Below are 50,823 nucleotides of genomic sequence, written 5' to 3' on the forward strand. Positions count from 1 at the left end.
ATGCCCTTCTTCAGGGCGGCCGGGGAGGCGCCGGCGGCGACGTTCTTCAGGCCCTCGCGGACGAGCGCCTGGGCGAGCACGGTGGCGGTGGTGGTGCCGTCACCCGCGATGTCGTTGGTCTTGGTCGCCACCTCCTTCACCAGCTGGGCGCCGAGGTTCTCGTACGGGTCCTCGATCTCGACCTCGCGGGCGATCGTGACACCGTCGTTGGTGATGGTGGGAGCGCCGAACTTCTTGTCGATGACGACGTTGCGACCCTTCGGGCCGATCGTCACCTTCACCGTGTCGGCAAGCTTGTTGACGCCGCGCTCAAGGGCGCGACGGGCGTCCTCGTCGAACTTCAGGATCTTCGCCATGGGAGCGATTCAGCCCTCTCGGATTTCGTGGTGAAACGGGTGAAACGAACTGCGCCCCGGACGCCCGGTGCGGGGTCAGGGGCGCAGTCATAAGCATCTGCTTCAGGTACTTCGGTGAATTACTTCTCGATGATCGCGAGCACGTCGCGAGCCGAGAGGACGAGGAACTCCTCGCCGTTGTACTTCACCTCGGTGCCGCCGTACTTGCTGTACAGCACGACATCGCCGACCTTGACGTCGAGCGGCAGGCGCTCGCCGTTCTCGAAGCGACCCGGACCGACGGCAAGGACAGCACCCTCCTGGGGCTTCTCCTTCGCCGTGTCCGGGATGACCAGGCCAGAGGCGGTGGTCTGCTCGGCGTCGAGCGGCTGGACCACAATGCGGTCCTCGAGCGGCTTGATGGCAACCTTGGAGCTGGTGGTCGTCACGATCCGACCTCCCCCTTCGGAGATCTCACGGGGCTAACTGTCTGGGGTGGCGACCAGGTGGATCCGTCGTCGCGGGTGCCGGACCTGCCCGTCGCTGTGTTGGCACTCTCCAGTGGGGAGTGCCAGACCCGAGACTATGACTGCGATTAGCACTCGGTCAAGCGGAGTGCCAATTCAGTGCCGCGTGGCGATTCGGTCTCGGTACGGGCGACGGCGCCACGGAGCCGATGGTTCCGTACGAGGGTGCGGGCATGACGCCCTCCACGCCCCCGGTGCGCACCGGCGCCGACATCGCGACCGGACTGCTGTTCCTCGCCCTTGAGGTCGGACTCGCTCTGGGCGGTGCCGTCTTCCTGGCCATGCGGAAGTGGGGCGGCGCCGCGCCCGATCCACGGAGCGCGGCCCCGCCCGCGATGGACTGGGTGCCGGTGATCACCTTCGGCGTGATCACCGGGGCCGTGCTGCTGCTCGCGTGCGCGATGCTGCGCGGCGGCTGGGTCTGGACGGCCGGGGGCCAGTTCCTCGCGGCGGCGCTGCTCGGCCTCGTCACCCTGCTCATCGCGGCGGAGGAGTGGTCGCTCGCCCATCCCGCCCCAGCGAGCGCCCCGGCCGCGTCGGGCCAACCGGCCGCGTCGGAATCGCCACGCCGGACCTGAGTCACCGACACACCGTCGGGCGCACCGGCCGCGTCGGGCCCACCGACCCCCGGGACACCCAGCCCCTAGGGGCGCCGCGTCTCGTCCAGGCCGGCGAGCGTGTGGAACACCCGGACCGCCGTCTTCGAGAGCGTCCCCTCACCCGCCCCCGGCTCCCCCACCTGCCGTGCCGCCTTCCGCCCCAGACGCTCGATCGGGTCCACGGACGAGGCGCACCCCGTCACCCCCATGAGCGCGCCGGCCAGCGCGAGGCCGGCCGCCAGCCGGCGCGCGCGCCTCACACGTAGTCCTCGAGCTTCGCGACCGCGTACCCCTTGGCCGTGATCGTTTTCATCACCCGGCGGATCATGTCGGGCATCGAGCCCTTCCAGTCCTCCTTGCCCCGGAAGTGCGTGAGCACGATGTCGCCGGGGTGCAGGTCCCGGTCCCACTCGCGCCACTCCATCCGGTCCGGGAACGCCTCCGAGGCCCAGAGCGGGACCGCCTTCACCCCGCACGTCTTCGCGGCGCGCAGCGTGTCCTCGTTGTAGTTGCCGTACGGCGGGCGGAAGAGCGGGGGCCGCTTGCCGAACTGCTTCTCGATGACGTCCTGCATCCCGCAGATCTCCCGCTTCTGCGCGCTGTACGAGAGTCCGGGCAGGTAGCGGTGGTTGAGGGTGTGGTTGTGCAGGGAGACTCCGGAGTCCCGCATCTTCTTGAAGTACCCGTAATCGTCCTTGACGACGTAGTCGCTGAGGAAGGCGCTGTACGGGATCCGCAGGTCGCTCATCATCCGCAGCAGTTCGGGGTCCTTCTCCGCGCCGTCGTCGATCGTCAGGAAGACGACCTTCTGCTTGGTCGGCACGGTGGTGAAGACCGGCGGCAGGCCCTCGCCGTCGGTCTCGAAGCCCTTGCGGGTGATGATCTTCGGCTTGACGGCGGGCGGGGCCGGGGCGTCGAGGGGAGGCCGTTCGAGGCCCCACTTCTTGGCCGCGCGCACCCGGGCGACGCGCTGCTCGCGGACCTTCTCGACGTACGAGTCGAGTGCGGCGGCCGCGCCCTCGGGCTGCTGCTGACCGGCGGCGGGGCGCGGGGGCGCCTTACGTCCGCCCTCGGCTCCCTCCCCCTCGCCGGAGGGGCCCGCACAGGCGGATCCGAGCGCGGCGACGACCAGCACCGCACCCACCGACCGGCGCAGGCGTACCGCCTGCTTTGCTCGCATCTGTTCTTTTTGTCGTACTAGCTGCATGGCGCCGCATCCTGTCAGCGGCGAGCCCCTCACCACCGCCGACACCGCCGCCCGTGCGCCCACCGTCCCCCGGCTGGCCCACAATGGGACGGGTGACCGACCTCGCCGCCTTCACCGCCCTGCTCGCCCCCGAGGGCCAGACGCTGCTCGCCGCCCTGCGCGACTACGACCCCGCCCAGGAACTGGCGGTCGCCTCCCGGCTGCGCCGCGAGCACCCCGCCGACCTCGTCTCGGCGGCGCTCGGCCAGGCCCGCCTGCGCCAGCGCGCGGTGGCGAAGTTCGGCGCCGAGGACGCGTACCGGATGTACTTCACCCCCCACGGCGTCGAGCAGTCGACCCGGGCGACGGTCGGGGCGTACCGCGCGGAGCGGCTCCGGGACCTCGGGGTGCGTTCCGTGGCCGATCTGTGCGGCGGGATCGGCGGGGACGCCCTCGCGTTCGCGCGCGCCGGGATCGCCGTCCTGGCCGTGGACCGCGACCCGCTGACGGCCGAGGTCGCCCGCGCCAACGCCGAGGCGCTCGGGCTGGCCGATCTGATCGAGGTGCGGTGCGCGGACGTGACCGAGATCGACACGAGCCCGTACGACGCCGTCTTCGTGGACCCGGCGCGGCGGGGCGGGCGGGGCCGCATCTTCGACCCGGAGGCGTACTCACCACCGCTCTCCTGGGCGGTCGAGGCCGCCCGCAAGGCCCCGCGCGCGGCGCTGAAGATCGCCCCCGGCATCCCGCACGAGGCGGTGCCGGAGGAGGCCGAGGCGGAGTGGATCTCGGACGGCGGGGACGTCAAGGAGGCCGTGCTGTGGTTCGGCACCTCCCCCGGCGCCCGGCGCGCCACCCTGCTTCCGTCCGGCGCGAGCCTGACGGGCCGCGGTCTGCCCGATCCGGCGGTGCGCCCGGTCGGCCGCTACCTCTACGAGCCGGACGGCGCGGTCATCCGCGCGCACCTGGTCGCCGAGGTCGCCGAGGAGCTGGCCGGCGGCCTGATCGACGAGACGATCGCGTACGTCACGGCGGACGCGCTCACCCCGACGCCGTACGCCGCGGCGTACGAGATCACCGACGAACTGCCCTTCAACCTGAAGAAGTTGAAGGCGCTGCTGCGGGAGCGGGAGGTCGGCACGCTGACGGTGAAGAAGCGCGGCTCGGCGGTCGAACCCGAGGAGATCCGCCGCAGGGTCAAACCGAAGGGCCCGAACGCCGCCACGGTCATCCTGACGCGGGTCGCGGGCGCCCCGACGATGCTGATCGGCCACCCGGCCAAAGCCTGAAGCCACGCCCAGGCCTACGCCCCCGGCCAAACCCCGAAGCCACGCCCCGGGGCTACGCCACCAGCCGTACCGCCAGGCGGAAGTGGCCGATCGCCTTCGTCGCGCCGATCAGGCCGCCGATCCACAGCCCGAGCGCCGCGCCCATGAGGTAGGCGACCGTCCCGTAGCCGCCGCGACCCGGGCCGACGACCTCCGCGGGGGCCGCCAGGGAGAGCCACAGGCCGACGGCGCACAGGGCGAGCGAGAGCAGCAGCCAGACGACGCTGAGGACGGGCTCGCGCAGCCGCGCGTCGGCCGCGCGGTCGCCGTCCAGGGCGGCCCACAGGACGAGCCGCTCCCGCGCCCGGCGGTCCTGGCTCACGCCCCGGGCGAGGAAGTAGACGGCGGGGACCACGGCGCCCAGGCCGAGGGCCGCGAAGAAGCAGGCGAAGAGGCCCGAGATGGGGTCGAGGGACTCGTCCAGCATGATGAGCCCGGCGCCGCAGATCCCCCAGCCCAGTTGCAGAGTCGCCAGCCACACCAGGAAGACCGCGAGCCGCGAGCCGCCGATCAGACGGCGGGTCAGCTCGGCCATCGCCCGCGCCCGGTCGGCCAGTCTGGCCTCGCGGTCGGGCCAGCTCCGTATCTCGACAGGCGGCGGCGGTGGAGGAAGCGGGGCACGTGGGGACATGCGGCCGACCCTACCGAGCCCCCCGCTCCTCCCGGCCCGCGAGGTCCTCCCGCCCGGTGCGGTCCGCGCGTTCGGCACGCTCCCGCAGCAGTTCCCGCTCCCGCTCGTTGCGGGTCAGCGAGGCCGCCCGCTCGAACTCGGCGCGGGCCTCGGCCGTCCGGCCGAGCCGCTCCAGAAGGTCTCCGCGGACGCTCGGCAGCAAGTGGTAGCCGTCCAGGGCGCGTTCCTCGGCCAGCGCGTCGACGAGGGCGAGGCCGGCCTCGGGACCCTCGGCCATCGAGACGGCGACCGCGCGGTTCAACTCGACGACCGGGGAGGGCGTGACGGCCGCCAGCCGCTCGTACAGCGCGGCGATCGTCCGCCAGTCCGTGTCCTCGTACGCGGGCGCCTTCGCATGGCAGGCGGCGATGGTGGCCTGGAGGGCGTACGGCCCGTAGACACCGCACTCGCCCGCCCGCGCGAGCGCCTCGAAGCCGCGGAGGATCAGCCGCCGGTCCCAGCGGCTCCGGTTCTGGTCGGCCAGAAGGACCGGCCGTCCGTCCGGGCCGGTCCGGGCCGAGGTCCGCGAGGCCTGGATCTCCAACAGGGCGGCCAGACCGTGGACCTCGCCCTCCTTCGGCATCAGCCCCGCGAGCACCCGGGCCAGCCGCAGCGCGTCCTCGCAGAGCGCCGGCCGCAGCAGGTCGTCGCCGGCCGTCGCCGCGTAACCCTCGTTGAAGATGAGGTAGATGACGTCCAGGACGGAGCCGAGCCGGGCCGCCCGCTCCTCCCCGTACGGCACCTCGAACTCCACGCCCGCCTTCGCCAGCGTCCGCTTCGCGCGCACGATCCGCTGTGCGACCGTCGCCTCCGGTACGAGGAAGGCGCGGGCGATCTCGTCCGTGCGCAGGCCGCCGACCAGCCGCAGGGTCAGCGCGGTCCGCGCCTCGGCGGAGAGCACCGGGTGGCAGGCGGTGAAGATCAGCCGCAGCAGGTCGTCGTCGATGTCACCCGGCCCGGATGGCTCGGGGTCGTACGTCTCCTCGCCGAGTTCGAGGTCCCGGCCGACCTCCGCCAGCTTGCGCGCGTACGTCTCCCGGCGCCGTACGAGATCGACGGCGCGGTTCTTGGCGGCGGCCGTCAGCCACGCCCCCGGCCGCTCCGGGACACCCGTCCGCGGCCACTGCTCCAGAGCGGCGACGAGCGCGTCCTGGGCGATCTCCTCGGCGATCCCGACATCGCGCACGATCCGCGCCGCGGCGGCGATGATCCGCGGCGACTCCATCCGGAAGACCGTCTCGACGGCGGCAGGGGCGGGTGCGGTCATGCATCCACCATGACAGCACCCGCCCCGGCGGTGCCTACATCTCCTCGATCTCGCGGACCTCGCAGGTCACCTTCCACTGCGGCGGGTGAACCTCCAGGAAGCGCTTCGACCACTCGATGGCCTCGGCGATGTCCCGGCACTGGGTGATCGAGTAGCCGCCGACGACCTCCTTGGTCTCGGTGAACGGGCCGTCGGTGGTGCCGATCTTCCCGCCCTCCCAGGTGACACGGGTGGCCTCGGAGGTCGGCTTCAGGCCGGCCGTCTCCAGCATCACGCCGGCCTTGGTGATCTCCTCGAACAGCGCGCCCATGCGCTCGTCGAAGCCGGGGTCGGCGTCCTCCATGGCGAAGGCGCCCTCTTCGATGCGGATCATCGTCAGGTAGCGGGGCATGGCCGGTCTCCTTGCGTGGCGGGCGGGGCCGTTCCCCGCCTTTCACTCATACGTCGAACGGGCCGGGCCCGCATCGACACCACGCGGGAGGAATTTCTCAGACGTAGTCCTCCAGGCGGGCGACCGTGAAGCCCTGCTCCTGGATGCGGCGCAGCATGTCGGCCGTCATGCGGGTCATCGTCGTGCCCTTGAGCTCGGCCGGTCCGCGGAAGTGGGCCAGGATGATGTCGCCCGGGTGGAGCTTCCTGTCCCCGCGCTGGTACTGCATGTTCCTGATCTGCATCGACTCGCGCCACAGCACGATCGCGTCGACCCCGCACGTGCCCGCGGCGGCGCGGGTGTCCTCGTTCCAGTTGCCGTACGGCGGGCGGAAGAGCCGCGGGGTCGTCCCGTACTCCTTCGCCAGCTTCGTCTGCTGGCCGCATATCTCCTGCCGCTGGGCGGCTCGGCCGAGGGTGCGCAGGTTGGGATGGGTGAGGGTGTGGTTGGCGACGCCGTTGCCGAGGGCGGCGAGCGGCTCGAAGTAGCGGTAGTCGGTGCGTATCGCGGAGTCGGTGAGGAACATCGTCACCGGGACCTTGAGGTCCTTCATCATCGTCACGAACTCCGGGTCCTTCTCGGCCCCGTCGTCGATCGTGATGAAGACGATCTTGTCCCGGGTCGGTATCTCGCTGATGACGGGGACGGGGTCGCCCGGCCGCCGCTTCACCGGCTTGGTCTTCGGCGGCGCGGGCGGGGCGGCGAAGGGCTTCAGCCCCCACTTCCGGTACGCGGCAGCGGCCTCGGCGGCCTGGCCCGGAGCCCGGTCCGGGTTCTTGCCCCCGGCGGGCGCCGTCGCGGGCGCGGACGGCTTCGCGGTGGCGGACGGCTCGGCGGGGGCGGTGTCCGCCCCCGCCGTACCGCCGCAGCCCGTCACGAGCAGTGCGGCGACGGTCAGCGCCGCCCAGGTCACGATCTTCTTGTCCACGCCGTGTTTCACGCCGTGGATGATGTCGAACGCGGCCGGGAGGTTGCCTCAGTCCACGGACTCGAAGCGCCAGCGGTGCACCGGCCGGGTGATCAGGTCGGCCGCCGGCTCGGGCAGCTCGGGCAGCTCGGCGTCGGACGCCGTGACGCCCCACCAGGTCAGCACGAGGACACGGTCCTGCGGCGCCCGGAAGGTCTCGCGCCGCACCGGCTCGTACGGAAGCTCCTGCGCCCGCGCCCACTCCAGGAGTTCGGCGCCCCGGCCCTGGACCGCCCGGGCCTCCCACATGAGCGTGAGGATCACGAGTAGAGGTTCTCCTTGCTGATCTCGTGCACGTGGTCGTGGTCGTGGTCGTGGTCGTGATGGTGCGCGCCCGGCACGTGCGGGTCGGTCACCGGCAGGGACGAGTCCGCCGACAGCTCCAGGTCGGAGGCCGGCCGGTTGCGGGCCACCATCTCCGCGCCCAGGGCCGCGACCATCGCGCCGTTGTCCGTGCACAGCCCGGGCCGCGGCACCCGCAGCCGGATCCCGGCCCGCTCGCACCGCTCCTGGGCCAGCGCCCGCAGCCGCGAGTTGGCCGCGACCCCGCCGCCGATCATCAGGTGGTCGACGCCCTCGTCCTTGCAGGCGCGTACGGCCTTCCGGGTGAGCACGTCGACGACAGCCTCCTGGAAGGACGCCGCCACGTCCCGTACCGGCACCTCCTCGCCCGCCGCGCGCCTGGCCTCGATCCAGCGGGCGACCGCCGTCTTGAGGCCGGAGAAGGAGAAGTCGTAAGCCGGGTCCTTCGAGCCGCTGAGCCCGCGCGGGAAGGCGATCGCGTTCGGGTCGCCTTCCCTGGCCAGCCGGTCGATGACCGGGCCGCCGGGGAAGCCGAGGTCGAGCACGCGCGCGATCTTGTCGAAGGCCTCGCCGGCCGCGTCGTCGATGGTCGCGCCCAACGGCCGGACGTCTGCGGTGATGTCGGGGGCGAGGAGCAGCGAGGAGTGTCCGCCGGAGACGAGGAGCGCCATCGTGGGCTCGGGGAGCGGGCCGTGCTCCAGCTGGTCGACGCAGATGTGCGAGGCCAGGTGGTTCACGCCGTAGAGCGGCTTGCCCAGCGCGTACGCGTACGCCTTGGCCGCCGAGACGCCGACGAGCAGCGCTCCGGCCAGGCCGGGGCCCGCCGTGACCGCGATGCCGTCCAGGTCCCTGGCGGAGATCCCGGCGTCCTTCAGGGCACGTTCGATGGTCGGGACCATCGCCTCCAGATGCGCGCGGGAGGCGATCTCGGGTACGACACCGCCGAAGCGGGCGTGGGTGTCGACGCTGGAGGCGACGGCGTCGGCGAGCAGCGTCGTGCCCCGGACGATGCCGACCCCGGTCTCGTCGCAGGAGGTCTCGATACCGAGTACGAGCGGTTCGTCAGCAGCCATCGGAATCAGTTCCAGTTTCGGTCTCAGTTGCTTGAACGGTCAGTCGCATCACGAGCGCGTCGACGTTGCCCGGCTGGTAGTAGCCGCGGCGGAAGCCGATCGGCTCGAAGCCGAAGCGCTCGTACAGCTTCTGGGCACGGGTGTTGTCCACCCGTACCTCCAGCAGCACCTCGTCGCACTCGAACGCGGTGGCGTGCTGGAGCAGATCGGTGAGCAGCCGCGCGCCGAGGCCGGTGCCCCACTGGTCGCGGGCGACGGCGATCGTCTGGACGTCGCCGAGGCCGCCGGCGGCGGCGAGTCCGGCATAGCCGACGAGCTTCCCGCCGGCCTCCGCGACGACGTACCGGCGGGTGGCGCGCGGGCCGCGGGAGTGGGCCAGCTCGGACCAGAACATCCCCTCGGACCAGGCGTCCTCGGGGAACAGCTCGTGTTCGAGGACGAGCACCGGCCCGATGTCCCACCAGCGCATCTCGCGCAGGACGGCGCCGTCGGCGGACGTCACGGCGGTCACTTGGGCGTGACCACCTTGTAGTTCTTCGGCACCTGGGCGTCGGGGCGGCGCAGGTACATCGGCAGCGGGTCGAGGAAGTCGGCGCCCGCCGCGAGCCGTTCCGCGGCGAGGGCGGCCAGCGCGCCCGCGGACTGGTGCTCGGGGTCGCGGGCGTCCGGGAAAAACTCGGGGTACAGGCGGGCGCCCGCGCCGACGACCGGCAGCCCGGCGACCTGCTCGGCGATCTCTGCGGGCCGGTCGACGGCGGCGTCCGTGACGCGCGTACGGCGGTTCTCGTACCGCGCCCAGTAGACCTCCTTGCGGCGCGCGTCCGTCGCGACGACGAACGGCTCCTCGATCCCGGAGGCGTACGCGAGCCCGTCGAGGGTGCACAGACCGTGCACGGGGACGCCGACGGCGGAGGCGAAGGTCGCGGCGGTGACGAGTCCGACGCGCAGTCCGGTGTACGGCCCCGGTCCGACGCCGACCACGATCCCGGTGACCGCGTCGAGCTTCAGCCCGGCCTCTTTCAGGACCCGGTCGACGGCGGGCAGCAGCAGCTCCCCGTGGCGGCGGGCGTCGACCTGCGTCGACTCGGCGACGACGGATTCACCGTCGTGCAGGGCGACGGTGACGGCGGGCGTGGCGGTATCCATGGCGAGCAAGAGCACGCAAACAGCCTACGGCTCCCGGCCGGTCCGCACGGCGCCCCGTCCCACCCTCCGGCGACTGCTACCGTCACGTCGAACAGGTATGGGGGTACCTCCCGGGCCGAAGGCTCCGGGGGAGAGAGGTGGGCAGCAGGGTGGCACGGAGCAGCTCGGGATTCGTGGCCGGGCTCACGGCGGCGGCGGTCGCCGCGGTCGCCTTCCTCGCCTACCAGGCGTCGGCGAACGCGCCCGCGGACGTCTCGGCGAAGCCGAGGACCCCCGCGTCGGCCCCTTCCTCCGCCGCGACCGGCGGCCCCCGGAAGCCTGTCAAGGACCCGCTCGCCGTGCCGGCGGACTCGGGCCGCGGGGCGCGCGTCGTGTACGCGCTGGCCGAGCGCCGGGTCTGGCTGGTGGACGCGAAGGGCCAGGCCACGCACACCTTCTCGGTCGTACCGAGCACGGTCCACCCGGTGCCCGGGGCGTACACCGTGACGTCCCGTTCGGGCTCGGTCCGCGGTTCGGACGGGGTGCAGATCGAGCACGTGGTGCGGTTCACGACCGAGCAGGACGTCTCGATCGGCTTCAGCGCGGCGGTCGACGGCACGCTCCCGACGCCGGACCCCGCGCGGAAGACGGGCGGCATCCGGATGAAGCGGGCGGACGGCGACGCGATGTGGACGTTCGCGTCGATCGGCGCGAAGGTCGTGGTCGTCGCCTAGCGACGGCGCGACACCGGCGGCCACGGCCCGCCACGCAGAGGCCGGAACAGCATTGACACCGGCCGAGAGTCCGCCCGCCGGAGCGGAACAGCCCCTTCACGCAGCCGCGCACCGAGCGCACGCACACCTCGCCGCGTCGGCCGTCGCCGTACGACGGCCGACGTTCGCCCGAACGGGTTACGCCGCATCGCGCTCGACGTCCGGAGCGGCGGCCTCCGGCCGGCCGTCCTCGGGCTCTCTCTCACGCGGGGGTGTCGACACCACGTTCGCCGCCGCACAGGACGCGAGCAGGTCACTCATCGAGATCCGCGAGATCCGCGCTTCCGCGCCCTCTGGCGTCGCCATGCATGCCTCCCGTAGGTTAGGTACACCTAACCAGCTCGTGCATCCATGTCACCACGGCTCGTGCGACCGACGCAACATCTTCCCGACACCTTGTCGGAACCTACGTACGTTCAGCTCAGCGCGAGGTTCTCGTCCGCCCAGCGCGCTCCGATCCCGCGCAGCACCAGCGTGCGCCGGTCGTCGTCGGTGTCGCCCACCACCCGGTGGATCAGGACGTGCAGCCGGTCGTCCGTGAGGTCCTCGACCTTGCCGTCGCCCCACTCCACGACGATCACCGAATCGGGCAGCGAGACGTCCAGGTCGAGGTCCTCCATCTCGTCGAGGCCGCCGCCGAGGCGGTACGCGTCGACGTGGACCAGCGCCGGTCCACCGACCAGTGACGGGTGGACGCGGGCGATGACGAAGGTCGGGGAGGTGACGGCGCCGCGCACGCCGAGGCCCTCGCCCAGGCCGCGGGTGAGCGTCGTCTTTCCGGCGCCGAGTTCGCCGGTCAGCATCACGAGGTCGCCCGGGCGCAGCAGCTTCGCCAGACGACGGCCGATCTCCTGCATCTCCTCCGGGGAGTCGATGTCGAGGGTGGCAGCGGAGTGCGGTTCTTCCATACGGGCCAACCTAACGGGTGCCGGCCCCCGCCTTGGCCGCGGTCGCGGGCACCGCTCCCACCTTCGCCAACAGGTCCGCGAGCCGGTCCGTGACCGCCTCGGGGTGCTCCAGCATCACCAGGTGCCCGGCGTCGGGCACGATGACCAGCTCCGCCTCCGGCAGCAGGTCGGCGATCGCCTCGGTGTGCGAGCTGGGGGTGACCAGGTCCCGGTCGCCGGCGAGCGCGAGCGCCGGTACGTCGACGAAGGCCGCGAGCGCCGCCGCCTTGTCGTGCTCGGCGAAGGCCGGGTAGAACTCCGCCACCACGTCGATCGGGGTGGACTCGATCATCCGCTCGGCGAACCGGGCGACGGCCGGGTCCACGTCCCGGGAAGAGAAGGAGTACTTCTTGATCAGCCCGGCGAACAGGTCGGCCGTAGCCCTGCGGCCCCGCTCCACGAGCTCCGCCTGCGCGCCGAGCGCCTTGAGCACACCCGGCAGGACCCGCCGCACCGCGTTGACCCCGGCCGTCGGCAGTCCGTAGTTCACCTCGCCCAGCCTCCCCGCCGACGTACCGACGAAGGCGACGCCGACGACGCGCTCGCGGACGAGTTCCGGGTACCGGTCGGCGAGGGCCATGATCGTCATGCCGCCCATCGAGTGCCCGACCAGGACCAGCGGCCCCTCGGGCGCCGCGGCGTCGATGACGGCCCTGAGGTCGCGGCCCAGCTGGTCGATGGAGACGGGCACGCCGTCGGGCCCGGACTGGGCGACGCCCCGGCCGGAGCGGCCGTGGCTGCGCTGGTCCCAGTAGACGGTACGGACCAGTCCGCGCAGCGCCTCGCGCTGGAAGTGCCAGGAGTCCTGCCCGAGGCAGTAGCCGTGGCTGAAGACGACGGTGACGGGCGCCGGCGCCTTACGGCCGAAGAGTCTGCGGCGGCGGGGCGCCGGGGCGTCCGACTCGACCTCGTCGGTCTCGTAGTACAGCTCGGTACCGTCGTCCGCGGGCGCCTTGCCGGGGGTGCCGCGCAGGGAGCCGTAGGGCGCGGTGGCGTCGAGGGCGAGGCGGGCCTTCTGCCGCATGCCGCGCCCGACCGTGAGCCGCTCGACGGCGACGCCGGCCGCCGCGCCGGCGGCCAGGACGCCTATCGCGGCACCGGCGAGCCCGGCACGCCGCCAGTTGTCGGTGCTGGACTCGCTCACTTCCGCTCCCCTGTTCGGTAGGTACTCAGCCGTTCACGTAGACGCGCGGGACCCGCGCGCCGATGCGGGTGACGATCTCGTACGCGATGGTGTCGGCGGCCTCGGCCCAGTCCTGGGCGGTCGGCTCGCCCCGGTCGCCGGGGCCGAAGAGCACGGCGTCGGCGCCGGGCTCGACGGTGTCCCCGCCGAGGTCCACGACGAACTGGTCCATGGCGACCCGGCCGGCCACCCGGCGCACCCGGTCGCCGACCAGGACGGGGCCGCGGCCCGAGGCGTGACGCGGGATCCCGTCGGCGTACCCGACCGGCACCAGGCCGAGGTGCGTCTCGCCCTCGGTGACGTAGTGGTGTCCGTAGCTGACGCCGTGCCCGCCGGGGACCTGCTTCACCAGTGCGATGCTCGCCTTGAGCGTCATCACCGGCCGCAGGCCGAAGTCGGCGGGGGTGCCGAGCTCCGGGGCGGGTGAGACGCCGTACATGGCGATGCCGGGACGGACCAGGTCGAAGTGGGTCTCGGGCAGGGTGAGCGTGGCCGGGGAGTTGGCGATGTGCCGGACCTCGGGCCGGACGCCGGCCTTCTCGGCGTAGTCGAGCATCGTGCGGAACACGTCGAGCTGCGAGGCGATGGAGGGGTGGCCCGGCTCGTCGGCGCAGGCGAAGTGCGACCAGAGCCCGGTGACCGTGACCAGTCCGTCCTTCTCCGCCTTGAGGGCCTCGCCGACGAGTTCGGCCCAGTCGGCGGGCTGGCAGCCGTTGCGGCCGAGCCCGGTGTCGGCCTTGAGCTGGACACGGGCCGGCCGGCCCGTCTCCCGTACCGCCGCGACGACCTCGCGCAGGGCCCAGAGCCCGCTGACGGTGATGTCGAGACCGGCCTCGACGCCCTCGGCGAAGGGGTCGCCCGGGGTCCAGAGCCAGCACAGGATCCGCGCGTCCGTGAGGCCGGCGGCGCGCAGGGCGAGCGCCTCGTGCGGGGTGGCGGTGCCGAGCCAGCCGACGCCCGCTTCGAGCGCGGCGCGGGCACAGCGGACGGCGCCGTGTCCGTACGCGTCGGCCTTGACCACGGCCATCACCTGGGCGTGGGGCGCGACACGGGCACGCAGCGTGCGGACGTTCGCACGCAGCGCACCGAGGTCGATCTCGGCGCGGGCTCTGCGGGGCGGCGGTGTCTCAGTCATCGCGCCCAGTCTCTCAGGTGTCGGCTCCCGAGCCGCTTTCCCGTGCTGTCGACCCGGTCACCCGCGCACCCGCCCCGTCGCCGCGACGGCCGCGACAACCCGGCCCTCCGCGCGCCCGACGACGGTGACGGGCGCCCGACGACGGCTGACGGGGGGCCAACGGCGCCCGGCCCGGGGACGAGTACGGGGGGGGGCGGGGTCAACAGGGCCAGACCCGGGGACGAGCACCGGGGTCGGGGGCCAACAGGGCCCCGTGGCCTACGTCGTCACGTCGCGCCACGCCTCCGGCAGGGCCGCCGCCACGTCGCTCGCCGCGATCGGCGCGCCGCCCGACGCCCGGCGCGCCGCCAGGCCGTGCAGATACGCGGCCGCCGAGGCCGCGTCCCGCGCCCGCAGGCCCGCCGCGAGCAGCGACCCCGCGAGGCCGGACAGCACGTCCCCGCTCCCCGCCGTCGCCAGCCACGACGTGCCCGTCGGGTTCACCCGTACCGGACCCGAATCCTCGGCCACCAGCGTCGTCGAGCCCTTCAGCAGCACCGTCGCCCCGAAGCGCGCCGCCAACTCCCGTACCGCCGTGAGCCGCTCCGCCTCCACCGACTCCCGCGAGGTGCCGAGCAGCGCCGCCGCCTCCCCCGCGTGCGGGGTGAGCAGGGTCGGCGCGCCGCGCCGCCGTACCGCCTCCGGGTCGAGGTCCCGCAGCCCGTCCGCGTCCACCAGGACCGGCACGTCGGAGGCGAGGGCGTCCGCGACCCCCGGCCCGTCGCCGAGGCCCGGCCCGACGACCCACGCCTGCACGCGCCCCGCCTTCCGGGGCGGGCCCGTGTGCACCAGCGTCTCCGGGTGGCTCGCGATCACCGCGTCCCCGGCCGGCCCCACGTACCGCACGGCGCCCGCGCCGCCCCGCAGCGCGCCCGTCACGGCGAGCACCGCCGCGCCCGGGTAGCGCGCGGAGCCGGCCACGACACCCACCACGCCCCGCCGGTACTTGTCGCTCTCCTCGTCCGGGACGGGCAACATCCGTGCCACGTCCTCGTGTTGCAGGGCCTCCACGTCCGGCACGGACGGCAGGTGGTCCGCGAGGCCGATGTCCACGAGACGCAGCGCCCCCGCGTACGCGCGCGCCGGGTCGATCAGCAGCCCCGGCTTGTACGCCCCGAACGTCACCGTCGCGTCCGCCCGCAGCGCCTCCCCCGCGACCTGCCCCGAGTCCGCGTCCACCCCGCTCGGCAGGTCGACGGCGACCACGGCCGCGTCCGAGCCGCGCGCCGCCCGGGCGACCGGGACCGCCTCGGGCCGCAGTCCGCCGCGCCCGCCGATCCCGGTGATGCCGTCCAGGACGAGGTCGGCCACGGCGAGCGCCTCGAAGGGGTCCTCCGCCACCCGTCCGCCGGCCGCGAGCAGGGCGGCGAGGCCGCGCTCGTGGGCCCGCGAGCCGAGCAGGACGGCCGTCACACCGGCCCCGCGCCGGGCGAGTCGCGCCCCGGCGTAGAGGGCGTCGCCCCCGTTGTCCCCGCCGCCGACGAGCAGGACGACCCTCGCCCCGTAGACATGGCCGCGGCCGAGCAGCGAGAGGCACGCGGCGGCGAGGCCCGCCGCCGCCCGCTGCATCAGCGCGCCCTCGGGCAGCGTCGCCATCAGCTCGGCCTCGGCGGCCCGTACGGTCTCCACGCGGTAAGCGGTACGCATGCCCCGCAGTCTGCCGCACCTCCCAAGCCACCGCCCGGAGGCGAGGGTTGACTCCCCAACCCCAATCAACTTAGGTTTGCCTTACCTAATCGGCGCCTCCCGTGGTGCCGGTCACGAACGCGCGCGCGACGACTCCCGCTGGCCCCGGGCCGCGCGCGGAGCCGCGGGGCCCGGCCTGCGCAGGCCGGGCCCCGGGGCTCACACACAGGGCTCCGCTACCCCTCCGCGATCACCACCGCCGACGCCACGCCCGCGTCGTGGCTCAGCGAGACGTGCCAGTGGCGGACGCCCAGTTCCGCCGCGCGCGCCGCCACCGTGCCCCGTACGCGCAGCCGGGGCTGGCCGCTGGCCTCCACATAGACCTCCGCGTCCGTCCAGTGCAGCCCCGCGGGCGCGCCCAGGGCCTTGGCCAGCGCCTCCTTCGCGGCGAAGCGGACCGCGAGGGACGCCGGGCCCCGCCGCTCGCCGCTCGGGAGCAGCAGCTCGCCCTCGACGAAGAGCCGCTGGAGCAGCCCGGGGGTCCGCTCCACGGAGGCCGCGAAACGGTCCACCTCGGCCACGTCGATCCCCACCCCGATGATCATTCGCTCACTCCACGGTCACAGATTTCGCCAGGTTCCGCGGCTGGTCCACCTCGTTGCCCCGCGCCGTCGCGAGTTCGCAGGCGAACACCTGGAGCGGCACGGTGGAGACCAGCGGCTGAAGCAGCGTAGGCGTTGCCGGGATGCGGATCAGATGATCGGCGTACGGGACGACCGCCTCGTCGCCCTCCTCCGCGATCACGATCGTCCGCGCCCCGCGCGCCCGGATCTCCTGGATGTTGGAGACGATCTTGCCGTGCAGGACGGAACGCCCGCGCGGCGAGGGCACGACCACCACCACCGGCAGGTCCTTCTCGATGAGCGCGATCGGCCCGTGCTTCAGCTCGCCCGCCGCGAAGCCCTCCGCATGCATGTACGCGAGCTCCTTCAGCTTCAGCGCGCCCTCCAGGGCCACCGGGTAGCCGACGTGCCGGCCCAGGAAGAGCACCGTGTCCTTGTGGGCGAGGGAGCGGGCCAGCGCCCGCACCGGCTCCATCGTCTCCAGGACCCGCTCGACCTCGTCGGCGATCCGGGAGAGCTCCCGGACCACGGCGTGGATCTCGTCGCCCCACTTCGTGCCCCGCACCTGCCCCAGGTAGAGCGCCAGGAGGTAGCAGGCCACCAGCTGCGTCAGGAACGCCTTCGTGGACGCGACCGCGACCTCCGGCCCCGCGTGGGTGTACAGCACCGCGTCCGATTCCCGGGGAATCGTCGAGCCGTTCGTGTTGCACACGGCGAGCACCTTCGCACCCTGCTCGCGCGCGTGGCGCAGCGCCATCAGCGTGTCCATCGTCTCGCCGGACTGCGAGATCGCGATGACCAGCGTCTTCTGACCGAGGATCGGATCGCGGTAGCGGAACTCGCTGGCGAGCTCCACCTCGCAGGGGATCCTGGTCCAGTGCTCGATGGCGTACTTCGCGATCATCCCGGCGTGGAAGGCCGTGCCGCACGCGATGATCACGACCTTGTCGGCCTCGCGGAGCACCGCGTCGGGGATGCGTACCTCGTCGAGCCGGAGGCGGCCGTCCGCGTCGATCCGGCCGAGGAGGGTGTCGGCGACCGCCTTGGGCTGTTCGGCGATCTCCTTGAGCATGAAGTAGTCGTAGCCGCCCTTCTCGGCGGCCGAGGCGTCCCAGTCCACGTGGTACGCCCGGACGTCCGCGGGGGTACCGGCGAAGTCGGTGACCTCGACGCCCTCCCGGGACAGCTTCACGACCTGGTCCTGGCCCAGCTCGATCGCCGCACGGGTGTGCGCGATGAAGGCCGCCACGTCCGAGGCCAGGAAGTACTCCCCCTCGCCGACCCCCACCACCAGGGGCGAGTTGCGGCGCGCGCCGACGACGACGTCCGGCTCGTCCGCGTGCACGGCGACCAGGGTGAACGCCCCGTCGAGCCGCCGGCAGACCAGCCGCATCGCCTCCGCCAGGTCCCCGCAGGACGAGAACTCCTCGGCGAGCAGATGGGCCACGACCTCGGTGTCCGTCTCGGAGACCAGGTCGTGGCCGCGCTCCTCCAGCTCCGCGCGCAGGGCGGCGAAGTTCTCGATGATCCCGTTGTGGACGACGGCCACGCGCCCCGCGTTGTCGAGATGCGGGTGCGCGTTGGCATCGGTCGGCCCGCCGTGGGTGGCCCAGCGGGTGTGTCCGATGCCGGTGGAGCCGCTCGGCAGCGGCCGGTCCACCAGCTCCTTGTCCAGGTTGACGAGCTTGCCCGCCCTCTTCGCCGCGGCCAGTCCCCCGTCGGAGAGCACCGCGACGCCGGCCGAGTCGTAGCCCCGGTACTCGAGCCGCTTGAGGCCCGCGATCACCACATCAAGCGCCGACTGCCCGCCGACGTAACCCACGATTCCGCACATGTCGGCAGCCTACGACCGAACCCGCCCGGAGGCCCGGAGTCGGCCGAGCTCGGCCGACTGCGCGTCGATGACGGTCCGCGGCGGCCCGCCCGGCGAAGGCACAGGCCTCGGACCGCCCCCGCGCACATCCCGCAGTCACCCACGCGGGCACCCCGTCACCGAGGCAGTCACCCCCGCGAGCGCCCCGCATGATCGCCCCATGGCGGACGCCCGACAACAGCTTCTTCGCGTGACCGAGCCCACGACCCACAACCGCCCCGCACCCGAGACAATGGCGGGGTGATCACTTCGCCGCCACGAAGCCAGCGCCGGCCCGAGGCCACGCCCTACGTCGACCTCACCCGGGCCGAGTGGAGCGCGCTGCGCGACAAGACGCCGCTCCCGCTCTCCGCCGAGGAGGTGGAGCGGCTGCGGGGGCTCGGCGACGTCATCGACCTGGACGAGGTCCGGGACGTCTATCTGCCGCTGTCCCGGCTCCTCAACCTGTACGTGCAGGCCACCAGCGGGCTGCGCGGGGCGCTCAACACCTTCCTCGGGGAGCGCGCGGAGCAGCGCGGCACCCCCTTCGTCATAGGGGTCGCCGGCTCCGTCGCCGTCGGCAAGTCCACCGTGGCCCGTCTCCTCCAGGCGCTGCTCGCCCGCTGGCCGGAGCACCCGCGCGTGGAGCTCGTCACCACCGACGGCTTCCTCTACCCGATGGAGGAGCTGAAGGCACGCGGGCTGATGTCCCGTAAGGGCTTCCCGGAGTCGTACGACCGCCGGGCGCTGACCCGCTTCGTCGCCGACATCAAGGCGGGCAAGGAGGAGGTCACCGCCCCCGTCTACTCCCACCTGATCTACGACATCGTGCCGGGCGAACGGCTCGTGGTCCGCCGCCCCGACATCCTGATCGTCGAGGGGCTCAACGTCCTCCAGCCGGCGCTGCCCGGCAAGGATGGCAGGACGCGGGTCGGCCTCGCCGACTACTTCGACTTCTCGGTGTACGTGGACGCCCGGCCCGAGGACATCGAGCGCTGGTACCTCAACCGCTTCCGCAAGCTGCGCGAGACGGCGTTCCAGAACCCGTTCTCGTACTTCCAGCGCTACACCCAGGTCTCCGAGGAGGAGGCCCTGGACTACGCGCGGACGATGTGGCGGACCATCAACAAGGTGAACCTGCTGGAGAACGTGGCGCCGACGCGTGGCCGCGCGACTCTCGTCGTGCGCAAGGGGCCGGATCACAAGGTTCAGCGACTGTCCCTGCGCAAACTCTGAACCCCGTTAGGGTGCGGCCATGCTGCATCTGCGGATCATCTCCCCGTCCGTCCGCACGGACGCCGTGCTCGACCTGATCGACACGACCGTGGGCACCACCCATCTCGCGGTGCTCAAGGGCGCCGCCCGCGACCCCGAGGGCGACATCGTCATGGTCGACGTGGCCCGCGAGGCGGGCGATGAACTCCTTTACGGGCTCCGGAAGTTGGAGATCGACAAGGTCGGTTCGATCGCCGTCGACGACATCGGCCTGTCGCTCTCCGACCGCGCCGGACTGGCGGAGGAGGAGGCGCCGGGCGAGGCGGCGGACGCGGTGATCTGGGAGCAGCTCACGGAGACCTCCCAGGAGGAGTCCACCCTCACGATCACCTACGCGGCCCTGATGATCGTCGCGACGATGATCGCGGCCTGCGGTGTCGTCCTGGACAACGCGGTCCTGATCGTGGGCGCCATGGCGGTCGGCCCCGAGTTCGGCCCGCTCGCCGGGATCAGCACCGGCCTGGTGCGCCGGGAGCGGCGGGCCGCCCTGCGCTCGCTGGTCGCCCTGCTGGTGGGTTTCGCGGCGGCGATCGCGGCGACGACCCTCTTCAGCCTGGTGATGGACGCCTTCGGCCTGTTCCGCGAGGGGATGCTCGACGCGCAGCGTCCGAACACCGGCTTCATCTTCCAGCCCGACCCGTTCTCGTTCGTCGTCGCGCTGCTCGCGGGGGTGGCCGGGGTCGTCTCGATGACGTCGTCCAAGGCCGGGGTGCTGGTCGGCGTGGCGATCTCGGTGACGACCGTCCCGGCGGCCGCGAACGCCGCCGTGGCCCTCAGCTACGGCGATCTGGTCCAGATGTGGGGCTCCGCCGAGCAGTTGCTGATCAACCTGGGCGGCATCATCGTCGCCGGCGTCCTCACCCTCATCGGCTGGAAACTGCTGTGGCGCACCCAGCGGGGACGGATGACCCGCCCGCCGGGTGCGCCACGGAAGTTCTAGGCGCGAAGGCCTAGCCGAGCGCGGACTTCACCACGTCGGCCAGACGGCCGGCCACGGCCCGCGCCTGCTCGATGTCGGCGGCCTCGACCATGACCCGTACGAGCGGCTCGGTGCCGGAGGGGCGGAGCAGCACCCGGCCGGTGGCGCCCAGCTCGCGCTCGGCGTCGCCGACCGCGGCGGCCAGCTCGCCCGAGGTCTGCACCCGCGACCTGTCCACGTCGGGCACGTTGACGAGGACCTGCGGCAGCCGCTCCATCACCCCGGCCAGCTCCGCGAGGGACTTGCCGGTGGCCGCGACCCGCGCCGCCAGCATCATGCCGGTGAGGGTGCCGTCGCCGGTGGTGGCGTGGTCGAGCACGATGACGTGCCCGGACTGCTCGCCGCCGAGCGCGAAGCCGTGCTCCTTCATGGACTCCAGGACGTACCGGTCGCCGACCGCCGTCTGCACCAGCTGGAGGCCCTCGCGCTCCATGGCGAGCTTGAAGCCGAGGTTGGACATCACGGTCGCGACGACGGTGTCGCCGCGCAGCGTCCCGGCCTCGCGCATGGCGAGCGCCAGCACGGCGAGGATCTGGTCGCCGTCGACCTCCTCGCCGGCGGCGTCCACGGCGAGGCAGCGGTCCGCGTCACCGTCGTGGGCGATGCCGAAGTGGGCGCCGTGCTCGACGACGGCGGCCTTCAGCAGGCCGAGGTGGGTGGAGCCGCAGCCGTCGTTGATGTTGAGGCCGTCGGGCTCCGCGCCGATCGTGATGACCTCGGCGCCGGCCCGGGCGAACGCCTCGGGCGACACGCGCGAGGCCGCGCCGTGCGCCTCGTCGAGGACGACCTTGAGCCCGTCGAGCCGGTTCGGCAGGACGGCGATGAGGTGGGCGACGTACTTGTCGAAGCCCTCGTCGTAGTCACGGACCCGGCCGACGCCGGAGCCGGTCGGCCGCTCCCACGGGGCGCCGGTGCGGTGCTCCTCGTAGACGGACTCGATCCGGTCCTCCAGCTCGTCGGCGAGCTTGTGACCGCCGCGGGCGAAGAACTTGATGCCGTTGTCGGGCATCGCGTTGTGGCTGGCGGAGAGCATCACACCGAGGTCGGCGCCGAGCGCTCCGGTGAGGTACGCCACGGCGGGCGTGGGCAGGACGCCGACGCGCAGGACGTCGACGCCCGCGCTCGCGAGGCCCGCCACGACGGCGGCCTCCAGGAACTCTCCCGACGCACGGGGGTCACGCCCGACCACCGCGGTCGGCCGATGGCCCTCGAAGGTCCCCGCCTCGGCGAGCACGTGCGCCGCCGCGACCGACAGGCCGAGCGCGAGCTCCGCCGTCAGATCCGCGTTGGCAACACCGCGCACGCCGTCCGTGCCGAAGAGTCGTCCCACAGCTGTCCTCCGAAACTGCTCCGAAAATGCGATCCCCTGAGCGCCTGATGCCCGTTTTCACGTCAAAGCTGTCCGAAAGGACCCAGGGGGAGGAAAAGACGTACGCCCCGGCAGCACGGGCAGTGCCGCCGGGGCGTACGTGCAAAGCAGACCGAGCAGGCGATTAACGCTTGCTGTACTGCGGGGCCTTACGGGCCTTCTTGAGACCGGCCTTCTTGCGCTCGACCGCACGGTCGTCACGCGAGAGGAAGCCGGCCTTCTTCAGCGGACCGCGGTTGTTCTCCACGTCCGCCTCGTTCAGGGCGCGGGCCACGCCGAGGCGCAGGGCGCCGGCCTGACCGGAGACACCGCCACCCGCGATGCGGGCGATGACGTCGTAGCGGTTGTCGAGCTCGAGCACCTTGAAGGGCTCGTTGACTTCCTGCTGGTGCACCTTGTTCGGGAAGTAGTCCTCGAGCGTACGCCCGTTGATCTTCCACTTGCCGGTGCCCGGGACGATCCGGACGCGGGCGATGGCGTTCTTGCGACGGCCCAGGCCGGCGGCCGGCTGCGGGTCACCGAAGCGGGAAGCCAGGGACTCCGAGGTGTACTCGCCCTCGACGGGGACCTCGGACTCGAAGGTGGTGACCTCGGCGTAGGTCTCCTCGCCCTCGATGGGGTTCTCAACAGTGGTCTCGGCCACGATTCTCCTCAGATTTCTTTCGTTCTTAGGGGGTGTGGCCGGAACTACTGCGCGACCTGGGTGATCTCGAACGGGACCGGCTGCTGGGCAGCGTGCGGGTGGTTCTCGCCCGCGTAGACCTTCAGCTTCGAGAGCATCTGACGGCCCAGGGTGTTCTTGGGGATCATGCCCTTGATGGCCTTCTCGACGGCCTTCTCGGGGTTCTTCTCCAGCAGCTCGTCGTAACGGACGGAGCGCAGACCACCCGGGAAGCCGGAGTGGCGGTACGCCAGCTTCTGGGTCTTCTTGTTGCCGGAGAGGTGGACCTTGTCAGCGTTGATGATGATGACGAAGTCGCCCATGTCCATGTGGGGCGCGTAGACGGGCTTGTGCTTGCCTCGCAGGAGGTTCGCAGCCGTCGTCGCCAGACGGCCCAGGACAACGTCCTGAGCGTCGATGATGTGCCACTGGCGAGTGACATCGCCGGGCTTGGGGCTGTACGTACGCACTTCGTAGCCTTCGCTTCTTCAGTGGATGGAGTCCAGACACACCTGAAGCGATCATGCAGCTGGGGCCTGCACTGCCGGGAACACCGCCCGTATGCGAGCCACTGGTAACTGCTCCAGGGAACCTGCGTAAGGGCCCTTCGCGTGAGAACGACGAAGCCAATACGCATAACAAACCGCAACAGTACCCGCGCCGCCCCCGACCGGTCAAAACGCCGCGGGACGCCGGGTCAGCGCACCCGGTCGACCCGGCGCTCGTCCCAGACCGGCTCGGGGGTCTCCCGTACGACCCCGTCCGAGCCGAAGACCAGGTAGCGGTCGAAGGTCTTCGCGAACCAGCGGTCGTGCGTGACGGCGAGCACCGTGCCGTCGTACGACTCCAGTCCGTCCTGCAGCGCCTCCGCCGACTCCAGGTCCAGGTTGTCCGTCGGTTCGTCGAGCAGCAGGGCCGTCGTGCCCGAGAGCTCCAGGAGCAGGATCTGGAAGCGGGCCTGCTGGCCGCCGGAGAGCTTGTCGAAGGGCTGGTCGCCCTGCGCCTCCAGCTCGTACCGCCGCAGGACCGACATCGCCCCGCCGCGGTCCTTGGCGTGCTCCGACCAGAGGATGTCCACGAGGGAACGGCCCTGGAGCTCCGGGTGGGCGTGGGTCTGCGCGAAGTGGCCCGGGACCACCCGCGCGCCCGTCTTCCACAGGCCCGTGTGCGCCACGGACGGATCCCCGGCGAGCAGCCGCAGGAAGTGCGACTTGCCCGACCCGTTCGAGCCGAGGACCGCGACCCGCTCGCCGTAGAAGATCTCCAGCGAGAACGGCTTCATCAGACCGGTCAGCTCAAGGTTCTCGCAGGTCACGGCCCGTACGCCGGTCCGCCCGCCGCGCAGCCGCATCCGGATGTCCTGCTCGCGCGGCGGCTCCGGCGGCGGGCCGGCCTCCTCGAACTTCTTCAGCCGGGTCTGCGCCGCCGCGTACCGGGACGCCATCTCGTGGCTGACCGCAGCCGCCTGCCGCAGGTTGACCACCAGCTTCTTCAGCTGCGCGTGCTTCTCCTCCCAGCGCCGCTTCAGCTCCTCGAAGCGGGCGAACCGCTCCCGCCGCGCGTCGTGGAAGGTCTCGAAGCCTCCGCCGTGCACCCAGACGTCCGACCCGGCAGGGCCCGGCTCGACCGCGATGATCTTCTGCGCCGCCCGGGCGAGCAGCTCCCGGTCGTGGGAGATGAAGAGCACGGTCTTACGGGTCTCCCGCAGCCGCTCCTCCAGCCACCGCTTGCCGGGGACGTCGAGGTAGTTGTCCGGCTCGTCGAGCAGCAGCACCTCGTCACCGCCGCGCAGCAGCGACTCCAGGACCAGTCGCTTCTGCTCACCGCCGCTGAGCGTACGGACCTCGCGGAACTGCGCCTTCTCGTACGGGACGCCGAGCGCGGCCATCGTGCACATGTCCCAGACGGTCTCGGCCTCGTACCCCTGGACCTCCGCCCAGTCGCTGAGGGCCTGCGCGTACGCCATCTGCGCGGCCTCGTCGTCGACCGTCATGATCAGGTGCTCGGCCGCGTCGACCGCCTTCGCCGCCTCGCGGATGCGCGGCTGGGCGACCGAGACCAGCAGGTCGCGGACCGTACGCTCGTCCCTCACCGAGCCGACGAACTGCGGCATCACACCGAGCCCGCCGCTCACCGTGACCGAGCCGCCGTGCGGCTGGAGCTCCCCGGAGATCATCCGGAGCAGTGTGGTCTTACCGGCGCCGTTGGCCCCGACCAGGGCGACGACGGCGCCCTCCCCGACCCGGAAGGAGGCGTCCGCGAGCAGGACCCTCCCGTCGGGAAGGTAGTACTCCAGATGCGCGGCCTCGACATGTCCCATGAGGTGCATTGTCGCCGCCCGCACCGCTGTGCCCCAACCGGTTTAGGATGCGCGGCATGAGCTTTGGGGGATCCCAGTGGCCGCAGGAGCCGCAGCAGCCGGGACAGCAGCAGTACGGACAGCAGTACGGGAACCAGTTCGGCCAGCAGCAGCCGAGCCCGTTCCCGGCGGCATCGGACGGCGGGACGCCCGACTGGGGCGCCCTCGCCGACGCCTCCGCGGCCGGCCGGCGCCGTAAGCGCTGGCTGGTCGTGGGCGGTGGCGTGCTGGCCGCCCTCGTCGTCGGCTCGATCGTCGCCACGGCGGTCGTGAAGAGCAACGAGACCGACGACACGGGGAAGAACGGCACGGTCACCCCCACCGGCTCAGCCGCCCCCAGCGACTCCCCCACCCCCGGCCCGACGTTCTCCTCCGTCGCGCCGCCGCCCCCGCCCAACCCCAAGGACTTCATCTCGGACGAGAAGAAGGACAAGGCCCCGCTCAGCGCCGAGGGCCTCTTCCCGGGCAAGAAGCTGACGATGAGCGGCCGGGCCTACAAGAAGGGCGCGACCTCCTCCACGACCGACTGCGCGAGCGTCACGCAGGGCGGTCTGGGCGCGGTGCTGAAGAAGAACGGCTGCGACCGGGTGATCCGCGCCACGTACGTGAAGGACGGGGTCGCCGTCACCGTCGGCGTCGCCGTGTTCCCCACCGAGGCGGCGGCGCTCAAGGCGAAGGACCAGGCCAGCGGTGGCATCGCGCCGCTGGCGGGGTCCGGGGTGAAGGAATTCTGCCGCGCGACGGTCTGTCTGCGCCGGGCCAACTCGATCGGCCGGTACGCGTACTTCACGCAGGCGGGCTTCACGAACGGCAAGAAGGTCACCACGTCCGACAAGGCCGTCTTCCAGTCCAGCGACGACCTGGGCACCTTCGCCTTCAACCAGATCTACGCCCGCGGCAAGTCCCAGGCCTCGGCGGCGGCGGGCGCGCCCAAGGAGTGACGACCGTGGACGGGCGCCCGACAGGCGCCCGCCCCTGGTGGTGCGGCGAGGACGTACGGCCGGATCAGCAGCAGCCGGCGCCCGGCAGGGTGCGCCTGTTCCTGGCCTCGCGGTTGCGCTCGGCCAGCAGCTCGTCGGCCGGGTAGCCGACCTCTTCGAGGGTGAGTCCGTGCGGACGGACCACGTGCACGGCCGAGTCCCGCACACCGGCCGCGAGCACCTTCGCGGGCCAGTCCACCGGGCGGTGTCCGTCGCCGACGAAGAGCAGCGCGCCGACGAGCGAGCGGACCATGTTGTGGCAGAAGGCGTCCGCCTTCACGGTCGCTTCGAGCACACCCCCGGGCCGCCGCTCCCAGCGGAGCTCCTGGAGCGTACGGATGGTCGTGGCGCCCTCGCGCCTCTTGCAGTACGCGGCGAAGTCGTGTTCGCCGACGAGCCGCTCGGCCGCGGCGTTCATGGCGTCCATGTCGAGGCTCCAGTCGTGCCACAGGACGTGGCCGCGCAGGAGGGGGTCGACACCGCCGGGGTTGTCGGTGACACGGTAGGCGTACCGGCGCCAGATCGCGGAGAAGCGCGCGTTGAACCCCGCGGGGGCCTCGGTGAGCCGCCAGACCCGTACGTCGTGCGAGAGCCGCCCTGCGAGCCGCCGGAGCAGCTTGTCCTGGTGCTCGGCCCACAGCTCGACGGGCAGATCGACGTGCGCGACCTGGCCACGGGCGTGCACACCGGCGTCGGTGCGGCCGGCGACGGTCAGCTCGTACGTCTCCGTGGACCGGGTCACGGTCTTCAGGGCGTCCTCGATGTCGCCCTGGACGGTCCGCCGTCCCTGAGCCTGCTTGGCCCAGCCGGAGAAGTCCTTGCCGTCGTAGGAAAGGTCGAGCCGGACTCGTACGAATCCGGGCTGCACGTCATCGCTCACGCGGGAGATCCTCTCAAACACACGGGAACGGGCCCGTACCCCAGGGGTACGGGCCCGCACACGAAGAAAACCGGAACGAACGCTTACGCGTCCTTCGGCTCCTCGGCCGGAGCGGCGTCCTCGGCGTCGGTCTTCTCGACCTTGGCCTCGTCGGCCTCCTTGACGGCACGCTTGGCGGCGGCCTCGGCCTCGGCGACGGTCGCCTTCTTGGCGATCTCGCCCTCGACCAGCTCGATCACGGCCATCGGGGCGTTGTCGCCACGACGGTTGCCGATCTTGGTGATACGGGTGTAGCCACCCGGGCGCTCGGAGTAGCGCGGGGCGATCTCGGTGAAGAGCGTGTGGACGACGCCCTTGTCCGTGATCGTCTGCAGCACCAGGCGACGGTTGTGGATGTCGCCCTTCTTCGCCTTGGTGATCAGGCGCTCGGCGACCGGACGCAGGCGGCGGGCCTTGGCCTCGGTCGTGGTGATGCGGCCGTGCTCGAAGAGGGACTTCGCCAGGTTGGCGAGCAGCAGACGCTCGTGAGCGGCACTGCCACCGAGGCGGGCACCCTTGGCGGGACGCGGCATGGTGTTTCTCCTTGTGATCTGCACCGGCCGTATGAGGTACCGGTGTCAGTGTCCGAGCGGGCGGTCGCCCGTCGGAGATCCGGGCTGCCCCCGTAGGGGACGACCGGAAGGGGCGCGGGGCACTGTGCGACAAGCCGCAGCGCACCCGCACCCGAGTACGGACCGTGAAGGCCCGAGCTCTTAGTACTGCTCGGTCTCGACGAACCCGGCGTCCGCGTCGTCGTCGGCGCCGAAGGCGTCCGCGGCGGCGGTCGGGTCGAATCCGGGCGGGCTGTCCTTGAGGGCCAGGCCCATGCCGGCCAGCTTCGCCTTGACCTCGTCGATCGACTTCGCACCGAAGTTGCGGATGTCGAGCAGGTCGGCCTCGGAGCGCGCCACGAGCTCACCCACGGAGTGGATGCCCTCACGCTTGAGGCAGTTGTACGAACGAACGGTGAGCTCGAGCTCCTCGATCGGCAGCGCCAGGTCGGCGGCGAGGGCGGCGTCCGTGGGGGACGGGCCCATGTCGATGCCCTCGGCGTCGATGTTGAGCTCGCGCGCCAGACCGAACAGCTCGACCAGGGTCTTACCGGCGGACGCCATGGCGTCGCGCGGGCGCATGGCCTGCTTGGTCTCGACGTCGACGATCAGCTTGTCGAAGTCGGTGCGCTGCTCGACACGGGTCGCCTCGACCTTGTACGTGACCTTGAGCACCGGCGAGTAGATGGAGTCGACCGGGATACGGCCGATCTCCTGGCCCACCTGCTTGTTCTGCACGGCGGAGACGTAGCCGCGACCGCGCTCGACGGTCAGCTCCATCTCCAGCTTGCCCTTGCCGTTGAGCGTGGCGAGCACCAGGTCGGGGTTGTGCACCTCGACGCCGGCCGGCGGGGCGATGTCAGCAGCGGTGACCAGGCCGGGGCCCTGCTTGCGCAGGTACATCACGACCGGCTCGTCGTGCTCCGAGGAGACGACCAGCTGCTTGATGTTGAGGATGAGGTCGGTGACGTCCTCCTTGACGCCCGGCACGGTGGTGAACTCGTGCAGGACACCGTCGATACGGATGGACGTGACGGCCGCACCCGGGATCGAGGAGAGGAGCGTACGGCGGAGGCTGTTGCCGAGCGTGTAGCCGAAGCCCGGCTCCAGGGGCTCGATGACGAACCGCGAGCGGAATTCGTCGACGACCTCTTCGGTCAGCGAGGGACGCTGAGCGATCAGCATGGTGTGTGTTCCTTCAGTCGTGGACGCCCACTATTTGACGCCCGACGGGTACTACGTACTGCAAGGGTACGGGCGGCACCGCCCCGGAGAGCCGTACCGCCCGAAACCTCAGATCAAGCAGCCGTGCGTCAGACGCGGCGGCGCTTGGGGGGACGGCAGCCGTTGTGCGGCGTGGGGGTGACGTCCTGGATCGAACCGACCTCGAGGCCCGTGGCCTGGAGGGAACGGATCGCGGTCTCACGGCCGGAGCCGGGACCCTTGACGAAGACGTCGACCTTGCGCATGCCGTGCTCCTGCGCGCGGCGAGCGGCCGACTCGGCGGCCATCTGCGCGGCGAACGGGGTGGACTTGCGCGAGCCCTTGAAGCCGACGTGGCCGGCGGAGGCCCAGGAGATCACGTTGCCCGAGGGGTCCGTGATCGAGACGATCGTGTTGTTGAACGTGCTCTTGATGTGCGCGTGGCCGTGAGCGACGTTCTTCTTTTCCTTGCGGCGCACCTTCTTGGCAGCGCCCTGACGACCCTTGGGGGGCATCTATTACTCCTACGGGAGGTGGTCGGTCCTACAGCGAAGACCGCTTGGTCAAGCGTCCGCTGAGGACTACTTCTTGCCCGGCTTCTTCTTACCGGCGATGGCGCGACGCGGGCCCTTGCGGGTACGGGCGTTCGTGCTGGTGCGCTGACCGTGCACGGGCAGGCCACGACGGTGGCGGATGCCCTGGTAGCACTGGATCTCGATCTTGCGGCGGATGTCGCCCTGGATCTCGCGGCGGAGGTCACCCTCGGTCTGGAGGTTGGCGTCCACGTACTCGCGGATCTTGACCAGGTCCTCTTCGGCCAGGTCACGAACGCGGGTGTTCGGGTTCACGCCGGTGGAGGCGAGGATCTCCTTGGACCGGGTACGCCCGATACCGAAGACGTAGGTGAGTGCGATCTCCACACGCTTTTCGCGCGGGATGTCAACACCGGAAACGCGTGCCATTCAATGGCTCCTGTGTGTTCGGGGGTCTTCCGCAAAGCCGCTCCCGACCGCCGTATGAGGTACGAATCGGGTCCCCGGCCCCCGCCGGAGGTGCCGCCGACCCTTACGGGCTGGGCGGGCTCTGCGTATGTACGTATTGCTTGCGTCGCGCGAAGAACTGCGGGGTGCAGGTCGGTCGGCGTGCGTCAGCCCTGGCGCTGCTTGTGGCGCAGGTTGTCGCAGATGACCATGACCCGGCCGTGACGGCGGATCACCTTGCACTTGTCGCAGATCTTCTTGACGCTCGGCTTGACCTTCATGGGATGTGAGGTTCTCCGGGTCAGTGCCACCACCCGCGGCGAGCCGGGGTGCGGGCAAGATCTACTTGTACCGGTAGACGATCCGGCCACGCGTCAGGTCGTACGGGGAGAGCTCCACGACGACCCGGTCGTCCGGAAGGATTCGGATGTAGTGCATCCGCATCTTGCCGGAGATGTGCGCGAGGACCTTGTGACCGTTCTGGAGCTCCACCTTGAACATGGCGTTCGGGAGGGACTCGATCACGGTGCCCTCGATTTCGATGGCACCTTGCTTCTTGGCCACGCTTCGCCTTTCGAATCGGCTACCTTGATCGACTCTCGATCCGCGTGCAGACACACGGGTACACGAGAGCCGACGCATCAGTCTACGTCAGGCCTCCGGAAAAGACGAATCCGGGAAGTTTGCCCACCCGCGAAGATCCTTACGCAACCAGCCACGCCGTAGGTTTCCCGTACGGGGCCGCCTAGCCCAGCGGGTCCGGGGCCGCCACCACGCCCAGCTCGGCCAGCTTCGCCCTGCCGCAGTCGGGGGCCGTCAGGACCAGGGGGCCCTCCTCCGTCACGGCGACGGAGTGCTCCCAGTGGGAGGACCAGGTGCCGTCCGTGGAGACGACGGTCCAGTCGTCCGCCAGGACCTCCGTGCGCGGCGTACCGAGCGAGACCATCGGCTCGATCGCCAGGCAGAGGCCGGGGACCAGCTTCGGGCCCTTGCCGCGCTTGCGGGAGACGTAGTTCAGCAGGTGCGGGTCCATGTGCATCTCGGTGCCGATGCCGTGGCCGCCGTAGTCCTCGACGATGCCGTACTTGCCGCCGCCCGGCTTCGGCTGCCGGCGGATGTACGTCTCGATCGCCCGCGAGACGTCCACGAGCCGGTTGCCGTTCTTCATCGCGGCGATGCCGGCCCACATCGACTCCTCGGTCACCCGCGAGAGCTCGATCAGCTCCGGGGCGTGACCCGTGCCCACGAACGCCGTGTACGCCGCGTCGCCGTGCCAGCCGTCGACGATCGCGCCGGCGTCGATGGAGATGATGTCGCCGTCCTTGAGGACGGTCTTCTCGTCCGGGATGCCGTGGACCACGACCTCGTTCACCGAGGTGCAGATCGTCGCGGGGAAGCCGCCGTACCCGAGGAAGTTCGACTTCGCCCCGTGGTCCGCGATCACCTTCCGCGCGACCTCGTCCAGGTCCTTCGTCGTGGCGCCCGGCACGGCCGCCTCACGGGTCGCCGCGTGGATGGCGGCCACGACCAGCCCCGCCTCACGCATCTTCGCGATCTGCTCGGGGGTCTTGATCTGCACCATCGTGACGGGGGCCTTTCCTACGAGTACACGGGACAGAACAACGATACGGCCGCGGCGCCCCCCAGGGGCACCGCGGCCGTGTCGAACGAACCGTGGTTACTTCTTGAGCGCGGCCATCGCCTTGGCGGTGACCTCCTCCACCTTGCCGAGCGCCGAGATCGTCACGACCAGGTTCTGCGCCCGGTAGTAGTCGATGATCGGCTCGGTCTGCGTGTGGTAGACCTCCAGGCGCTTGCGGACGGTCTCCTCGGAGTCGTCCGGGCGCTGGTAGAGCTCGCCGCCGCAGACGTCGCAGACGCCCTCGGCCTTCGGCTGGTTGTACATCACGTGGAAGACGTGAGCGCTGTCGTTGCGGCAGGTGCGACGACCCGCGATCCGCTTCACGACCTCGTCCTCGGGGACCTCCAGGTCCAGGACCGCGTCCAGCTGCATGTCCTCGGCCTTGAGGACCACATCCAGCGCCTCGGCCTGGGCCACGTTCCGCGGGAAGCCGTCGAGCAGGAAGCCGTTGACGGCGTCGGCCTGCTCCATGCGGTCCTTGGCCATCCCGATGGTCACCTCGTCCGGCACGAGGTCGCCGGCGTCCATGTACGCCTTGGCCTTCATGCCCAGCTCCGTGCCCTTCGAGATGTTGGCACGGAAGAGGTCACCGGTGGAGATGTGCGGAATACCCAGGTTCTTGGCAAGGAACGCAGCCTGCGTACCCTTGCCGGCCCCGGGCGGTCCGACGAGGACGATTCGCATCAGCGGAGGAACCCTTCGTAATTGCGCTGCTGGAGCTGGCTCTCGATCTGCTTCACGGTCTCCAGCCCCACACCCACGATGATGAGGATGCTCGTCCCGCCGAAGGGGAAGTTGGCATTGGCACCGCCGAAGCCTGCCAACGCCATCGTCGGCACAAGAGCGATCAGACCCAGATACAGCGAGCCCGGCCAAGTGATCCGGTTGAGCACGTAGCTCAGATACTCGGCAGTAGGTCGACCAGCCCGGATACCCGGGATGAAGCCACCATACTTCTTCATGTTGTCCGCGACTTCCTCGGGGTTGAACGAGATCGCCACGTAGAAGAAGGCGAAGAACACGATCAGGAGGAAGTACGTAGCGATGTAGTAGGGGTGGTCACCCTTGACGAAGTGGGCTTCGATCCAGGTCTTCCACCCTGCGGTGGAGCTGGAGAACTGGGCGATCAAGGCCGGGATGTAGAGCAGCGACGAGGCGAAGATGACAGGAATCACACCTGCCTGGTTCACCTTGAGCGGGATATAAGTGGACGTTCCGCCGTAGGACCTGCGACCGATCATCCGCTTCGCGTACTGCACCGGGATGCGGCGCTGGGCCTGCTCGACGAAGACGACGAGACCGACCATCGCGAACCCGACGAGGATCACGGTGCCGAACTCGATCCAGCCGTCGGCCAGGTCACCCTCGACCTTGATCTTCCACAGCGCGCCCGGGAAGCCGGCGGCGATCGAGATGAACATCAGGATCGACATGCCGTTGCCGATGCCGCGGTCGGTGATGAGCTCACCGAGCCACATCACGACGGCGGTGCCGGCGGTCATCGTGATGACCATCGTGGCGATGGTGAAGATCGACGGGTCCGGGACGACCTGGTTGGCCACCGTGCAGCCGCTGAACAGCGCACCGCTCTTGGCCGTGGCGACGAGACCGGTGCCCTGGAGGACGGCGAGGGCGATCGTCAGATAACGCGTGTACTGCGTGATCTTCGCGGTGCCCGACTGCCCTTCCTTCTTCAGGGCTTCCAGACGCGGGATCACGACGGTCAGCAGCTGCAGGATGATGCTCGCCGTGATGTACGGCATGATGCCGAGCGCGAAGATGGTGATCTGCAGCAGCGCCCCGCCACTGAACATGTTCACCAGGCCGAACAGGGAGTTGTTGCCCTGGCTCGCCTGGTCCACACACTGCTGCACGGCCTGGTAGCTGACACCGGGGACGGGGATGTGTGCCCCGAGCCGGTACAGCACGATGATGCCGAGCGTGAAGAGCAGCTTCTTGCGCAGGTCGGGCGTCTTGAACGCCCGGGCGAACGCGGTAAGCACGGTGCCTCCTGCGACCCCCGCGTTACGCGCGTGAGGGTGACGGTTTGAATGTGAGCAGTTACAGAACACGGCAGCCGCACGCCTGAAGCGCAGACTGCCGGGGAAGCTAACAGGCGCTACCATACCCGCCCCCACAGCCAGCGGGAAACGTCTCCGAGGCACGTCAGCGCCTGTCGACGGCGGACGGCGCCCCGGGGCGTGGACAACCGACTTCCGCCGGGCGCGCATCCGGACCGGGAGACGTGACGACACACCATCCCGACCTCGGAAAACTGTTCGAGCGGTACCGCGAACGGCAGGCCGGAACCACGCGCTCGCCCTCGCGGACGCACCCCTGGGCGACGCTCCCCGCACCGGCCGTGACCAGGGCATGTGTGCCACGGCGGCCGGCCGCGCTCCCGGCCGGCCTCCCCGACGCGGAGCGGAGCACGGGGGACGACGGCCGTCTCGACCGAGCCGGACGCGCCGTTTCTCGTAAGGCCGAAGGGGAACCTCAGGGTCCGGACTCGTGCCGGGCTCTCCAGCGTCGCCGCCGGACCGCCTTACCCCACGGATCGGTCAAAAAAAGCCTGGCCGGCTCCCCCGAGGGGGAGCCGGCCAGGCTCAGTGTTGTCAGGCCGAGACTCAGACGAGCTCGGTGACGGTGCCGCCGGCAGCGGCGATCTTCTCCTTGGCGGAGCCGGAGACGGCGTCAACCGTCACCTGCAGCGCCACGGAGATCTCGCCGGCGCCGAGCACCTTGACGAGGCTGTTCTTGCGCACCGCGCCCTTGGCGACCAGGTCGGCCACCGTGACCTCTCCACCCTCGGGGTAGAGAGCGCCGAGCTTCTCCAGGTTCACGACCTGGTACTCGGTGCGGAACGGGTTCTTGAAGCCCTTGAGCTTCGGCAGACGCATGTGGAGGGGCATCTGCCCACCCTCGAAGCGCTGCGGAACCTGGTAACGGGCCTTCGTGCCCTTGGTACCACGACCGGCCGTCTTACCCTTCGACGCCTCACCACGACCCACACGGGTCTTGGCGGTCTTGGCGCCCGGGGCGGGACGGAGGTTGTGGACCTTCAGCGGGTTGTTCTCCGCCATGTCAGTCGACCTCCTCGACCGTCACGAGGTGGCGGACGGTGTGCACCATTCCGCGGAACTCGGGGCGGTCCTCCTTGACGACCACGTCGTTCAGGCGCTTGAGCCCGAGCGAACGCAGAGTGTCGCGGTGGTTCTGCTTGCTGCCGATGTACGACTTCGTCTGCGTGATCTTGAGGCGAGCCATTACGCACCCGCTCCCGCACGTGCACGAAGCAGAGCCGCGGGGGCGACGTCCTCGAGGGGCAGACCACGGCGAGCCGCGATCTCCTCGGGACGCTGCAGGCCCTTCAGGGCCTCCACGGTCGCGTGCACGATGTTGATCGCGTTGTCGGAGCCGAGCGACTTCGACAGGATGTCGTGAACGCCGGCGCACTCGAGCACGGCACGCACCGGGCCACCGGCGATAACACCGGTACCGGGGGAAGCCGGCTTGAGCAGGACGACGCCCGCGGCCTTCTCGCCCTGGATCGGGTGAGGGATGGTGCCCTGGATGCGCGGAACCTTGAAGAAGTTCTTCTTGGCTTCCTCGACACCCTTGGCGATGGCCGCGGGAACTTCCTTGGCCTTGCCGTAACCGACACCTACGGTGCCGTCACCGTCACCCACCACGACCAGCGCGGTGAAGGAGAAACGACGACCACCCTTGACAACCTTGGCGACGCGGTTGATCGCGACAACGCGCTCAACGTACGCGGTCTTCTCGGCGGCAGCGCCACCGTCGCGGCCCTTCCGGTCCCGCCGCTCGCCGCCACCGGCACCGCTTCCGCGGCGCTGGGGTCCAGCCATTGGATTTACCTCTCTCTGTTACGTCCGTTAGTCCCGGAACCGGGGCTTAGAACTTCAGCCCGGCTTCGCGGGCGGCGTCAGCCAGAGCGGCAATGCGCCCGGCGTACCTGTTGCCACCACGGTCGAACACGACAGCCTCGACACCAGCGGCCTTGGCGCGCTCGGCTACGAGAGCGCCGACCTGCTTGGCCTGCGCGGACTTGTCACCCTCGCCACCACGGATCGACGCGTCCAGGTTCGACGCGGACGCAAGGGTGTGACCCTTGAGGTCGTCGATGACCTGAGCGGTGATACCGCGGTTGGAACGCGTCACGACGAGGCGCGGACGCTCCGCCGTACCCGACACGTTCTTGCGGATGCGGATGTGACGGCGGGCCTTAGCAGCACGCTTGTAAGCGTCGCCCTTGGCGATCTTCACACCGTATGCCATGGCTTACTTACCAGCCTTTCCGACCTTGCGGCGGATGACCTCGCCGGCGTACTTGACGCCCTTGGCCTTGTACGGGTCGGGCTTCCGCAGCTTGCGGATGTTCGCCGCGACCTCGCCGACCTTCTGCTTGTCGATGCCCTCGACCGAGAACTTGGTCGGCGACTCGACCTTGAAGGAGATGCCCTCGGGCGCCTCCACCAGGATCGGGTGGCTGTAGCCGAGCTGGAACTCCAGGTTGGAGCCCTTCGCGGCAACGCGGTAACCGACACCGCTGATCTCGAGCGCCTTCACGTAACCCTGGGTCACACCGGTGATCATGTTGGCCACCAGCGTGCGGGACAGGCCGTGGAGGGCCTTGTTCTGACGCTCGTCGTTCGGACGGGTGACGTTGAGAACGCCGTCCTCGCCCTTAACGATCTCGATCGGCGCGGCAACGGTGTGGGTCAGGGTGCCCTTGGAACCCTTGACCGTGACCGCGCGGCCCTCGATGGTGACGTCCACGCCGGCGGGAACCTGGATAGGCAGCTTGCCAATACGCGACATTAGCTATTCCTCCGTTCCCGACTACCAGACGTAGGCGAGGACTTCCCCACCTACGCCCTTCTTGCCTGCCTGCTGGCCGGTCAGGAGACCGTGGGACGTGGAGATGATCGCCACGCCCAGGCCGCCGAGAACCTTCGGCAGGTTGGTGGACTTCGCGTAAACCCGGAGGCCCGGCTTCGAGATCCGCTTGATGCCCGCGATGGAGCGCTCACGGTTCGGACCGAACTTGAGCTCGAGGACGAGGTTCTTGCCGACCTCGGCGTCCTCGACCTTCCAGCCCGTGATGAAGCCCTCCTGCTGGAGGATTTCCGCGATGTGAGACTTGATCTTGCTGTGCGGCATCGCCACGGTGTCGTGGTACGCCGAGTTCGCGTTACGCAGACGAGTCAGCATGTCCGCGATCGGATCAGTCATGGTCATGAATTGGCCTTCGGCCTCTCTCGCCGGGGTTTCCTGTATGCGCCATCCCTCTCCCCACACAGGGGCGGGACGGGTGCGGCGCGGGGACCTACGGCGTAGTAAGTCGTACGGGCGGCAGACGCCCAACCCTCCTAGCCTAAGCCATGGAGGGGTGGGCCTCTGCCAACCCTCTGCTTACCGAGAGACTCCGGAATCCCTTAAGTGGGGGATTACCAGGAGCTCTTGGTCACGCCCGGCAGCTCGCCACGGTGAGCCATCTCACGAAGGCACACGCGGCACAGGCCGAACTTGCGGTACACGGAGTGGGGACGACCACAGCGCTGGCAGCGCGTGTAGCCGCGCACGCCGAACTTGGGCTTGCGGGCAGCCTTCGCGATGAGAGCCTTCTTCGCCATCTCGCTTACGCCTCCTTGAACGGGAAGCCGAGGTGACGGAGAAGGGCACGGCCCTCAGCGTCGTTGGTCGCCGTGGTCACCACGGTGATGTCCATACCCCGGACACGGTCGATCTTGTCCTGGTCGATCTCGTGGAACATGACCTGCTCCGTGAGACCGAAGGTGTAGTTGCCACGCCCGTCGAACTGCTTGGGGGACAGACCACGGAAGTCGCGGATGCGCGGAAGCGCGAGCGACAGGGTGCGGTCCAGGAACTCCCACATGCGGTCGCCACGGAGGGTGACGTGCGCACCGATCGGCTGGCCCTCACGCAGCTTGAACTGCGCGATGGACTTCCGAGCCTTGGTGACGGCCGGCTTCTGACCGGTGATCGTGGTGAGGTCGCGGATGGCGCCCTCGATCAGCTTGGAGTCGCGGGCGGCGTCGCCCACACCCATGTTGACCACGACCTTGACGAGGCCGGGGATCTGCATGACGTTCTCGTAGGAGAACTCCTCACGCAGCTTGCCCGCGATCTCCTCGCGGTACTTCGTCTTGAGACGCGGAGTGGTGGTGGTAGCCATCAGATGTCCTCACCCGTCCGCTTGGCAACGCGGATCTTGTTGCCCTCGTCGTCGAAGCGGTAACCGACGCGCGTGACGACCTTCTTGCCGTCCTTCTCAACGACCAGCTGGACGTTGGAGACGTGGACCGGCGCCTCGGTCGTGACGATGCCACCGGCCTGCGACGGGCCGGCCTTGGTGTGCTTCTTGACCCGGTTGACACCCTCGACCAGAACACGGTTCTCGCGGGGGAAGGCCGTGATGACCTTGCCCTGCTTGCCCTTGTCCTTACCGGTGATGACCTGGACCAGGTCGCCCTTCTTGATCTTCATGCTTACAGCACCTCCGGCGCGAGCGAGATGATCTTCATGAACTTCTTCTCGCGCAGCTCACGGCCCACCGGGCCGAAGATACGGGTGCCACGAGGGTCGCCGTCGTTCTTGAGAATGACAGCGGCGTTCTCGTCGAAGCGGATGTACGAGCCGTCCTGGCGGCGGCGCTCCTTGACGGTGCGAACGATGACCGCCTTGACGACGTCACCCTTCTTCACGTTGCCACCGGGGATCGCGTCCTTGACGGTGGCGACGATGACGTCACCGATGCCCGCGTAGCGGCGACCGGAACCACCGAGAACACGGATGCAAAGGATCTCCTTGGCACCAGTGTTGTCGGCGACACGCAGTCGCGACTCCTGCTGGATCACGTCTATCTCCTGATTGTCTGCCGGTTCCCGGTGGGGGTCCGTCCCTTACGGAGCGGAACCCCCACCGAGCCTGGCGGAACTGACCTGAGGGAAACCCCTCAGGTGATTACTTGGCCTTCTCGAGGATCTCGATGACGCGCCAGTGCTTCGTCGACGACAGCTTCCGGGTCTCCATCAGGAGGACGCGGTCGCCGACGCCGGCAGCGTTCTGCTCGTCGTGAGCCTTGAGCTTGTTCGTACGGCGGATGACCTTGCCGTACAGCGCGTGCTTGACGCGGTCCTCAACGGCGACGACGACGGTCTTGTCCATCTTGTCGCTGACGACCAGGCCCTCACGGACCTTGCGGGCGTTGCGCTCGGTCTTCTCAGTCACGTTGCTCTCGCTCATCAGGCGCTCTCCACCGTCTCGATGCCCAGCTCGCGCTCACGCATCAGGGTGTAGATCCGGGCGATGTCCTTACGGACGGACTTGAGCCGACCGTGGTTCTCGAGCTGGCCCGTCGCCGCCTGGAAGCGGAGGTTGAACAGCTCTTCCTTGGCCTCGCGGAGCTTGGCGACAAGCTCCTCGTTGCCCAGCTCGCGCAGCTCGGACGCCTTGGTACCGGCGGTCATCACAGCTCACCTGCTTCGCGCTTAACGATCTTGCACTTCATCGGCAGCTTGTGGGCCGCACGGGTCAGGGCCTCGCGCGCGATCTTCTCGTTCGGGTAGGACAGCTCGAACATCACCCGACCGGGCTTGACGTTCGCGATCCACCACTCCGGCGAACCCTTACCGGAACCCATGCGGGTCTCGGCAGGCTTCTTGGTCAGCGGGCGGTCCGGGTAGATGTTGATCCAGACCTTGCCGCCACGCTTGATGTGGCGGGTCATCGCGATACGAGCCGCCTCGATCTGGCGGTTGGTCACGTACGCCGGAGTGAGGGCCTGAATGCCGTACTCGCCGAACGCAACCTGCGTACCACCCTTGGACATACCGCTGCGCTTCGGGTGGTGCTGCTTGCGGTGCTTGACCCTACGGGGGATCAGCATTTCGGTCAGGCCTCCGTTCCGGTGCTCTCAGCAGCCGGAGCGGCGGCGGGAGCGTCGGCCTTGGGGGCCTCGGCAGCCTGAGCCTGCTGCGGCTTGCGACCGCGACCGCCACGCTCGCCACCGCGACCACCGCGGCCACCGGCCGGACGGTCACCGGCGCCACGGGCCGGGCGGTTACCCGCACGGGCCGCTGCGTTCTCGGCGCGGACCTCGGCGATGTTCTTGACATCGCCCTTGTAGATCCAGACCTTCACGCCGATGCGGCCGAAGGTCGTCTTGGCCTCGAAGAAGCCGTAGTCGACGTTCGCGCGGAGGGTGTGCAGGGGCACACGGCCCTCGCGGTAGAACTCCGAGCGGGACATCTCGGCGCCGCCGAGGCGACCGCCGCACTGGATCTTGATGCCCTTGGCGCCGGCCTTCATCGTGCCCTGCATGCTCTTACGCATGGCGCGACGGAAGGAGACGCGGGAGGAGAGCTGCTCGGCAACGGCCTGGGCGACCAGCTGAGCGTCCATCTCGGGGTTCTTGACCTCGAGGATGTTCAGCTGGACCTGCTTGCCCGTGAGCTTCTCGAGGTCGCCGCGGATGCGGTCGGCCTCGGCGCCACGGCGGCCGATGACGATGCCGGGACGCGCGGTGTGGATGTCCACCCGCACGCGGTCACGGGTGCGCTCGATCTCAACCTTCGAGATGCCGGCGCGCTCCATGCCGGACGTCATCATCCGACGGATGGCGACGTCTTCCTTGACGTAGTCCTTGTACAGCTTGTCGGCGTACCAACGGGACTTGAAGTCCGTGGTGATGCCGAGCCGGAACCCATGCGGGTTAACCTTCTGGCCCATTACCGGGTTCCTTCCTTGCTGCTGACGACCACGGTGATGTGGCTGGTCCGCTTACGGATCCGGTAGGCACGGCCCTGAGCACGCGGACGGAACCGCTTCAGGGTCGGGCCCTCATCCACGAACGCCTCGCTGATGTACAGCGAAGAGGCGTCACTGTGGTCGTAGTTGTGCGCGGCGTTGGCAATGGCGCTGTCCAGCACCTTGCCGACCGGCACGCTCGCGGCCTGCGGGGCGAAACGCAGGACCGCCTGAGCCTCCGTGGCATCCATGCCACGGATAAGGTCCACCACTCGGCGGGCCTTCATGGGCGTGACGCGGATGTACCGCGCCTGGGCCCTGGCTTCCATGGTTGTCCTTCCAGTGTCTGTCATGGTCATTCCACCCCGCTACTAGCGGCGCTTCGACTTCCGGTCGTCCTTCACGTGACCCCGGAAGGTGCGCGTCGGCGAGAACTCGCCGAGCTTGTGGCCGACCATCGACTCGGTGACAAACACCGGAATGTGGGTCTTGCCGTTGTGCACCGCGATCGTGTGGCCGAGCATGGCCGGGATGATCATCGAGCGACGGGACCAGGTCTTGATGACGTTCTTGGTACCGGCTTCGTTCTGGGCGTCCACCTTCTTTACGAGGTGGCCGTCAACGAAGGGTCCCTTCTTGAGACTGCGCGGCATCTAAACCCGCTCCTAGCGCTTCTTGTTCGTCTTGCGGCGGCGGACGATGTACTTGCTCGAAGCCTTCTTCGGCGAGCGAGTACGACCCTCCTTCTGACCCCACGGGGAGACCGGGTGGCGACCACCGGAGGTCTTACCCTCACCACCACCGTGCGGGTGGTCCACCGGGTTCATCGCCACACCGCGAACGGTCGGGCGAACGCCCAGCCAGCGCTTGCGGCCGGCCTTGCCCCAGTTGATGTTCGACTGCTCGGCGTTGCCGACCTCGCCGATGGTGGCGCGGCAGCGGGCGTCGACCAGACGGATCTCACCGGACGGCATACGAAGGTGGGCCATCGTGCCCTCCTTCGCCAGCAGCTGCACGGAGGCACCCGCGGAACGGGCGAACTTGGCGCCACCACCGGGACGGAGCTCGATCGCGTGGATCGTGGTACCGACCGGGATGTTGCGGAGCGCCAGGTTGTTGCCGGGCTTGATGTCCGCGCCGGGGCCGTTCTCGACGCGGTCACCCTGCGTCAGACCCTTGGGGGCGATGATGTAGCGCTTCTCGCCGTCCACGTAGTGGAGCAGCGCGATGCGCGCGGTGCGGTTGGGGTCGTACTCGATGTGAGCGACCTTGGCCGGCACGCCGTCCTTGTCGTGACGACGGAAGTCGATCACGCGGTAGGCGCGCTTGTGGCCGCCACCCTGGTGTCGAACCGTGATCCGACCGGTGTTGTTACGGCCGCCCTTGCTGTGCAGGGGGCGGACCAGCGACTTCTCCGGCGTGGACCGCGTGATCTCGACGAAGTCGGCTACGGAGGAGCCACGGCGGCCCGGCGTAGTCGGCTTGTACTTGCGGATTCCCATTTCTCAGTCCTCGTCCGATTCCGGACGATCCAGACCGCCGTTAGGCGGTCGGACCGCCGAAGATGTCGATACGGTTGCCCTCGGCAAGGGTCACGATGGCGCGCTTGGTGTCCTTGCGCTTGCCGAAACCGGCCTTGGTGCGCTTGCGCTTACCCTGGCGGTTGATCGTGTTGACCCCGGTGACCTTGACCGAGAAGACCGCCTCGACGGCCTGCTTGATCTGGGTCTTGTTGGCGCCGGGCGCAACGATGAACGTGTACTTGTTCTCGTCGAGCAGCGCGTAGCTCTTCTCGGAAACAACCGGCTTGACGAGAATGTCGCGCGGGTCCGTGAAGGTCTTGCTGGTGATCGTGGCCTCGGACATCAGGCCTCGCTCCCTTCGTTGTCAGCGGCCTTGGGGCCAGACACGAAGGACTCGAGGGCGGCCTGGGTGAAGACCACGTCGTCGGATCGCATCACGTCGTACGTGTTCAGCTGGCCCGGCTCCAGGATGTGCACCTGGGGCAGGTTGCGGGCGGACAGCCACGCGGCCTCGTCGGAGCGCTCGACGACCAGGAGCAGGTTCTTGCGCTCCGAGATCTTGCCGAACAGCGTCTTGGCGGCCTTGGTGGAGATGTCACCCTCGACCACGCCGGAGACGACGTGGATGCGGGAGTGGTTCGCCCGGTCGGAGAGGGCACCGCGGAGGGCGGCGGCCTTCATCTTCTTGGGGGTCCGCTGCGAGTAGTCACGCGGCACGGGACCGTGCACGACGCCACCACCGGCGAACTGCGGGGCGCGGGTCGAACCCTGACGGGCGCGGCCGGTGCCCTTCTGGCGGTACGGCTTCTTGCCACCACCACGGACCTCGCCACGCGTCTTGACCTTGTGCGTGCCCTGACGGGCGGCGGCCAGCTGCGCGACGACGACCTGGTGGATCAGCGGGATGCTGATCTTGGCCTCGAAGATCTCGGCCGGGAGCTCGACGGTCCCGGTCTTGTCGCCGGAGGGCGACAGAATGTCAATGGTGCTCATATCCTCAGGCCCCCTTGGCCGCGGTGCGGACCAGGACGAGGCCGCCGTTCGGACCAGGAACCGCGCCCTTGATCAGGAGCAGGCCCTTCTCCGCGTCAACGGCGTGAACGGTCAGGTTCTGGGTGGTCACGCGCTCGTTGCCCATACGGCCGGCCATGCGCATGCCCTTGAAGACACGGCCCGGGGTGGCGCAGCCACCGATCGAACCGGGCTTACGGTGCACGCGGTGGGCACCGTGGGAGGCCTTGCCACCACGGAAGTTGTGGCGCTTCATGACACCGGCGAAGCCCTTGCCCTTGCTCTTACCGGTGACGTCGACCTTCACACCGGCCTCGAAGAGCTCGGCGGTGATCTCCTGGCCGAGCGTGTACTCGGAGGCGTCAGCGGTGCGGAGCTCCACAAGGTGACGGCGCGGGGTGACGTCGGCCTTGGCGAAGTGACCCTTGAGGGGCTTGTTCACCTTGCGCGGGTCGATCTCGCCGAAGGCGATCTGGACCGACTCGTAGCCGTCGATGTCGTTCGTACGCACCTGGGTCACGACATTGGGGCCGGCCTTGACGACGGTCACCGGGACAACCCGGTTGTTCTCGTCCCAGACCTGCGTCATGCCGAGCTTCTCGCCCAGGATGCCCTTGATGTTCTTAGCCATCTCGCGCGTCACCTCAGAGCTTGATCTCGATGTCGACGCCCGCCGGCAGGTCGAGGCGCATGAGCGAGTCAACCGTCTTCGGCGTGGGGTCGAGGATGTCGATGAGGCGCTTGTGCGTCCGCATCTCGAAGTGCTCGCGCGAGTCCTTGTACTTGTGCGGCGACTTGATGACGCAGTACACGTTCTTCTCAGTGGGCAGCGGCACCGGGCCCGCGACCGACGCACCAGTGCGCGTCACCGTCTCGACGATCTTCTTCGCCGAGGAGTCGATGACCTCGTGGTCGTAGGCCTTGAGCCGGATGCGGATCTTCTGTCCCGCCATGGCTACTCAGTAGTCCTGTCTCTCGTAACGCTCTGGACTCGGGGGCCCTCATGACTCTGCCTCCGACCCACGCGGTCGGGCGTGTCGCACTCCCTCTACGCAGAAATCCATAGGGATTTCCCAACCAAGGGGGTGCGGTCGCTGGCCGCGAGTCCGGGGGCAGGCTGCAATATCTGCGAGAGGCCACCGAGTGCCTGGTCGGCACCCCGCTGACGCTTCCCGGAAGATTCCCGTACGTCCGCTCCTGAGAAGGAGCGACGAGTACTGTGGGACTCGCTTCCGGTCCCCCCGACGGGAGGCGCGCAGCATCGGCACTCAACCGAGCAACCCCGACAGTCTGCCATACGCAGCGGCGGGCTGGCCAATCGAGCCGGAGAGAATACCCCGGACGTGACGCAAGTCAAACGTCGACCCTCCGGGCCGCGGGCGCCGGTCTGCCGCCGTCTCCGCCGATGCGCGGGTCCGCCGGCCCCGTCGACGGCGGTACGCCACGCGCTTGTCGCCTTCTCCCCCTGTTCGGGCCCCTCAGGTGCGGGTGACCACCCCGTGGCAGTCCTCCCCCGCTTCCGCGAGGTCCTTGCTCCGGTCGTACGGGTCGACCTCCGGCCCGGTGCGGGGTGGCTTGGCGGCCAGGTCCTCGCTGAACTCGGGATGCAGGAACCCGGTCCCGTCCCTCGTGCAGTCGTCGTTGCCGGCGGACTCCTCCATCCGGAGGACGTTGAGCCTGCCGGGGGTCGCCAGGATCCTTGACGGGTCGTACAGGGCGAAGGTCATCTGGCGGCGGACGACGGTTCGCGCCACCTCGTCGAAGCCGGGGCGGGTCTTCACCAGCGGGTAGACGAAGGTGTAGTCCGCGTGGATCAGGACCTCGCCCGGGCGCTCCCCCGCGACGAACGTCGTCCGCCCGCGGGTCTTGACCACGTCGCCGACGAGCCGCACCTCGGCCGGGTCGAAGCGGCTGAACAGCCACAGCGGGTTGTGCTTCTCGTCCGGTCGGCTGAGCGCGCGGTCGACGATCCCGTGGACGTCCTTCTGCCGGGGGTCGAGCAGCTCGATCGCCTCGGTCGGCCGCTGCCCGCGCAGCGTTGCCGGATCCAGGTTCGCGGTGACCAGGAACCTCCTGGCCATGTCGAGCCCCTGCGCCACCCGCTCCTGCGACAGCCCGCCGACCGCCTTCGCCCGGGGCAGCTCGATCCCGGCGGCCCCATCGGCCCAGCGGAGGGCCGGGGAGCCCTTGAAGGGCTCCTTGAGCGTCGGGCGGTCAGGGAACGCCTCCTCGGGCGGCGCCTGGGTGGGGCGCGCGGTCTCGGCCGCGAGCGGGGTGCGGTCCCCCGGGCCGCCGAGGCCCTCGGGCAACCGGTCGGTGATCAGGTCCGGGCGCAGCGCGAGCAGCAGGAGGCCGGCGGCCAGGGTGATCCCGACGACGCCCTTGACCTGGCGCCGGGCCCTGCCCCGGCGGTTCGTCTCCTGCCGGGCGGGCCAGGTCCGCCACCCCTCCGGCTCGCGCCGCTCCGGCCGGTCCTGCCGCTCCTGCCGCTCCTGCCGCCGGAACCGGTCCTGCCGCTCGTGTCGCTCCTGCCGGTCCGGCCGCCGGAGCCGCCGGCGGCGAGGCTCCGGGACAGCGTCGGAACCGACCCCGTCCTTCCGCGCCGCCTCGACGAACGCGGCCCATTCCTCGTCGGAGACCGACGGGCCCTTGTCGCTCATGTTCCCCACCCCCGTGTCGCGCGCTGGGGTCCCGAGGGTGTCACGGTGCGCGCGGGCGGGTTCGGGCAGGCCGGGTCTGTTGATCTTTCCGTGATGCTGGGCGTCGCCGCGGGGCGGGGGTGCTCTCTCCGGGAGGCGTTGAGACGCCGCGCCCCTGGGTAGCCGCGGGGCATGCACACCAGTGAGGAGATCTATCACCGGGTGCTGTGGGACCCCCGCTTCGACCCCGAGCGGTTCGTGATGGGGATCGCCGAGCGGGGGGCCGGCCCGGCGCGGGTCGGCCTGCCCGACTTCGTACCGGGCGGTGAGATCCCCTGGCACCGCGTGATCTTCTTCGAGGCCGACGGGGAGCTGGTCTGGGACCGGGCGACAGGCGTGGACCGGCTCGGCGAGACGGTGGCGGCTGACGAGGCCGTACCGCCCGAGGAGGTCCTCGCCGTGCCCGCGACCAGCCGGACCGCCGTGGCCTGGATCCCGCCCCGTCGGCTCTGGCCCCCGATCCAGCACATCCGGCGCGTGCACGACCGGCAGATCCACCGCTGGCCCCCGCACGTCAACGTCCTCTTCGGCTTCGTACCGGAGTCCGACTTCGAGCGCGCCGCCCCGCTCGTCGCCTCGGCGGCCCGGGGGGTGCGCCCCTTCCGCGCGCAGCTGGAGGGCGTCCACTGGTTCGGCCACCGTGAGGACGCGACGGTCTGGCTCGACCCCTGCGCGGGCGGTGACCGGCCGTGGCTCCGCCTGCGGGAGGCTCTGGAGGCCCGGTTCCCCCTGTGCGGCGGGCAGGCCAGGGGCTTCACGCCGCACCTGTCCCTCGGCCGCAGCCACGACCCCCACACCCTCGCCACGACCTCCGAGGCCCTGCTCGGCTCCATGACGGCCCGGGTCGCCGAGCTGGTCCTGCTCTCCCGCCGCGCCGACGAGCCGATGGGGGTACGAGCGACGGTCACGCTCGGGTCGGGCGAGGTGCGGTGGACCGCCGGTCCCTGACCGGTAGGGGTCCCTGCCCTTCGACACAGACAGGCCGGACCGGGCCGATCATCTGATCATTCCGCGCCGCCGCACAACCCCAGCTCCCTCTATCCCGTCTAGTCGGACGCGGATCCCGGCCTCGACCTGGCCGTCCGCCGTTTCAGGGGACTTTCGGTGACCGGTGGGGACCGGTACGGGGCGCGGGGGAAGCAGCAGTGGACGACATATCCAAGCCCGGGACGGGCCTTACCGGTCTGACGGGCCTGACGGGCCTGACGGGTCTGCCCCGGCGGCGTGGAGTTCTCGCGACGGCCGCCGCCCTCGGCGCCACGGCGCTCGCCGGGTGTTCCGTGCCCGCGCCCCGACGGGTCGGGCCCGCCGCCGACCCCGCGCCCGGGGTGCCGATCGTCCACACGCGGCGCGCTCAGCTCATGCAGTTCGCCGCCCACCCGGACGACGACCTGTACTTCATGAACCCGGACACCCAGCGCATGCTCGACGCCGGCGTACCCCTGGTCTCCGTCTACGTCACCGCCGGCGAGCACAACGGCGTGAACCGGATCAAGGGCATGGCCGAGACGCCGCCGGACCGGTCCGCCTACTCCTCCGCGCGCCACCAGGGCCTGCGGCAGGCCTACGCGACGCTCCTCGGGCTCGACAGGTTCACGCCGTGGCAGAAGGGCGTCGCCACCCTCCGCGGCGGCCGGCGCGCCGAGATCAACACGCTCGTGAACGGCGGCCGCCGGGTCGAGCTGATCTTCCTCAACCTGCCCATGCACACCCCCCGGCGCTACATGGCCCTGCCCGCCCTGTGGAACGACCGCGCGCTGGAACTCCGTACGCACCTGTCCACCGGCTCGCCCGTCGACCGGTCCGACACCTACGACCACGACCAGCTGACGGACGTCCTCGTCGGTCTCCTCGACCGCTACCGGCCGACCGTCGTACAGACCCTGGACCCCGACCCGGACCTCCAGTCCAGCAGCGAGTCCCAGCGTCGGCGCGACAGCGAACAGCCGGGCTACTCCGACCACGGCGACCACACCGCCGTCGCCTGTTTCTCCTGGGCCGCGCTCATCCGCTGGGTCGCCGAGGCCCAGAAGGGGCCGGGCGAGATACCCGCGTTCGTGGCGACCGCCTTCCGGGGGTACTACAACCGGCACTGGCCCAAGAACCTCCCCCCACAGGTCCTCAAGGAGAAGGCCGGCCACCTCGTCCCGTACGGCGGCGATCCGGACTGGGAGTGCGGCAACCCCTCCGGCTGCGGCGACTACGGCGTCGGCGGCGACCGTCCCCTCACCAACCACAAGGGCTGGGTGCGTGCCACCCACCACCGCTGGCCCGGCACCGGACCCGCCGTCGTCGCCCGCCCGGACGGCCGGCTCGACGCCTACGGGGTGCTCGGGCTGCGCGCTGTCCGCTGGCGGGAGACCGGGCGGGGCTCCGGCCTGTGGGACGACCCGACCGACCTGGGCGGCGGGCCGCTCGCGCCCGCGCTCGGCTCGGCCACCCTGCCCGACGGGCGGGTGCTGCTGTTCGGCGTGCGGTTCGCCGCGTTCGCCGGCCACGGCGGGCCCAACAAGCGGGAGGTCGTCCTGCTGGAGCAGCGCTCCCCCGACGGCCCGTTCCTCGCCTGGCAGGGTCTCGGCACCCCGGAGCGGAAGGACGACCGGGGCCGCCGGATCGGGGCGCCGGTGGCGGTGACCTCCCCCGACGGCCGGGTCCATCTCTTCGTACGGAACGCGGACAAGGGCGTGTCGACGCGCGTACGGTCCGCCGACGGCGCCTGGTCCCCGTGGCGCGCGCTGCCGGGCACCGCCGAGGTGCAGGACGGGCTGGCGGTGTCGCTGGACGGGGAGGGCCGTACGCATCTGTACGCGGCGGGGCGGGAGTCCGTGCAGCACTGGGTGGACGGGGTCCTTCGGACGGAGACCCTGCCGCTCTCCGGGTCGACGGTGGCGAGCGCCGACGGCGAGCTGTACCACCAGCCCCCGGCGGCCGCGCGGTTGCTCGGCCCGGCGGCCGACGCCGGTCTCGACGGCTACGGGGAGGTGGTGGCGGCGCGGTCGGCGGCGCTCGGCACGGTGCTCCTCGGCACGGATCTGGCCGGCCGGGTCGCGGTACGGGCCGGGGGACGACTCCGTACCGGCAGGCGGCAGGCCGTGTCGACGGCGCTCCATCTGGGCTCGGACCGGGTGACCGTGGTGGGACTGGGGCTGGACGCGCAGCCGTGGACCTGGCGGCCGTAGAGAGGCCGGGGCGGCCTGAATGCGAGAAGCCCCGCACCGTGGGGTGCGGGGCTTCCTCCGAAAGCCGTCTCCGGCCCTCGTCACGGTCGGGGGCTACGCCTGGGGCAGCGTGGCGAGGTTGCGGTGCACGCGCCCGTGGAGCGCGATTCCGGCCGACACGGAGACGTTGAGCGACTCGGCGGCAGGGTTCATGGGAATCGACACCGTCTCGGCCGCGGAGCCCGAGAACGCGTCCGACGGACCCGTCTTCTCGCTGCCGAACATGAGGACGACGCGCTCGTCGATGCCGTTGAGGTCACCGATGGTGAGATCCCCGTCGGCCTCGAAGACCATCGTCCGCATACCGCTGTCCTGGAAGTGGCTGAGCGCCTCGGCCCGTGACGCGAGGACGATCGGCAGGGAGAAGACATAGCCCCGGCTCGCCCTGATCAGACGCCGGTCCGCGATCGTGCCGAGATCGCTGTCCACGAGGACGATGCCGGAAGCCCCGAGCGCGAACGCGGTCCGCACGATGGCCCCGATGTTGCCGACGATCTTCACGCCGTCGAGGACGACGATGTCACCGGACTTCTCGGCCAGGTCCTCAAGACGGCTGGGCCGCGGGACCTTCGCGATACCGAAGGCCTTGGGCTTCTTCTCGGTCTTGAAAACCTGGTTGGCGATCGCCGACGCGAGCAGCCGGACCGGAATTCCGCGCTTCTCACAAGCGGCGAGCAGATCGTCCGGCAAGGGCGTCGTCTCAATGCCGTAGACCTCGATGAACTCCACTCCGGCGCGAACGCTCTGGAGAAGAGGCTCGATGTCCTCGATCAGCACGGTCCGTACGACGGACCTCGAATGCTTCGTGACATCGATGATTCGCTGTACCGCAGGGTCGGAACGTTCGACAATAACATCAGGGCTGGCCACGCTGGAGACGCTAGCACAAGCGCTGTCGGTTACGGCGCGCCGCCCTCCAGCGCGACGCCCAGGCCGGCCAGCGTCTCGTGCACGCTCTTGCCCTCGGCGATCGCCTCAAGAGCGAAGCCCCCTACCGAGGTCGGGGGATAGCCGATGAGTTCGACCACGCGGCTGACGCCGTAGATACCCGGCATCTGGTCGGCCCGGTCCCACAGATAGACGGCGCCCCACAACTGGCGGTCCACGTCGGAGAACCACGCCTTGAGCCGCATCCCTTCCAATGTCGAGTAGGCATCCACTGCGTAGTCCCGCAAATAGTCGCGAAGACTCTCCACGGTGGCTTCCGACTTCTTCAGGTCCCACATGACGATGGATATGTACATACCCGAAACCCCCTGAGCAGACGCGTAGTTGACTCGGCTCGGCAAGCGTACTCGCCGCTCCGGGCGATAGTCGCAGTGAGTTCGGACTCATTCCGCCGTAACTCCGCGCGTGGAGCGGTCCGTCCGCTTGGATGGAGCCGTAAGTCGATTCCTTGATTCATCAGCGGAGAAGACCGTGACTGACCGTCAAGACACCTCGTTTCCCTACCCGCGAACCTGCCCGTTCCAGCCTCCGCGGGAGTACGCCTCCCTGCGCGCCGAACAGCCGATCAGCAAAGTCACCCTGGCTTCGGGGCGTACCGCCTGGCTGCTCACTCGGCACGAGCACATAAGGCAGTTGCTGGCCAGTCCTGAGGTGAGCTCGAACCTGGCACACCCGGGATATCCGCTCCACTTCGACGTGCCGGCGGAAGTCATGGAGCAGATGCGGCCGGTGTTGCTCGCCATGGACCCCCCTGTGCACACCGCTCAGCGCAAAATGGTGATTCCCGAGTTCACCGTCAAGCGCGTTCTGCAACTGCGTCCCCGTATCGAGGAGATCGTGGACGAACGCATCACGGCCCTGCTCGCCCACGAAGGGCCGGTCGATCTGGTCGAGGCACTCGCTCTTCCCGTTCCGTCCCTGGTGATCTGCGAACTGCTCGGAGTGCCGTACGCCGACCGCGCGTTCTTCCAGGACCGCACCGACAAGCTGGTCTCGGTCGACGCCGATCCCCAGGAGCGGAACAGCGCACACCAGGAACTCCACGAATACTTCGACAAACTGGTCACCGCGCAGGAGGCCGACCCCGGTGACAACCTGCTCGGCAGGCTCGTCCTGAAGAACCGCGAGACCGGCACGTTCAGCCACGGCGAACTGGTCGGGATGGCCAACGTCCTGCTGGTCGGCGGTCACGAGACCACCGCGAACATGATCTCCCTCGGTGTCCTCGCCCTGATGGAGAACCCCGACCAGAAGGCCAAGCTCCAGGCCGATCCCGGTCTGGCCCCGCAGGCCGTCGACGAACTGCTGCGTTACTTCAGCATCGCCGACCAGGTGACCTCCCGCGTGGTGACGGCCGACATCGAGATCGGCGGGGTGCGGATCCGCGCGGGCGAGGGGGTCATCGGGCTCAGCGCCTCGGCCAACCACGACGAGTCGCTGTACTCCGACCCGGACCGGCTGGACTTCGAGCGCGGCGGCAGGCACCACCTGGCCTTCGGCCACGGCATCCACCAGTGCATCGGCCAGAACCTCGCCAAGCTGGAGCTGGAGGTCGTGTTCAACGCCCTCCTCGCCAGGGTCCCCGACCTGAAGCTCGCCGTTCCGGTCGCGGAGCTGCCGTTCAAGGACAGCATGGGGGTGTACGGCCTGCACAGGCTTCCGGTGACCTGCTGAGACGGGGCGCGGCCTCCGGCCGGCGGGGCTCCCGCGAAGGAGCCCCGCCCA

At 70.1% G+C, this 50,823-nt stretch carries 66 protein-coding genes (1 of these 66 cut by a window edge); 9 read left to right on the forward strand and 57 right to left on the reverse strand.

What is annotated here, in order from left to right; genetic code table 11:
* Both groL and groES read right to left on the reverse strand, forming a co-directional pair.
* Positions 1 to 356, reverse strand: partial view of a chaperonin GroEL gene (groL, locus tag M5362_RS21675; RefSeq protein WP_260229358.1) — the 5' portion only. Its footprint begins 1,273 nt before the window's first position; the window shows 356 of its 1,629 coding nt (coding positions 1-356); the start codon lies at positions 354 to 356; the stop codon falls past the left edge of the window.
* A 119-nt stretch (positions 357 to 475) separates the two neighbouring features.
* Positions 476 to 784 carry a co-chaperone GroES gene (groES, locus tag M5362_RS21680; RefSeq protein ID WP_057584642.1) on the reverse strand — a complete coding sequence of 103 codons (309 nt, stop codon included), beginning with the start codon at positions 782 to 784 and terminating at the stop codon, positions 476 to 478.
* Positions 785 to 1,035: 251 nt separating this feature from the next.
* On the opposite strand from groES, the gene M5362_RS21685 reads away from it, so the two are divergent.
* Positions 1,036 to 1,440, forward strand: coding sequence for a DUF6234 family protein (locus tag M5362_RS21685; RefSeq protein ID WP_260229359.1), 405 nt, complete (start codon positions 1,036 to 1,038; stop codon positions 1,438 to 1,440).
* Positions 1,441 to 1,505: 65 nt separating this feature from the next.
* Here M5362_RS21685 and M5362_RS21690 read toward each other — a convergent pair whose 3' ends face one another.
* Both M5362_RS21690 and M5362_RS21695 read right to left on the reverse strand, forming a co-directional pair.
* Positions 1,506 to 1,721 (reverse strand): hypothetical protein, encoded by a 216-nt coding sequence (locus M5362_RS21690; RefSeq protein ID WP_260229361.1) that lies wholly within the window; start codon positions 1,719 to 1,721, stop codon positions 1,506 to 1,508.
* A complete protein-coding gene (locus tag M5362_RS21695; RefSeq protein ID WP_260229362.1) occupies positions 1,718 to 2,641 on the reverse strand; it encodes a polysaccharide deacetylase family protein in 924 nt (307 codons plus the stop codon). The genes M5362_RS21690 and M5362_RS21695 overlap by 4 nt, the downstream gene beginning before the upstream one ends.
* Before the next feature lie 110 nt (positions 2,642 to 2,751).
* Between M5362_RS21695 and M5362_RS21700 the strand changes: the two genes are divergently transcribed.
* A complete protein-coding gene (locus M5362_RS21700) occupies positions 2,752 to 3,936 on the forward strand; it encodes a class I SAM-dependent methyltransferase (RefSeq protein ID WP_260229363.1) in 1,185 nt (394 codons plus the stop codon).
* Between the two features lie 52 nt (positions 3,937 to 3,988).
* On the opposite strand, the gene M5362_RS21705 is transcribed toward M5362_RS21700, so the two are convergent.
* From M5362_RS21705 to tsaB, 8 genes are all read right to left on the reverse strand, one after another.
* On the reverse strand, positions 3,989 to 4,606 hold the full coding sequence (locus tag M5362_RS21705; protein ID WP_260229364.1) for a hypothetical protein: 618 nt from the start codon (positions 4,604 to 4,606) through the stop codon (positions 3,989 to 3,991).
* 10 nt (positions 4,607 to 4,616) lie between these two features.
* Positions 4,617 to 5,912, reverse strand: a complete 1,296-nt coding sequence (locus M5362_RS21710) for an RNA polymerase sigma factor (protein ID WP_260229366.1) — start codon at positions 5,910 to 5,912, stop codon at positions 4,617 to 4,619.
* A 34-nt stretch (positions 5,913 to 5,946) separates the two neighbouring features.
* Positions 5,947 to 6,303 (reverse strand): YciI family protein, encoded by a 357-nt coding sequence (locus M5362_RS21715; protein WP_260229367.1) that lies wholly within the window; start codon positions 6,301 to 6,303, stop codon positions 5,947 to 5,949.
* A 97-nt stretch (positions 6,304 to 6,400) separates the two neighbouring features.
* Positions 6,401 to 7,282, reverse strand: coding sequence for a polysaccharide deacetylase family protein (locus M5362_RS21720; RefSeq protein WP_260229368.1), 882 nt, complete (start codon positions 7,280 to 7,282; stop codon positions 6,401 to 6,403).
* A 36-nt stretch (positions 7,283 to 7,318) separates the two neighbouring features.
* Positions 7,319 to 7,573 (reverse strand): hypothetical protein, encoded by a 255-nt coding sequence (locus M5362_RS21725; RefSeq protein WP_260229369.1) that lies wholly within the window; start codon positions 7,571 to 7,573, stop codon positions 7,319 to 7,321.
* Positions 7,570 to 8,685: a tRNA (adenosine(37)-N6)-threonylcarbamoyltransferase complex transferase subunit TsaD gene (gene tsaD / locus M5362_RS21730; protein ID WP_260229370.1), complete on the reverse strand. Its 1,116-nt coding sequence runs from the start codon at positions 8,683 to 8,685 to the stop codon at positions 7,570 to 7,572. The genes M5362_RS21725 and tsaD overlap by 4 nt, the downstream gene beginning before the upstream one ends.
* Positions 8,675 to 9,154 (reverse strand): ribosomal protein S18-alanine N-acetyltransferase, encoded by a 480-nt coding sequence (gene rimI, locus M5362_RS21735; protein ID WP_260229555.1) that lies wholly within the window; start codon positions 9,152 to 9,154, stop codon positions 8,675 to 8,677. Before rimI ends, tsaD begins: the two co-directional genes overlap by 11 nt.
* Positions 9,155 to 9,192: 38 nt before the next feature.
* A complete protein-coding gene (gene tsaB, locus M5362_RS21740; RefSeq protein ID WP_260229371.1) occupies positions 9,193 to 9,846 on the reverse strand; it encodes a tRNA (adenosine(37)-N6)-threonylcarbamoyltransferase complex dimerization subunit type 1 TsaB in 654 nt (217 codons plus the stop codon).
* A gap of 158 nt (positions 9,847 to 10,004) precedes the next feature.
* Between tsaB and M5362_RS21745 the strand changes: the two genes are divergently transcribed.
* Positions 10,005 to 10,544, forward strand: a complete 540-nt coding sequence (locus M5362_RS21745; RefSeq protein ID WP_260229556.1) for a hypothetical protein — start codon at positions 10,005 to 10,007, stop codon at positions 10,542 to 10,544.
* A 177-nt stretch (positions 10,545 to 10,721) separates the two neighbouring features.
* Here M5362_RS21745 and M5362_RS21750 read toward each other — a convergent pair whose 3' ends face one another.
* The 7 genes from M5362_RS21750 to glmS form a co-directional block, all read right to left on the reverse strand.
* Entirely contained in the window at positions 10,722 to 10,889 is a 168-nt protein-coding gene (locus tag M5362_RS21750) for a hypothetical protein (protein ID WP_260229372.1), read from the reverse strand.
* Positions 10,890 to 10,999: 110 nt separating this feature from the next.
* The gene (gene tsaE / locus M5362_RS21755; protein WP_260229373.1) at positions 11,000 to 11,491 is read right to left on the reverse strand and encodes a tRNA (adenosine(37)-N6)-threonylcarbamoyltransferase complex ATPase subunit type 1 TsaE; all 492 of its coding nucleotides are present in this window, start codon (positions 11,489 to 11,491) and stop codon (positions 11,000 to 11,002) included.
* Between the two features lie 10 nt (positions 11,492 to 11,501).
* On the reverse strand, positions 11,502 to 12,674 hold the full coding sequence (locus M5362_RS21760; RefSeq protein ID WP_260229374.1) for an alpha/beta fold hydrolase: 1,173 nt from the start codon (positions 12,672 to 12,674) through the stop codon (positions 11,502 to 11,504).
* Positions 12,675 to 12,699: 25 nt separating this feature from the next.
* Positions 12,700 to 13,848 carry an alanine racemase gene (alr, locus tag M5362_RS21765; protein ID WP_260229375.1) on the reverse strand — a complete coding sequence of 383 codons (1,149 nt, stop codon included), beginning with the start codon at positions 13,846 to 13,848 and terminating at the stop codon, positions 12,700 to 12,702.
* Positions 13,849 to 14,106: 258 nt separating this feature from the next.
* Complete coding sequence (locus M5362_RS21770) at positions 14,107 to 15,534, reverse strand: NAD(P)H-hydrate dehydratase (RefSeq protein ID WP_260229376.1); 1,428 nt, start codon at positions 15,532 to 15,534, stop codon at positions 14,107 to 14,109.
* Between the two features lie 215 nt (positions 15,535 to 15,749).
* Entirely contained in the window at positions 15,750 to 16,118 is a 369-nt protein-coding gene (locus M5362_RS21775) for a holo-ACP synthase (protein WP_260229377.1), read from the reverse strand.
* 4 nt (positions 16,119 to 16,122) lie between these two features.
* Positions 16,123 to 17,970 (reverse strand): glutamine--fructose-6-phosphate transaminase (isomerizing), encoded by a 1,848-nt coding sequence (gene glmS / locus M5362_RS21780; protein ID WP_260229378.1) that lies wholly within the window; start codon positions 17,968 to 17,970, stop codon positions 16,123 to 16,125.
* Between the two features lie 279 nt (positions 17,971 to 18,249).
* Between glmS and coaA the strand changes: the two genes are divergently transcribed.
* Together coaA and M5362_RS21790 are read left to right on the forward strand one after the other, a co-directional pair.
* A complete protein-coding gene (gene coaA / locus M5362_RS21785) occupies positions 18,250 to 19,224 on the forward strand; it encodes a type I pantothenate kinase (protein ID WP_260229379.1) in 975 nt (324 codons plus the stop codon).
* A 19-nt stretch (positions 19,225 to 19,243) separates the two neighbouring features.
* A complete protein-coding gene (locus tag M5362_RS21790; protein ID WP_260229380.1) occupies positions 19,244 to 20,203 on the forward strand; it encodes a DUF389 domain-containing protein in 960 nt (319 codons plus the stop codon).
* A 10-nt stretch (positions 20,204 to 20,213) separates the two neighbouring features.
* On the opposite strand, the gene glmM is transcribed toward M5362_RS21790, so the two are convergent.
* From glmM to M5362_RS21810, 4 genes are all read right to left on the reverse strand, one after another.
* Positions 20,214 to 21,572, reverse strand: a complete 1,359-nt coding sequence (glmM, locus tag M5362_RS21795; protein WP_260229381.1) for a phosphoglucosamine mutase — start codon at positions 21,570 to 21,572, stop codon at positions 20,214 to 20,216.
* A gap of 163 nt (positions 21,573 to 21,735) precedes the next feature.
* Positions 21,736 to 22,254, reverse strand: coding sequence for a 30S ribosomal protein S9 (gene rpsI / locus M5362_RS21800; RefSeq protein ID WP_260229382.1), 519 nt, complete (start codon positions 22,252 to 22,254; stop codon positions 21,736 to 21,738).
* Between the two features lie 44 nt (positions 22,255 to 22,298).
* Positions 22,299 to 22,742 (reverse strand): 50S ribosomal protein L13, encoded by a 444-nt coding sequence (gene rplM, locus M5362_RS21805; RefSeq protein ID WP_260229383.1) that lies wholly within the window; start codon positions 22,740 to 22,742, stop codon positions 22,299 to 22,301.
* A 227-nt stretch (positions 22,743 to 22,969) separates the two neighbouring features.
* Positions 22,970 to 24,592, reverse strand: a complete 1,623-nt coding sequence (locus M5362_RS21810; protein ID WP_260229384.1) for an ABC-F family ATP-binding cassette domain-containing protein — start codon at positions 24,590 to 24,592, stop codon at positions 22,970 to 22,972.
* Positions 24,593 to 24,648: 56 nt separating this feature from the next.
* Between M5362_RS21810 and M5362_RS21815 the strand changes: the two genes are divergently transcribed.
* Positions 24,649 to 25,572 (forward strand): hypothetical protein, encoded by a 924-nt coding sequence (locus tag M5362_RS21815; RefSeq protein ID WP_260229385.1) that lies wholly within the window; start codon positions 24,649 to 24,651, stop codon positions 25,570 to 25,572.
* Between the two features lie 64 nt (positions 25,573 to 25,636).
* On the opposite strand, the gene truA is transcribed toward M5362_RS21815, so the two are convergent.
* From truA to M5362_RS21975, 32 genes are all read right to left on the reverse strand, one after another.
* Positions 25,637 to 26,491 carry a tRNA pseudouridine(38-40) synthase TruA gene (gene truA / locus M5362_RS21820; RefSeq protein WP_260229386.1) on the reverse strand — a complete coding sequence of 285 codons (855 nt, stop codon included), beginning with the start codon at positions 26,489 to 26,491 and terminating at the stop codon, positions 25,637 to 25,639.
* 83 nt (positions 26,492 to 26,574) lie between these two features.
* On the reverse strand, positions 26,575 to 27,063 hold the full coding sequence (gene rplQ / locus M5362_RS21825; RefSeq protein ID WP_260229387.1) for a 50S ribosomal protein L17: 489 nt from the start codon (positions 27,061 to 27,063) through the stop codon (positions 26,575 to 26,577).
* Between the two features lie 180 nt (positions 27,064 to 27,243).
* Complete coding sequence (locus tag M5362_RS21830; RefSeq protein WP_003966937.1) at positions 27,244 to 28,266, reverse strand: DNA-directed RNA polymerase subunit alpha; 1,023 nt, start codon at positions 28,264 to 28,266, stop codon at positions 27,244 to 27,246.
* Positions 28,267 to 28,394: 128 nt separating this feature from the next.
* Positions 28,395 to 28,799 (reverse strand): 30S ribosomal protein S11, encoded by a 405-nt coding sequence (gene rpsK, locus M5362_RS21835; RefSeq protein ID WP_003956432.1) that lies wholly within the window; start codon positions 28,797 to 28,799, stop codon positions 28,395 to 28,397.
* Positions 28,800 to 28,865: 66 nt separating this feature from the next.
* On the reverse strand, positions 28,866 to 29,246 hold the full coding sequence (gene rpsM / locus M5362_RS21840) for a 30S ribosomal protein S13 (RefSeq protein WP_005313488.1): 381 nt from the start codon (positions 29,244 to 29,246) through the stop codon (positions 28,866 to 28,868).
* A gap of 185 nt (positions 29,247 to 29,431) precedes the next feature.
* The gene (gene rpmJ, locus M5362_RS21845; protein WP_003956441.1) at positions 29,432 to 29,545 is read right to left on the reverse strand and encodes a 50S ribosomal protein L36; all 114 of its coding nucleotides are present in this window, start codon (positions 29,543 to 29,545) and stop codon (positions 29,432 to 29,434) included.
* A 61-nt stretch (positions 29,546 to 29,606) separates the two neighbouring features.
* Positions 29,607 to 29,828 carry a translation initiation factor IF-1 gene (infA, locus tag M5362_RS21850; protein ID WP_003956442.1) on the reverse strand — a complete coding sequence of 74 codons (222 nt, stop codon included), beginning with the start codon at positions 29,826 to 29,828 and terminating at the stop codon, positions 29,607 to 29,609.
* Between the two features lie 181 nt (positions 29,829 to 30,009).
* Positions 30,010 to 30,846: a type I methionyl aminopeptidase gene (gene map, locus M5362_RS21855; protein ID WP_260229388.1), complete on the reverse strand. Its 837-nt coding sequence runs from the start codon at positions 30,844 to 30,846 to the stop codon at positions 30,010 to 30,012.
* Between the two features lie 96 nt (positions 30,847 to 30,942).
* Positions 30,943 to 31,590 carry an adenylate kinase gene (locus M5362_RS21860; protein WP_260229389.1) on the reverse strand — a complete coding sequence of 216 codons (648 nt, stop codon included), beginning with the start codon at positions 31,588 to 31,590 and terminating at the stop codon, positions 30,943 to 30,945.
* Positions 31,590 to 32,909 carry a preprotein translocase subunit SecY gene (secY, locus tag M5362_RS21865; RefSeq protein ID WP_260229390.1) on the reverse strand — a complete coding sequence of 440 codons (1,320 nt, stop codon included), beginning with the start codon at positions 32,907 to 32,909 and terminating at the stop codon, positions 31,590 to 31,592. The genes M5362_RS21860 and secY overlap by 1 nt, the downstream gene beginning before the upstream one ends.
* Positions 32,910 to 33,533: 624 nt before the next feature.
* A complete protein-coding gene (rplO, locus tag M5362_RS21870; protein WP_260229391.1) occupies positions 33,534 to 33,989 on the reverse strand; it encodes a 50S ribosomal protein L15 in 456 nt (151 codons plus the stop codon).
* Between the two features lies 1 nt (position 33,990).
* On the reverse strand, positions 33,991 to 34,173 hold the full coding sequence (gene rpmD / locus M5362_RS21875) for a 50S ribosomal protein L30 (protein WP_005313525.1): 183 nt from the start codon (positions 34,171 to 34,173) through the stop codon (positions 33,991 to 33,993).
* Positions 34,173 to 34,775, reverse strand: coding sequence for a 30S ribosomal protein S5 (rpsE, locus tag M5362_RS21880; RefSeq protein ID WP_015035588.1), 603 nt, complete (start codon positions 34,773 to 34,775; stop codon positions 34,173 to 34,175). Before rpsE ends, rpmD begins: the two co-directional genes overlap by 1 nt.
* A 46-nt stretch (positions 34,776 to 34,821) precedes the next feature.
* Positions 34,822 to 35,205: a 50S ribosomal protein L18 gene (gene rplR, locus M5362_RS21885; RefSeq protein WP_015035587.1), complete on the reverse strand. Its 384-nt coding sequence runs from the start codon at positions 35,203 to 35,205 to the stop codon at positions 34,822 to 34,824.
* Positions 35,206 to 35,208: 3 nt separating this feature from the next.
* On the reverse strand, positions 35,209 to 35,748 hold the full coding sequence (rplF, locus tag M5362_RS21890; RefSeq protein WP_260229392.1) for a 50S ribosomal protein L6: 540 nt from the start codon (positions 35,746 to 35,748) through the stop codon (positions 35,209 to 35,211).
* A 21-nt stretch (positions 35,749 to 35,769) separates the two neighbouring features.
* On the reverse strand, positions 35,770 to 36,168 hold the full coding sequence (rpsH, locus tag M5362_RS21895) for a 30S ribosomal protein S8 (protein WP_018528360.1): 399 nt from the start codon (positions 36,166 to 36,168) through the stop codon (positions 35,770 to 35,772).
* 209 nt (positions 36,169 to 36,377) lie between these two features.
* Positions 36,378 to 36,563, reverse strand: a complete 186-nt coding sequence (locus M5362_RS21900) for a type Z 30S ribosomal protein S14 (protein WP_003948630.1) — start codon at positions 36,561 to 36,563, stop codon at positions 36,378 to 36,380.
* Positions 36,564 to 36,568: 5 nt separating this feature from the next.
* The gene (gene rplE / locus M5362_RS21905; protein ID WP_260229393.1) at positions 36,569 to 37,126 is read right to left on the reverse strand and encodes a 50S ribosomal protein L5; all 558 of its coding nucleotides are present in this window, start codon (positions 37,124 to 37,126) and stop codon (positions 36,569 to 36,571) included.
* Positions 37,126 to 37,437, reverse strand: coding sequence for a 50S ribosomal protein L24 (gene rplX, locus M5362_RS21910; RefSeq protein WP_015035583.1), 312 nt, complete (start codon positions 37,435 to 37,437; stop codon positions 37,126 to 37,128). Before rplX ends, rplE begins: the two co-directional genes overlap by 1 nt.
* Positions 37,438 to 37,439: 2 nt before the next feature.
* Entirely contained in the window at positions 37,440 to 37,808 is a 369-nt protein-coding gene (gene rplN, locus M5362_RS21915; protein WP_003956455.1) for a 50S ribosomal protein L14, read from the reverse strand.
* A gap of 106 nt (positions 37,809 to 37,914) precedes the next feature.
* Positions 37,915 to 38,196 (reverse strand): 30S ribosomal protein S17, encoded by a 282-nt coding sequence (rpsQ, locus tag M5362_RS21920; RefSeq protein ID WP_260229394.1) that lies wholly within the window; start codon positions 38,194 to 38,196, stop codon positions 37,915 to 37,917.
* Positions 38,196 to 38,420 (reverse strand): 50S ribosomal protein L29, encoded by a 225-nt coding sequence (rpmC, locus tag M5362_RS21925; protein WP_028797851.1) that lies wholly within the window; start codon positions 38,418 to 38,420, stop codon positions 38,196 to 38,198. The genes rpsQ and rpmC overlap by 1 nt, the downstream gene beginning before the upstream one ends.
* Positions 38,420 to 38,839, reverse strand: coding sequence for a 50S ribosomal protein L16 (gene rplP, locus M5362_RS21930; RefSeq protein ID WP_015035580.1), 420 nt, complete (start codon positions 38,837 to 38,839; stop codon positions 38,420 to 38,422). The genes rpmC and rplP overlap by 1 nt, the downstream gene beginning before the upstream one ends.
* A gap of 5 nt (positions 38,840 to 38,844) precedes the next feature.
* The gene (gene rpsC, locus M5362_RS21935) at positions 38,845 to 39,681 is read right to left on the reverse strand and encodes a 30S ribosomal protein S3 (protein WP_260229395.1); all 837 of its coding nucleotides are present in this window, start codon (positions 39,679 to 39,681) and stop codon (positions 38,845 to 38,847) included.
* Entirely contained in the window at positions 39,681 to 40,028 is a 348-nt protein-coding gene (gene rplV / locus M5362_RS21940; RefSeq protein WP_041662774.1) for a 50S ribosomal protein L22, read from the reverse strand. The genes rpsC and rplV overlap by 1 nt, the downstream gene beginning before the upstream one ends.
* Positions 40,029 to 40,070: 42 nt before the next feature.
* Complete coding sequence (gene rpsS / locus M5362_RS21945; protein WP_015035577.1) at positions 40,071 to 40,352, reverse strand: 30S ribosomal protein S19; 282 nt, start codon at positions 40,350 to 40,352, stop codon at positions 40,071 to 40,073.
* A 12-nt stretch (positions 40,353 to 40,364) separates the two neighbouring features.
* Positions 40,365 to 41,201 carry a 50S ribosomal protein L2 gene (gene rplB / locus M5362_RS21950; protein WP_030318653.1) on the reverse strand — a complete coding sequence of 279 codons (837 nt, stop codon included), beginning with the start codon at positions 41,199 to 41,201 and terminating at the stop codon, positions 40,365 to 40,367.
* 40 nt (positions 41,202 to 41,241) lie between these two features.
* The gene (gene rplW / locus M5362_RS21955; protein ID WP_260229396.1) at positions 41,242 to 41,565 is read right to left on the reverse strand and encodes a 50S ribosomal protein L23; all 324 of its coding nucleotides are present in this window, start codon (positions 41,563 to 41,565) and stop codon (positions 41,242 to 41,244) included.
* Positions 41,565 to 42,215, reverse strand: coding sequence for a 50S ribosomal protein L4 (gene rplD, locus M5362_RS21960; RefSeq protein WP_260229397.1), 651 nt, complete (start codon positions 42,213 to 42,215; stop codon positions 41,565 to 41,567). Before rplD ends, rplW begins: the two co-directional genes overlap by 1 nt.
* 4 nt (positions 42,216 to 42,219) lie before the next feature.
* On the reverse strand, positions 42,220 to 42,864 hold the full coding sequence (gene rplC / locus M5362_RS21965) for a 50S ribosomal protein L3 (protein WP_260229398.1): 645 nt from the start codon (positions 42,862 to 42,864) through the stop codon (positions 42,220 to 42,222).
* A 13-nt stretch (positions 42,865 to 42,877) separates the two neighbouring features.
* A complete protein-coding gene (gene rpsJ / locus M5362_RS21970; protein WP_003948644.1) occupies positions 42,878 to 43,186 on the reverse strand; it encodes a 30S ribosomal protein S10 in 309 nt (102 codons plus the stop codon).
* 525 nt (positions 43,187 to 43,711) lie between these two features.
* Positions 43,712 to 44,893 carry a hypothetical protein gene (locus M5362_RS21975; RefSeq protein ID WP_260229399.1) on the reverse strand — a complete coding sequence of 394 codons (1,182 nt, stop codon included), beginning with the start codon at positions 44,891 to 44,893 and terminating at the stop codon, positions 43,712 to 43,714.
* A gap of 171 nt (positions 44,894 to 45,064) precedes the next feature.
* Between M5362_RS21975 and M5362_RS21980 the strand changes: the two genes are divergently transcribed.
* Both M5362_RS21980 and M5362_RS21985 read left to right on the forward strand, forming a co-directional pair.
* Positions 45,065 to 45,880 carry an RNA repair domain-containing protein gene (locus M5362_RS21980; RefSeq protein ID WP_374214505.1) on the forward strand — a complete coding sequence of 272 codons (816 nt, stop codon included), beginning with the start codon at positions 45,065 to 45,067 and terminating at the stop codon, positions 45,878 to 45,880.
* Positions 45,881 to 46,143: 263 nt separating this feature from the next.
* On the forward strand, positions 46,144 to 48,111 hold the full coding sequence (locus M5362_RS21985) for a PIG-L family deacetylase (protein ID WP_260229557.1): 1,968 nt from the start codon (positions 46,144 to 46,146) through the stop codon (positions 48,109 to 48,111).
* 93 nt (positions 48,112 to 48,204) lie between these two features.
* Here the strand turns inward: M5362_RS21985 and nshR are convergent, their stop codons facing one another.
* Together nshR and M5362_RS21995 are read right to left on the reverse strand one after the other, a co-directional pair.
* Positions 48,205 to 49,020 carry an NshR/TsnR family 23S rRNA methyltransferase gene (gene nshR, locus M5362_RS21990; RefSeq protein WP_260229400.1) on the reverse strand — a complete coding sequence of 272 codons (816 nt, stop codon included), beginning with the start codon at positions 49,018 to 49,020 and terminating at the stop codon, positions 48,205 to 48,207.
* Between the two features lie 29 nt (positions 49,021 to 49,049).
* Positions 49,050 to 49,394 carry a hypothetical protein gene (locus M5362_RS21995; RefSeq protein ID WP_260229401.1) on the reverse strand — a complete coding sequence of 115 codons (345 nt, stop codon included), beginning with the start codon at positions 49,392 to 49,394 and terminating at the stop codon, positions 49,050 to 49,052.
* 175 nt (positions 49,395 to 49,569) lie between these two features.
* Between M5362_RS21995 and M5362_RS22000 the strand changes: the two genes are divergently transcribed.
* A complete protein-coding gene (locus tag M5362_RS22000; protein ID WP_260229402.1) occupies positions 49,570 to 50,772 on the forward strand; it encodes a cytochrome P450 in 1,203 nt (400 codons plus the stop codon).
* Positions 50,773 to 50,823 lie beyond the last annotated feature (51 nt).

This window comes from Streptomyces sp. Je 1-79 (assembly GCF_025195125.1).
In the GTDB taxonomy this organism is placed as follows: domain Bacteria; phylum Actinomycetota; class Actinomycetes; order Streptomycetales; family Streptomycetaceae; genus Streptomyces.

Excerpts from the sequence above, each read along its gene's own strand:
- rplD (WP_260229397.1), bottom strand. The coding sequence starts at position 42,215 with ATGAGCACCATTGACATTCTGTCGCCCTCCGGCGACAAGACCGGGACC.
- M5362_RS21715 (WP_260229367.1), bottom strand. The coding sequence starts at position 6,303 with ATGCCCCGCTACCTGACGATGATCCGCATCGAAGAGGGCGCCTTCGCC.
- M5362_RS21770 (WP_260229376.1), bottom strand. The coding sequence starts at position 15,534 with ATGCGTACCGCTTACCGCGTGGAGACCGTACGGGCCGCCGAGGCCGAG.
- M5362_RS21830 (WP_003966937.1), bottom strand. The coding sequence starts at position 28,266 with ATGCTGATCGCTCAGCGTCCCTCGCTGACCGAAGAGGTCGTCGACGAA.
- rpsK (WP_003956432.1), bottom strand. The coding sequence starts at position 28,799 with ATGCCCCCCAAGGGTCGTCAGGGCGCTGCCAAGAAGGTGCGCCGCAAG.
- M5362_RS21815 (WP_260229385.1), top strand. The coding sequence starts at position 24,649 with ATGAGCTTTGGGGGATCCCAGTGGCCGCAGGAGCCGCAGCAGCCGGGA.
- rplV (WP_041662774.1), bottom strand. The coding sequence starts at position 40,028 with ATGGAAGCCAGGGCCCAGGCGCGGTACATCCGCGTCACGCCCATGAAG.
- M5362_RS21980 (WP_374214505.1), top strand. The coding sequence starts at position 45,065 with ATGCACACCAGTGAGGAGATCTATCACCGGGTGCTGTGGGACCCCCGC.
- map (WP_260229388.1), bottom strand. The coding sequence starts at position 30,846 with ATGGTGCAGATCAAGACCCCCGAGCAGATCGCGAAGATGCGTGAGGCG.
- rplW (WP_260229396.1), bottom strand. The coding sequence starts at position 41,565 with ATGTCCGAGGCCACGATCACCAGCAAGACCTTCACGGACCCGCGCGAC.
- M5362_RS21995 (WP_260229401.1), bottom strand. The coding sequence starts at position 49,394 with ATGTACATATCCATCGTCATGTGGGACCTGAAGAAGTCGGAAGCCACC.
- rplC (WP_260229398.1), bottom strand. The coding sequence starts at position 42,864 with ATGGCTAAGAACATCAAGGGCATCCTGGGCGAGAAGCTCGGCATGACG.
- M5362_RS21710 (WP_260229366.1), bottom strand. The coding sequence starts at position 5,912 with ATGACCGCACCCGCCCCTGCCGCCGTCGAGACGGTCTTCCGGATGGAG.
- rpmC (WP_028797851.1), bottom strand. The coding sequence starts at position 38,420 with ATGACCGCCGGTACCAAGGCGTCCGAGCTGCGCGAGCTGGGCAACGAG.
- rpsM (WP_005313488.1), bottom strand. The coding sequence starts at position 29,246 with ATGGCACGCGTTTCCGGTGTTGACATCCCGCGCGAAAAGCGTGTGGAG.
- M5362_RS21700 (WP_260229363.1), top strand. The coding sequence starts at position 2,752 with ATGGGACGGGTGACCGACCTCGCCGCCTTCACCGCCCTGCTCGCCCCC.
- tsaD (WP_260229370.1), bottom strand. The coding sequence starts at position 8,685 with ATGGCTGCTGACGAACCGCTCGTACTCGGTATCGAGACCTCCTGCGAC.
- M5362_RS21900 (WP_003948630.1), bottom strand. The coding sequence starts at position 36,563 with ATGGCGAAGAAGGCTCTCATCGCGAAGGCTGCCCGCAAGCCCAAGTTC.
- rpmJ (WP_003956441.1), bottom strand. The coding sequence starts at position 29,545 with ATGAAGGTCAAGCCGAGCGTCAAGAAGATCTGCGACAAGTGCAAGGTG.
- rpmD (WP_005313525.1), bottom strand. The coding sequence starts at position 34,173 with ATGGCTCGCCTCAAGATCACGCAGACGAAGTCGTACATCGGCAGCAAG.
- M5362_RS21860 (WP_260229389.1), bottom strand. The coding sequence starts at position 31,590 with ATGCGAATCGTCCTCGTCGGACCGCCCGGGGCCGGCAAGGGTACGCAG.
- tsaE (WP_260229373.1), bottom strand. The coding sequence starts at position 11,491 with ATGGAAGAACCGCACTCCGCTGCCACCCTCGACATCGACTCCCCGGAG.
- rplP (WP_015035580.1), bottom strand. The coding sequence starts at position 38,839 with ATGCTGATCCCCCGTAGGGTCAAGCACCGCAAGCAGCACCACCCGAAG.
- M5362_RS21750 (WP_260229372.1), bottom strand. The coding sequence starts at position 10,889 with ATGGCGACGCCAGAGGGCGCGGAAGCGCGGATCTCGCGGATCTCGATG.
- M5362_RS21810 (WP_260229384.1), bottom strand. The coding sequence starts at position 24,592 with ATGGGACATGTCGAGGCCGCGCATCTGGAGTACTACCTTCCCGACGGG.
- rpsQ (WP_260229394.1), bottom strand. The coding sequence starts at position 38,196 with ATGAGCGAGAGCAACGTGACTGAGAAGACCGAGCGCAACGCCCGCAAG.
- M5362_RS21685 (WP_260229359.1), top strand. The coding sequence starts at position 1,036 with ATGACGCCCTCCACGCCCCCGGTGCGCACCGGCGCCGACATCGCGACC.
- M5362_RS21695 (WP_260229362.1), bottom strand. The coding sequence starts at position 2,641 with ATGCGAGCAAAGCAGGCGGTACGCCTGCGCCGGTCGGTGGGTGCGGTG.
- rplE (WP_260229393.1), bottom strand. The coding sequence starts at position 37,126 with ATGGCTACCACCACCACTCCGCGTCTCAAGACGAAGTACCGCGAGGAG.
- M5362_RS21975 (WP_260229399.1), bottom strand. The coding sequence starts at position 44,893 with ATGAGCGACAAGGGCCCGTCGGTCTCCGACGAGGAATGGGCCGCGTTC.
- M5362_RS21775 (WP_260229377.1), bottom strand. The coding sequence starts at position 16,118 with ATGATCATCGGGGTGGGGATCGACGTGGCCGAGGTGGACCGTTTCGCG.
- rplQ (WP_260229387.1), bottom strand. The coding sequence starts at position 27,063 with ATGCCGCGTCCCGCCAAGGGTGCCCGCCTCGGTGGCAGTGCCGCTCAC.
- M5362_RS21790 (WP_260229380.1), top strand. The coding sequence starts at position 19,244 with ATGCTGCATCTGCGGATCATCTCCCCGTCCGTCCGCACGGACGCCGTG.
- rplF (WP_260229392.1), bottom strand. The coding sequence starts at position 35,748 with ATGTCGCGTATTGGCAAGCTGCCTATCCAGGTTCCCGCCGGCGTGGAC.
- rpsC (WP_260229395.1), bottom strand. The coding sequence starts at position 39,681 with ATGGGCCAGAAGGTTAACCCGCATGGGTTCCGGCTCGGCATCACCACG.
- rimI (WP_260229555.1), bottom strand. The coding sequence starts at position 9,154 with ATGCGCTGGTGGGACATCGGGCCGGTGCTCGTCCTCGAACACGAGCTG.
- rpsH (WP_018528360.1), bottom strand. The coding sequence starts at position 36,168 with ATGACCATGACTGATCCGATCGCGGACATGCTGACTCGTCTGCGTAAC.
- M5362_RS21705 (WP_260229364.1), bottom strand. The coding sequence starts at position 4,606 with ATGTCCCCACGTGCCCCGCTTCCTCCACCGCCGCCGCCTGTCGAGATA.
- rplR (WP_015035587.1), bottom strand. The coding sequence starts at position 35,205 with ATGGCATACGGTGTGAAGATCGCCAAGGGCGACGCTTACAAGCGTGCT.
- rplX (WP_015035583.1), bottom strand. The coding sequence starts at position 37,437 with ATGAAGATCAAGAAGGGCGACCTGGTCCAGGTCATCACCGGTAAGGAC.
- alr (WP_260229375.1), bottom strand. The coding sequence starts at position 13,848 with ATGACTGAGACACCGCCGCCCCGCAGAGCCCGCGCCGAGATCGACCTC.
- rpsS (WP_015035577.1), bottom strand. The coding sequence starts at position 40,352 with ATGCCGCGCAGTCTCAAGAAGGGACCCTTCGTTGACGGCCACCTCGTA.
- rpsJ (WP_003948644.1), bottom strand. The coding sequence starts at position 43,186 with ATGGCGGGACAGAAGATCCGCATCCGGCTCAAGGCCTACGACCACGAG.
- rpsE (WP_015035588.1), bottom strand. The coding sequence starts at position 34,775 with ATGGCTGGACCCCAGCGCCGCGGAAGCGGTGCCGGTGGCGGCGAGCGG.
- rplO (WP_260229391.1), bottom strand. The coding sequence starts at position 33,989 with ATGGCGGAGAACAACCCGCTGAAGGTCCACAACCTCCGTCCCGCCCCG.
- rplB (WP_030318653.1), bottom strand. The coding sequence starts at position 41,201 with ATGGGAATCCGCAAGTACAAGCCGACTACGCCGGGCCGCCGTGGCTCC.
- glmS (WP_260229378.1), bottom strand. The coding sequence starts at position 17,970 with ATGTGCGGAATCGTGGGTTACGTCGGCGGGCAGTCGGCGCTTGATGTG.